Below are 57,671 nucleotides of genomic sequence, written 5' to 3'. Positions count from 1 at the left end.
TAGTTTTAAGTTCATTTAATGAATTTTGCGTTGGTGGAATCATGTTATTTAATACCCAAGCCGTTTTTTGACGGTGACAATTATCATCTGTTACAGGTAATATTTGTCCAGTAGGCCAACATATTTTTTCTGATGTGACCGAGTCCGGTTTAACCGAAATTGGTAACGGTCGATTAATTCGATTTTCTTTATTTAATAATATTGAGTTTACTTGTTGCAAAATTGGGGTAGCGGTAATTGCACCATATTGACCTATTACTGGTGTTCCGTCAGGACGACCAACCCATACTCCAATTAAGTAACGAGGATTGATGCCGACAGCCCATGCGTCTCGATATCCATAGCTGGTGCCTGTTTTATAATAAACGCGATTATTATTAATAAGCATTTGTTTTGTGATCCATGCACTACCCTCAGAAATAAACGGTTGATTAATGATAGGTTCATTTTGAGTAAATCTTAAAGGGCTAACTTCACCTTGACGAGCAAAGGCACTGTAAGCACTCACTAAATTATCCATTCTTAACGAAGCCCCACCTAAAATATAAGCGATATTAGGATTGTTGCCTTGTGAAATCAATGGCAACCCCACGCTAAAAAGTTTAGCTGCAAATCGTTTTGGACCATAGAGTTCAATAAGTTGTACTGCCGGAAGATTAAGGGATTTTCGCAGTGCATTTGAGGCGCTGACGGGCCCGTTAAAATCTTCGTCAAAATTAGTGGGTCGATAATCAGTACTTATACGCGGCACATCTTGCAGTAAAGATTCAGAATGAATCATTCCATCATCAATCGCAAAAGCATAGATAAAGGGTTTTAATGTTGAGCCTGGTGATCGTAGTGCTTTAATCATATCAATCTGTCCAAAGCGTTCTTTATCATTAAAATCCGCTGATCCTAAATATGCTTTCACCGTCATATCAGTATGATCGACAACTAATATCGCAAGCGATGTTTTAGGGGGTAACTGTTTTTTGCGGTTTAATACCATATCTTCAAGATGATATTGAAGTGAAGGATCAATAGTTGAATGAATAATTTCATCATTAGGATATTGCTGCTTTAAACGATAAGATAGCAATGGGGCAAGTTGTGGGGATTTGCGAGGATGTACCCACACTTCATCTTGCTTAACTTGCTCAATAATTGCAGGTGTCCAGACATGATATGTTGCTAGGCGATCCAAGACTTTGTCGCGTGCTTGTTTAGCTCGTTCTGGGTATTTATCCGGTCTTAATCGGCTTGGCGCTTGGGGTAAAACCGCTAATAAAGCAGCTTCGCTACGAGTTAACGCACTGGGTTTTTTACCAAAATATGACCAGCTCGCAGCACCAATACCTTCTATTGTTCCCCCATAAGGAGCATGGTTAATATATAGCGTGAGTATTTCTTTTTTACTGTAATGCAGTTCAAGTTGTAAAGTTCGAAATATTTGCTTTAATTTACCTGAAAGCGTTCGTTCATGAGGATAGAGTAATCTGGCAACTTGCATTGATATTGTACTACCACCAGATATAATTCTATCATTATTGATATTTTGCCAAGCAGCACGAAGCAAAGAAAAAGGGTTTATCCCAACATGTTCATAAAAATAGCGATCTTCGTAATTTAATAAAACATCCAGATAATAATCAGGGACTTCATCGAGTTTTACGGAATAACGCCAAATACCATTTTCATCAGCAAATCGCCACAAGGGTGTTCCGTCTTGCGCAACTATTGTTTGAGTAGGTTTATTTTTTGAAATTGATATGGGAAAAAGGTAATCAGCGATGAGAAACATAATTAACCCAAAAAATCCGAAAATGAATAGCCAAATAAGAAGTTTAAAAAGGCGTTTTATTATCTTCATTGTCATTATCTAATTTCAGGAGTTAACAGAGATTTTTACACAAAAAACACCGCCAATTTTATTTGGCGGATGTTTTAAAGATTATTAATTTAATGAGTTTATACTACTAATCATTTTTAATTTTAGGTTGAAATATTGTCATCATATCTAGTGTTTGACCAATCGCAAATCTTTCCGGACGATACATTGATTCAACAAATGGTGAAGGCACCATATAGCTACCTGGCGTTACTGCTCTAACTAAATAAGCCATACGTTCACCGTACAAATTTCTGCCGATATAATTTTGGATATCAACAGCCGCTACGTACCTATCATCACGATATTGCTGATAACGAATATGACTACTATCTTGATTATTGAGTAAATTGGCTAACCCAGGAATAGAATCTAAACTGACATTACTGCCTATAAGATTTTGATTTTCCAATTCTAATCCAGCAGGTAAGAAATCAACAATTAACGCATCTTGAATTCTTTCTCGCGATTTTACATCTAAGATGACAAGCATCATTGTACCCACTTTTACATCTGTAGGAATAATAGGGTTGCCTTTCATATCATAATAACTTCGACTGATCCTTAAGATGTTCCCATTTGATGTTGGTGCAGGTGCTGTTTTAGCATAACCTGATACGGTTAATTTAATATATAGCGGTTTATCATTTTGTGGGTTACTGATAGTTAATCCGTGATTTATATCGTTAAAATTAAAATTACGTTTAAATGACCCACTAGCCGAACTGACTTCATTATTCACTGCTACTTTAAACTTCTGTGTGCTTTTGCTTTGTTCTAACGACCATCCCGCAATAAACAGTGAATTTAATTCTTGCGTTGATAGATAACGTTTGTCACTTAATAAATCAGATAATTTAAATAGATATTCAGTTTGCAAATTCGTACCAATTTTATTTTCAACAAGAATAGCTAATACTAAAGCGTCATCACGAAGTTCACTACCGTAATCACCATAATAATTAATGTCGTTTTCGTAATTTGTATTTTTCACTTCTTCCATCAAAGCTCGATATAATTCTTCATAACCGGTAAGTTTTGCCGTTAATGCTAACTGCATTATAGGTAGTGGAGATAACGCTATGTTGTTGTCTATAATTTTTCGAGATAGATTTTTAATTTCATTACGCATTATCGAAGTAATTTTATCTTGTTTTGCCATTAACATTAACGCATAAGCTTTTATCGAAAGCTCTACATGATCATATCTATCTGAATTTTGATAATAATATCTCATGTTATCAAGAACTGAAGAGGAATAGATATACTCTCCAATTCGTGTCATCGCTGAATTGAGTGCTTTATCATTCACTTGATAACCTCGTTCTTTAGCTTGAAGTAGAAAATCAGTAGCATAGACAGTAAGCCAATATTCCTCATTACTTTCACTACTCCAAAGACCAAAACTACCATTGCTTCTTTGCATTGATAAAATACGAGAAATCCCTAATTGAACATTTTGACGACGTTCTTCATCCGAGTCGGTTTTGATGCCTAATGCAGCTAGCTGTTCACTATTAGCATATAAAGATGGAAATAAGCCACTTGTAGTTTGTTCCAGACATCCATAAGGATACGCAAACAATTCTTTGATATATTGGGCAACATTTAACGGTGGCTGATTAGAAACAATTAATTGAGCGCTAACAGTATTATCAATTAAATTATCTAAATTAGACGGGGATAGCACCCAACTTTCACCTGCATCAATTGCTTCAACATAACTTTTGTAAGTTGCAGAATAGGCAGGCCTGACTCCTAATTTCCATGAACGGTTGATTTTATAATCCGATCCATCATTCAATTTAATTCCTGTTATGGTGACTGTTATGGTTCCTTGACCATAGCCGTAATCAGCAATAATAGGGATTTGAATAATATTTTTCTGCTTTGTATCAAGCTTAAGATTGATAGATTTCGATTCCGTTTGATAAACCAGTCCTGAGGTTGCGACATCAATTTTCATGGTTTGAGTTGTATCAGTCAAATTATGGATATCTAATGCTAATTCAGCACGATCTCCACCTGATATGAATCGAGGAATAGACAATTCAGCAATCACAGGAGAAGCAACAATCATCGCTTGCTCAGCTTTACCAAAGCGGTTGTCATCCCATGCTTGCGCCATTAAACGTAATTCTCCATTAAAATTTGGTAATGCTAACTCAACAATTCCTTCACCATCTTCATTTAATTGGATCGTTTTGAGTTGTTGAGCAACGATGTTTACTTCCGTTAATGGTCTTTTACCGCCTGCGGCTACCGCATCACCACCAAAACTCATTTTAATGTTTCGTCCTTTTGCCTCAATTAACTTGCCGTATACGTCATACTGATCAACATCATATCGTTTACGTCCTAAAAATGAGGTATAAGGATCGGGCGTTGCAAAATTAGTTATATTCAACACGCCTGCATCTACCGCAGAAACTAAAACTGTTACGGTCTGATCTTTATTAATTGCTTGTTTATCCATTCTTATTTTAATTGGAATGGTTTTTTCTGGCTCGGTTTTATTCGGTGCGTCAATCTGGATATTTAATTGACGATTTGACGTGTCTAACGGTAAATAAAGCAGACCAACCGCCCGTTTAACCGTTTGTACTTCAGCATTCGTCGATGGTCGGATAATCATTGCATTTATATAAATATCGTGACGTTTCCAATCATTAATTGGGATTTCAACTTCAAGACCTTCATCGTCAACGGTAATTTCTTTTTTCCATAATGTTCCTTCGTTGGTTTCAAGTGATATGTAACCTGAACCGGCAGCCGGCGCTTGTACGTGTACTTTTGCTGTATCACCAACCGAATAAAATGCTTTGTCTATACTCAATTTTACCTGATCTGGACGCAAATTATTTGTACCTTGAGTATTATCTTCCCAGTCATAGCCAGCCCAAAAACGAATGTTACTTACTACATTGGTATTTGGATCCACAATTTCCATTCGATATGCCCCATAATCATCAGGTTGATAGCTGACTTTAGCTGTAGCGTTTTCATCAATGGAAATCCTATTTTCTGAAACAACAAACTCTTTTAAAGTTGAATGTTGCTCCCAACCACTTCCATCAGACCAAGACCAATAATAATTTCGACGCTCACGCACTACACGGGCTATTAAATTATTAGTAGCGAGTTTTTCACCTTGCTTATTCACGTAAGCAACTTCAAACTCAGCTAATGCGCCAATGTCAACAGTTGGACGCTCACTATAAGTATCCATCTGCCAATTGTAATAAGGTTCGTCGCTAAATAAAGTACGTAAAGCGGGAAGTTGATTTGCTGGCCAAATATCTTGAGTTGCATAACGAGTAACTGGTCTTCCACCCGAATCCAATAAACTTATATTTGTCACGATTCTAATAGGTTTTTTTACACGAGCCCACTGATCTGCACTAAGCTTGATTTCTGTTTTACCATTATTATCCAAAGTTTCATCAATTTCGGACAACTCAGTATAATCTGTCTCACCTTGAACATTTCCGATTTTAAAATCATTTAATCCCTGAACAGTTCTTAAATTTTTATAATAGTTCCTACCATTCAATTTATTCCCAGAAGCGGGTGCACCATAGAGATACCAACCTTTTATACTAAATTCCACGTCTTGATCAAATGATATAGGTTCATTAGAAGGCGCTTTGATTTCCATTGCCATTCTTTCGGGCAGGAACTCTTCTACTTTAAAATAAGAAAAACGATAGTTGTCATCACCGACATTAATACGAAGTGACCATTTACCTGTTGGCGCATCATTTGGTATCGTGAACTCAACTTGATATAAACCATGCGTGTCTGGTTCTTTTTTTACGTAACCACTTGCTATAACATTATCGTCAGAAGAGAGCACCTCAACCATGATTGGTTGATCAGGTAATTGTTGTCCGTCAGCATCACGTAATAATGCGTTAAAATAAACCTTTTCACCGGGACGATATAAATCGCGAGGCCCAAAAATAAATAATTGTTTTGAATAAAAAGTTGAACCAGATAGATTAAAGTCCGTTAAATTTAGGGCATTACGATTAATGGTGACAAATGAAGTCTGGCTTCCATCATCGGCTGTTAATAAAGAATAATTAGATCCTTCTGGTAATGTGATCTCAGCAAAACCTTCATTATTCGTTTGGAATGAAAGGGTATTACAATTATTATTGTTGTCATTTGAGGAATTAACACAAAGTAGCGATAAATTTATGTTTGGTAACGGTTTGCCATTATCTAATCCATGAGTCATCACCAATAATTTACCATTGTTGTAAGCATGAATAGCTATCCCAATATTACTGATTGAAAATAATGTGGCAGGCAATTCATCATTATAAGATCCAGCTTTATCCATTATTGCAAGATAAATGCCTTCTTTATTTATTTCTGAAAACTTAGATAAATCCAGTAATAATGTTTCTTGAGTATTTGGTTTAGGATTCAGATCAAACCTTGAAGAAAAAGATAAATCCATATATTCTTCAAAATTTTGTGAACGCCAAGTATAATAACGGTTTATAAATCCGTAATTCGTAATAAATTTAGCTAACTTTTCTGGTTTGATTCGATAAAAATTTATATCGACTTTATCAATATTCAGTGTCGTAACCGGTAAACCATTCATGGATTTGCTGGGTAATAATACTCCACTACTTGAAAAAGCGATAAAAGGCTCACGATTTTGGGTATTAATTTCAATTTGATATACTGAGGATAAACTCTTATCATTGATAGCAGATAGCATTTTATCAATGGTCAAAGTTAACTTACGATTCGGTTCAAGGAATCGATGCCTTAATTCCAAACCGTTATTTGAAAGCTCCCATGCGCCATCAACCGTTCCTTTTTCCTTATCGACAAGTCTTAGAAGATTGGAAAAATTGAGTTTAGGGTTAACCGGAACAGAAAACGTAACAACTAAAGTACTCGAACCATCAAGTATCATTTCTGAGGTATCAAGGACAGTAAAAGGGTTATTTTTATATTTTTCTTTTAACTCAGGAGTAACAGTAAATATACTTTGAGTTTGATTATTTTGATTCGAATTAATCTTTGAAGTATTGTCATTGACAGATTGAGCTGTTGTCTGACTATCTTTGTTTTCATTAGCTATCGATGAAGATTTATTATTATTATCACAACCGATTAAAACCAAAATTAAGCTCAACACGCTTAACCCTTTAATAAAGCTCATTATTTTTCACCTATTTTCTATTCCAAATATTACATTATCAACATTTTTCGATTATCTATATTATGCACTGCCTAAAAACGTTTGGCAAAAGTTGTTTTTAAAGACAAAGCCACTCCTTCGACTATGTCTGATAAAAAAATTATCTTTTATTAAAACATATTGTTAATAGAAATCATTGCCATTAGATGAAGAGACAAAACTCATTTATTCATGAAAATAAATGAGTTTTGTAAATAGTGGAAGGCGCTTCGTTACAAAAGCGAACAAAATTATGAATTGGCGCTAGCTAACGTCATTAATCTTTTCATTAAAAAATTTAAAATAACACCATAAAGGGGTAAGAAGAATAATCCACAAATTAAAATTTTAAAGCTATAGTCAATCGAGGCTATTTCGATCCAATGATTCGCCATAAATTCGTCGTTACTTTGATAAAAGGCAATAGCAAAAAAGACAATAGTATCAATACCATTACCTAATACCGCTGACGCCGAAGGCGCAACCCACCACGCTTTATTTTTTCGTAAATAATTAAACACGGTAATATCCATCAGTTGCCCAACCAAATAAGCAGCAAAACTGGCTAATGCAATACGAAAGACAAAACTGTTAAAATCACACAACGCTGAAAATCCCATCCAATGCCCTTCGAAAAATACAACCGAAATAGAATAAGAAAACAGTAAGGCCGGTATCATGACAACAAAGATAATTTTTCTGGCAAGGCTGGCACCAAATACCCGAATGGTTAAATCGGTGGTTAAAAAGATAAATGGAAAGGTAAATGCTCCCCATGTGGTATGAAAACCGAAGATATCAAACGGGATTTGTACCAAATAATTGCTTGATGCAATAACTAAGATATGAAAAAAAGAGAGCCAACAAAGTGCTTTACGCTGCTGAGCTGGAGTAAATTTTTTCTGTAATGAGTCTGAGTGAATATTCAAATACATATTCGTTTCCTTTTTTGAATGGGGTGAGAGAACCCATGATGTTTAACATAAAAATAATGTAATTAAGGTTAAAAATGTCGGATTACCTGAATTTAATTACATCGATATTTAATATTGTTAACTTGTTATACAAAAATACTTTTTATACAAAATAATCGTTGATGATTTGCCTGCGTCCATTTAACCGCCAGACACGACTATTTTGTGACATCGGTTAAATATTGATTTAACCCTTTTTCACGTAGCTCACAACTTGGGCACTGACCACATCCGCCGTCAACCCCGTAATAACAAGTGTGAGTGTGTTGTCGAATATAATCAAGATAACCGAGTTTATCAGCCATTTCCCATGTTTGCGCTTTAGTCAGATACATTAAAGGGGTGATGATGTTAAACGTGTAATCCAAGGCTAAATTCATCGATACATTCATGGATTTAATAAAGATATCTCGACAATCCGGATAACCACTAAAATCAGTTTCACATACGCCAATAATAATATCTTGAATAGCGTGTTGTTTGGCATAACACCCCGCTAACAATAAAAATAGCATATTACGCCCGTCAACAAAGGTATTCGGATAATTCCCTTCTTGAGCGGCTTTGATTTCTTGTGAGTCATCAATCAAGGCATTATTGGTCGTTTGTTTGATCACTGAAGTATCAATGAGGGTTTGCTTTACACCAAGGTCGTCAGCAATCCATTTGGCTTTTTCAAGCTCAATGGCATGTCGTTGACCGTATTGAAAGCTGATTGTTTCAACGTTTTCACGTCCATAATCAGCAATGGCTTGCAGCAGGCAAGTGGTCGAATCTTGCCCACCCGAAAATATCACAAGTGCTTTACGATGTTGCATTAAAAAATTCCTGTTAGGCTGATGAGATTAGCGATTATCGACTTTTTCAGGATAAAGATCGTGATTAGCTAAACGATTAAGCGCAATTTGTTCCCAGTGAGTACCGGTTTTACCGTAATTAGCATAAGGATCAATAGAAATACCACCTCGAGGCGTAAACTTACCCCAGACTTCGATGTATTTGGGATCCATTAATTTAATCAGATCTTTCATGATGATATTAATGCAATCTTCATGATAATCACCATGATTACGGAAGCTGAACATATAAAGCTTAAGTGATTTACTTTCGACCATTTTGATATTCGGTACATACGAAATGTAGATCGTTGCAAAATCAGGTTGACCGGTGATAGGACAAAGACTGGTAAATTCCGGACAATTGAATTTTACAAAATAGTCATTATCAGGATGTTTATTATCAAAGGTTTCCAGAATTTCTGGACAATAAGTTGTAGGATAGCGAACAGACTGATCGCCTAGTAGTGTAACGTTACTCATAATTTTCCTTAGTTTTTTTGCGTGGGAGGTTTACGAACCACGTGATAAGGCGCACACCTTACCTTTTTTTGTGATAAAAGTCTAGCCTATTGCTTAATCACTTAGCATAACGGCGTTAAACGCTAAGTTAACTTAATTTGCTTGAAAATAGGGTCATTTTGGTTAGACAATAGCAATGCGTGTTGAATAAGAAAGTTGTCATCATCAACGGGATAACTCACAACGTTATCACTATTTTGATGATGACAAATTTGGAGGATAATCTTAATAAAAGCTAAAAATTAAGATTTATTTCGATTTCACTGCTTTGTAGAAGTTGTCCAATTTATCTTTAGCTTCCGCAAGTTCTTTTTCAGCATCATTTAATTTTGCGGTTTTTTCGGCAATTTTTTGGTTATCACCTTTGAGTTTTGCCTCTGCTAAATCTTTTTGCCTTTCTGCCACTTTTTCAGTCTTATCAGTAATATTCTTTTTGTATTCGGCTTCTAAATTATCATCTTTACAATGCATTTTGACATTTAACAATGCTTTTTCTAATCCTTGAACACGTTCAACATTATCTGTTTTTTGAGCTTCAGTAATTTGTGCTTCAATTGCCTCTTTTTTGCCGGCACAGGTTTGCCCTTCATGATCATCAACGTTTGCGGCACAAACACCTAATGTAAGGGTTGTTAAAAAAGAAAGCAGTGTTAATTTACTTACAGACGACTTAATTGTTGATTTCATAATAATTCCTCTTAAGTTTATTTTCTTAATTGAACACAATCGACTTTATGGTTTTTGCCTTTCGTTAATATTAAACTTGCTCGCTCTCTTGTCGGTAAAATGTTTTCGATCAAATTTAATTCATTGATTTCTCGCCAAAGACGATTAGCGATATTTATCGCTTCTTGCTCTGGAAGCTGTGAATAGTGATTAAAATATGAGTTAGGATCACTAAAGGCGCCAGCTCGAAATTTTAAAAAACGATTCACATACCAATCATGTAGAAGCGACAAATCTGCATCAACATAGATCGAAAAATCAACATAATCTGAAACAAAGACTCGGTTGGTATTTTGTGTAAAATTTAAGGTTCCTTGTAATACGTTTAATCCTTCTAAAATGAGAATATCAGGACTATCTATAACGATTTCTTCATTATCAACAATATCATAAACCAGATGTGAATAGACGGGTGCTTTAACTTGAGATTGACCTGATTTTACATCAGCAACAAAATTGATCAACCTTTTAATATCATAAGATTGTGGAAAGCCTTTTTTGTTCATCATGCCACGCTCTTCAAGATATTTATTAGGATATAAAAAACCATCCGTGGTGACTAATGCAACTTTTCGATGTTCAGGCCAACGACTTAATAGTGCTTGTAAAACACGTGCAGTCGTACTTTTACCTACTGCTACACTCCCTGCTATACCGATAACGTAAGGGATTTTTTGGGTTTTACCTAAAAATTTAGCAAGAACAGCCTGACGGCTAAAACTATTATTAATATAATAGTTGAGCAATCGGGATAAGGGTAAGTAAATTTCGCTGACTTCATCTATGGACAAATCTTCATTAATCCCTTGCAATGAGGTCAGTTCTTCAGGGGTTAATGTCATGGGTTCAGCATTACGCAAACTAGCCCATTCTTGGCGGCTAAATTGCATATAGGGACTAAGATGATTTTTCATCATGTCGTGTTCTCAAATTCCATCTATTTAAATTGATTGGGTTAAGATTATACATAAATCTTAACTTTTACAATCATAAATTAGCATTAATGCATGATCGTAGCTATATTGAAGACTTACTGATAAAATAGCCTAAATAAATATTTGTCCTAATATTAAACAGAGATTATATGTTAAAAACCAAATCGAAACAAAAACCGAAAAAAACCCGTCAAGAGATTAATGAAGAATCTTGGGCACTCAAGCGAAAACGCAAACATAAAGGCTTACCAAGTGGTTCTCGTTTCAATAATGAAACCAAAAAAAATAAACCAACTGCTAAAACCGTTAAAGATCCGCGCATTGGTAGTAAAAAACCGATTTCGTTAATTGTTGATGAATCAGTGAAATCGACCAATAAAATCAAACAACCGAAAACGCAAAAATTAGTTTTATCACCCGAGCAAGAATTGGAACAACTGGAAAACGATCCTAAATTAGAGCAATTACTTGATTTAGTCGAAAGTGGAAGCCAATTAACAAAAGAGCAACAAACATATCTCGATACTAAATTAAATCGTATCGATGAATTGATGCAGCAACTCGGTTATAGTGTTGATGATTTTGAAGATGAAGAAGAGAAACAAGAAGATATTGTAAGTTTATTGAAACGTAATTGACGTCATATCTGAACAAATTTACATTAATTTATTGTGATATATAATGCAATGAATTTGTGATAGTTTGGCTGTTAAAATATCAACATCAATCTGTTCCGTCGACTGAATGTACAATCAAATATTCAATAATGAGAGCCAATCATTATGCCTATGTTAATCATGCTTAGTTTATATATTGGACTATTTATTTGTACTTTACTCTATCTTCGAAAAACGAATCGGATTAAATTTCGTGTTAAGGCAAAACAGAAAACGATTTTAAAAGGTCATGGAAAAAGTCATGTCAAAGACAAAATTAGACGAAAATAATAGCTTAGCAGAAGCACAATTGTGGGATCAAAGTTTAATTGAAAAATACAATTATTCAGGCCCACGCTATACTTCTTATCCTACTGCGTTAGAGTTTAATGAAAATTTTAGCCAACAAGACTTTATCTTGTCCGCCACCCGCTTTGCGGATAGACCTTTATCGCTTTATGTTCATATCCCATTTTGCCATAAACTTTGTTATTTTTGTGGGTGTAATAAACTGGTTACCCGACAAACCCAAAAAGTCACCCAATACTTAGATATACTGGAACGGGAAATAGCTTCACGTTCTCAGTTATTTAAAGATCGCACCGTCACTCAAATGCATTGGGGAGGCGGTACACCGACTTTTTTAACGCATGACGAGATTACTCGACTAATTACCTCGTTAAAAAAGCACTTCCATTTTGATACCCACGCTGAACTTTCAATCGAAATCGATCCAAGGGAAATTACCCCACAAACTATCGATCATCTAGCCAACTTGGGCTTTAATCGATTAAGTATGGGGATTCAGGATTTTAATCATGAAATACAGAATTTAATCAATCGTGAACAAGATGAACAACTCATTCGATCCTTGATCCTTCAAGCAAGAAAAAACCGTTTTCATTCTATCAGTTTAGATCTTATTTATGGATTACCTAAACAAACGGTTGACAGTTTTACCGAAACATTGGATAAAGTGATTGATATCTCACCCGATCGTTTAAGTGTCTTTAATTATGCCCATTTACCTAGCCGATTTGCAGCACAACGCAAAATTAAAGACCACGATTTACCTAATGCTCATGCAAAATTACAGATTTTACAGACCAGTATTCAAAAATTAACCCAAGCAGGGTATCGCTTTATTGGTATGGATCATTTTGCAAAACCGACTGACGAACTGGCAATTGCCCAGCAGCAAAATAAATTACATCGAAATTTCCAAGGTTATACCACCCAAGGAGAGGCAGATTTATTAGGGCTTGGCGTATCAGCAATTAGTATGCTGGGTGATAGTTATGCACAAAATCAGAAAGATCTTAAACTTTATCAACAACAAGTTGAATTAAGTGGTAATGGTTTATGGAAAGGGTTTTCCTTAAAGGAAGATGATAAAATTCGTCGTGATGTGATAAAACAGCTTATTTGTCATTTCTATTTAGATAAACAAGCGATTGAACAGCAGTATCAAATCCGATTCGATCACTACTTTAACGAAGATTTAACCTTGCTTGACCCATTAGTCAAAGATGGATTAGTCACAGTAACAGACGATGCCATTATCGTTAATCCTAAAGGTCATTTGCTTATCCGTAATATTTGCATGTGTTTTGATAGCTATATGAGACAACAAGCACGGCAACAGCAGTTTTCAAGGGTGATTTAGTCACTAGTCAAACCGCCCTCTTTCGATGATGTATTAAAGGCAAAGTTACGGTAAAAACCGTAACTTTTTTTCTTGTGTGGAATTATCAGTTAATGACAAGCTAAATAAACTCTAAATTTGGTTGTTTGTGCAATGACTTCAACACTTTTGAAGGTTTCGTCTAAAATAGCTTGATAAGGTAAAAATGAGTTTGCCACAATACAAAGGTAACCATTTAGTTTTAAGTGTTTTTTCGCTTCTTTAATCAGTGTGTTTACTGCCGTATAACTGGTTTCTTTACCGTCATGAAAAGGGGGGTTAGACACAATAAGATGATATTTATCATTAATATTTGAAAATACATCGCTGGCAACAACTGTTGCATCAATATGATTGGCAATTAACGTAGCTTTACTTGATTCAATGGCAGCAACGCTAACATCAGACAAAGTAAGATTGATTTCAGGATACAATTTACCCAATACGGTTGATAACACTCCTGCTCCGCATCCTACATCTAATACATTACCTTTAATAATATCAGCATGATCAACTAATGCATTTAATAGCAGTTCACTTCCGGCATCTAATCCTTTTTGACTAAATACGCCCGGTAAACTCTTAATCTCAATATCTTGATCTTCAATGGATAAATGATAATTTAACCACCATTCACTAAGATCAAATGCCAAACGACTTTCAGCTTGAAAATGATACAAACCACAACGCCTTGCGCTGTCAATTTTTTGGATGACACCAAAATCAGCGAGAAGCGACTCAACACTTTTCACCCCCGTTCGATTTTCACCAACAATAAAGATATCACTATCTTTTGGCATATTATTTAATAGATAAGAGAGCTGAAATTGGGCTTCGCTTTTTGTTTTTGGCCAATAATAGATTAACGTATCCATGCCGTTATAAAAATCTTTATCAGGCAGAAGAGAAAAATCGATTTCAGTGCCCTTGCGACTATTTTTTAGACGCAAATAGGTATGAAATTGTGAGCAGTGAATTTTAACTTGATTAGTCGCAATAACAATAGGATAACTATCTTGAATATCACCAGCAATAATAACTTTTTTATCGCTAAAAAATGTTTGATGACGTTCAAGTACTTGACTTGCAGGAGTAAAAGCGGATGTTGCCATAATGCCTCAATGAAAAACCTTTATAAATTGATGCGATGATTATACAATTAACCATCTTTAATCTCTAATAAAAACCGAATGTCGATAATGTCAAAACGTGATTGGTACTTACAACAATGCAATATTACGCAATATGTGTTGCGTAAAGCAAATGTTTTTAAAGGTGAAGTGGTAAACCATATTGACGATGAAATTCGTTTAATTGTTGTCGCTGAGCAAAAACCCACGCAAAAAATTTATTTTGATATTTTAAATGCCATTCGCCTTAATCAAGAGCAGGTACTTTTTTTAACGCCTTCACAATTAATCATCCCCTCCGATGATATTGATAAGGTTATATGGTTTATTGACATAAATCCTGATGAATCTTGGAAACGTGCATTAACGATTCAAACAACGGATTTAATTTCTTTAGCTAAAGCTCCACAACAAAAACGCCAACTTTGGCAACAATTATGCGAATATGAAAACTATTTCCACCCTGACCGACAATGATTTACCCGATGCTTTTGAGTTAGAACAACAATGCCACTTGATTCCTTGGTCAAAGCAGACGTTCTATTCAAATCAAGGCGATCATTATTACAATCTTAAATTGACTATCGATAACCGTATAGTTGGTTTTTGTATTTGTCAAATGGTTGCAGACGAAGCTAATTTGTTCAATATCGCTATTCATCCAAAATACCGACAACAAGGGCTTGCTAAGGCGTTACTGAATCATTTAATTGATCACCTGACTAGCATCGATCACCCGATTGCGATTTCCACATTGTGGTTAGAAGTAAGAAGATCAAATACACCCGCAATCGAACTTTATCATTCCCTTGGTTTTAACCAAATTACCGTTAGGAAAAACTATTATCCAACAACCAATGGCAAACACGAAGATGCAATTATTATGGCTTACACATTAACCTTATCATAACGATAAATTACAGAAGGAATAATCAATGATAGCTAATCGGGCTCTACTTTTTGTCAATGGTGAACCGCCACATCACTTTCCAAGTGATTTAACCGGCTATCATTATGTTGCTTGTACTGACGGCGCTTATCATAATTACTTAGCCTCAACCGCTATCATACCGGATTTTATTATTGGCGATTTAGACAGTTACCATCACACTATGGCTGTGCCAGACAAAATTCAAATAATACAAACTCCCGATCAAAATAAAACTGACTTTGAGAAAGCTATCATTTTTTTAGCAGATAAAGGGATTCAACACTTTGATATTTATGGGGCAACTGGACATGCTAGCGACCATTTTTTAGGTAATTTATCGGTAGCGTTGCAGTATCATTCACAATATCAAATCACTTTTTATGATAATTACGGCCACTTCTTTTTTGCCAAAAACTATCAAGAAATCGTTAATATCAACAATCATATAGTCTCTTTTATGCCATTTTGTGAAGTGACGGACTTGACCATTACAGGCGTGCAGTATCCTTTAGTCAATCAAACGCTCACTTTTGGGAAATTTATTAGCGTACGCAATAAAGCCATATCAGATTTAGTTAAAATTACTTTTCAACAAGGTAATTTAATCATTTTCATTGAAGATTTTAGTAGTAAACATTGACGGCGTGATTTACAATAATTTACAATATCATTATACTTTTTTAATAAAAAGATTACCAAAAGGACATCACCATGCTTTTAAAAAAACTTTCTGTGCTTGTGAGTACATTATTGATATCTTGCATGGCTTTTTCTGCTCAAAATCAACAAGATATCAATAAAACTGACAAAATAATGAAAGCTTTTTTAGCATGTGATAATCAATTTTTTAAGCAACTCGCTTTATACAAAGATGATTTTAATCAATATGTTGACTTAGCCACTGCCGATAATGTGACCTATATTCCTGTCGAATCTATCGAAAGTCATGATAAAAACAAAGTGATGTTTAAAAAACCGTTTCAATATCGTGGGTTAACCATTTCGGGTTATCAAAATGTCTACCTTACCACCACCGCATCAGGCCAATTTTATTACTGGGGATTTATTGTTGATAATGCCATTGACGATGTAAAAAACGCATTAGATACTCTCCATTGGTCTAAATTCAATGCACAAATTTATACTGCAAATACTAAAATTTTTGATACCCAATCTCATTCTCCTAATTGGCAGGATAATCCTTATTCTATAGACGGTGTGCTTCCTAAAATTGGCACTATTGAAAAATCACTTTATTTAGAACCGATTTCTGACAAACAAAGCTTGTTGTCGTGCTCAATTCAAGGTGATGTAGACAAACAGATTCTTTATGTTACAAGACCAGATATAAAACCAATTTTGAAAAAAATGGAACTTGAACGTAAACAGAAGTTAAAACTAGATAATAAACAGAAAGAAATAGAACAAAAAAGACAATTTCAACCTCAAGTTAAGCCTAACCAAAGCTTAAAAAATAATTAAAAAATGGAGATGAAATTTAATGAAAAAATTAGGAATACTGTTATTTCTTTTTTCTTTTTCTGTATTAAGCCTTCAGGGAGTAACAAAAAATAAAACGGAGGTGAATAAAGTTGACTTTAATAAAGAGTATCAAAAATTAAAAGACGCCAGTATTGGAGAGCAATTTATTTCAATCAATAAAAGTTATGAAAGAGATTCGGTCGGTTACACTTTTATAGATAAAAATTCGGTCAGATTGCATCCGTATAATAAAAACATTCGTCAATTTAATAAAGTAACTAATTATATACCTTCTCTTAACTATGAACAGATTAATGGGAATAAAGTACCTTATCATTCAATGGTTATCCAAGAATTTGCGAATTGCGATAAAATGGAAATTGCCGAAGGCAAGATACAAATTTATGCAAACTATTTTGGTGACGGTAAATTGATTTCTGAAAATCAGTTAGTAAACCGTTGGGTTGCAACCAATCCAGGAACTGATATGCGGGTGTTACTGGTTATTGCCTGCTCGTTACCCCTTGTGAATTAGTCACAAACTTTGTGCATTGCATTTAGGCGTACGGTAGCGAAAAATAGACGTTTATGCTAATATTCTGGCATTATTTTTAACGAATTGATGACAATGAAATGAATATTACGCAATTTCACATTCTAACAGAACAATTATTTAATAGTGTTGAACTTTTTTTAGATAACTACGCTCAAGAACATGATGTCGATATTGATTATGAAACTAATGGTAATGTGATTACAATCAGCTTTCCAAATGGCAGCAAAATCATTGTCAATACTCAAGAGCCGCTTTATCAAGTTTGGTTAGCAACCTCAAAACAGGGTTATCATTTTGATTATCATGATCAGCAGTGGATATGTAACCGAAGTGATCAAACCTTTGACACGATTTTTTCTGAAGCAGTAAAAGAACAAGCAAGCTAATTAAATAAGCAGTTAAAAAAGGGATCTTACAATACTTTATTAAGATCCCTTTTCAGGTTCAAACAATATTCATTTTTTTGCAGGTATAATCAAAGTAGGGTTAAATTGGCTAATTTAATCACTAACCATTTGATTCCTTCGTTAACAAATGCGATTTGAACGCGTCGATGATCCCCTTCACCATCAAGATTGATTATTGTGCCTTCACCAAAACGATGATGTTTAACTTTTCTGCCTAATGTATAACCATCACTTTCACGACTTTTATCCAGATAAGATTGTCTACGATTTTGCTGAAATTGCTTTTCTTGACTTAGATTATCTAATTTGCCTTCAGGAGGCGCAAAGAATCCCCGATAGCTAATTTCGTTTAACCTGTCGACTGGCAATTCAGCTAAAAAGCGAGAAGGTAAATTACGCTCTTCACGACCATAAAGGCGTCTTAACTCGCATAGCGATAAGGTTAAATGCTTGCGTGCTCGTGTTATACCAACATAAGCAAGGCGTCTTTCTTCTTCCATTCTGTCGATTTCTAGTGCTGAACGTTGCGCCGGAAACAGTCCTTCTTCAAGACCGACAATGAAAACATTATCAAATTCAAGTCCTTTTGCGGCATGTAATGTCATCAATTGGACTGAATCTTGTTCTTTTAGCACGTCTCGACTTTCTAACGAAGTATAAGCTAAAAATGATTCAAGCACGGTTAAGGTCTGACCGGTTTCACTATCTTCAATCACGGTATTTTCATTATTACGATAAAACTGTTCAGCCGCCGACACTAACTCTTCAAGATTTTCAAGTCGAGATTGTCCTTTAATGCCTGGCTCTTGCTCATACATTTGTTGAATTCCAGACGATTTTATCAGGATATCGAGTTGTTGATAAAACGGCATTTGCGCAACTTCATCATAAATTGATCCCATAAGTTCAAGAAAACGACTTACTCCAGATCGCTGCCGTTCGGTTAATCCATTCATTTGAATTAACATTAAACACGCATTCCATAATGAAATATTATTTTGTTTGGCTGTTAATCTGATTTTATCAAGGGTCACATTACCAATACCCCGCGTTGGCGTATTCACCGTTGCTTCAAATACCATATCGTTATCGTGATCATGCAAAAGCCGTAAATACGCAAGTGCTAATTTGACTTCTTGCCGCTCATAAAACCGGATCGAACCATAGATCTGGTAAGGTAACCCAGCTTGTAATAACGTGTCTTCAAACAGTCGGGACTGCACATTATTGCGATATAAAATGGCACAACTGGAATATTTTTCACCAGCATCATGATATTTTTTTATCTGCCCAATAACAAATCTGGCTTCATCAATATCATTGAAACCAACATAAAGAGAAATCTTTTCGCCTTCATTGCGATCTGTCCACAAATTCTTACCTAATCGATTCTGATTTTTAGCAATAAGTTGATTAGCGGCATCTAAAATCGTACTGGTTGAACGATAATTTTGCTCTAATCGAATAATTTCAGTTTCGGGAAAATCATGAATAAAGAGTTGTAAATTATCGGCATTTGCACCACGCCAACTATAGATTGATTGGTCATCATCGCCAACAATCATGACATTCGCCGTCGTGCCCGCTAATTTTTTTACTAAAGAATATTGTATATGATTCGTATCTTGGAATTCATCAATTAAAATATTTGAAAAACGATGTTGGCAGTAACTTAATACATCTTTGTCACTGCACAATAATTCATAAGCACGTAAAATAAGCTCCGAAAAATCAACATAGCCTACTCTGTCACAAATCGCTTGATAGTCATTGTAGATAGTCTGCCACATTATCTGTTTAGGATCTTCAGGTATCAAATCTTTAGCGCGTAAGCCTTTCTCTTTTTGATTAGAGATAAAACTTGCACACTCTTTTGCCGACCACTGTTTTTCGTCAATTTTTAATTCACGAAAAATCCGTTTGATCAGACGAATCTGATCTTCCGTATCGATCAATTGAAAATTGGATGGGAGTTTAGCTTGCTGAGAGAACATGCGTAATAAACGATGCGTTAACCCATGAAATGTTCCAACCCACATACCATTAAAATAACCTTCACCAATCAGATGCTGTATACGCTCTTGCATTTCAGCCGCAGCTTTATTGGTGAAAGTGACGGCAAATATGGAATGAGGCGAATAATGTTTTTCCATACAGAGCCATGCAATACGGTGAACTAATACCCGTGTTTTACCACTGCCAGCCCCTGCAAGAACAATAGTGTATTGATTATCAGTGGTCACCGCATCTTTCTGCTCGGTATTGAGGTCGTTTAATAATGATTGTCTGTTTTCCATTATGTTAAAACCTGTTGTCATCATAGCAATTATTGATAGGTTTTGAATTTAAACCTAGTATCAATCAATTCTTTTCAGTTAATCTGTCGTGTTTAGGTTGTCATCAAAAAGGATGTAAAGATAGGCGTTTTTTAAAGCAATTGATGATGATCGTGTAGCTTACTGTCTATTTATACATATTTAAAATAAATTATAGCAGATTATCCAGTTCTGATAAATGATTGATTTCAATATGTGGTAAACATTTGGCATCAGCAAGATGATAAATATCTTGACCATAAATATTAATCCAACAAGCTAATAAACCATTATTTACTGCGCCGTTAACATCTGTTAATAGATTATCACCGATATGTAAAACGTGCTTTGCTGGTACGGCTAACTTGTTAACTGCCAAATCGAATATCTCAGGAAAAGGTTTAGAACGACCATCCGCCCCACCTCGCAGCGAAAATTGAAAGTAATCTCCTAATCCTATTTTATGAATATCCACATTGCCATTTGTGATCACCGCTAAGGGTATTTTACTGGCAAGTGTTGCCAATAATTGATGCGTCGATTCAGTGATTTGCATTTTATGACGCCAAAAGTTAAAGCACGCCATAGATTGCTGAACGATATCATCAATGTTAAATGTGGATACACCCATTTTAAGGAGTAGAGATTTAATCGTTTCGATTCGCCAAATAACCACATCGTGATAGATTTCGGGATTTAGGGCTAATACCTGTTGTTTTTCATTATGAAGATCTGACAAGGTGATATTTTTTAGCTGTTCATGTTGTCTTAAAGACTTGATGATTTCATCTTCAGCTTTTTCAACAATCATGCTGTTGTCATATAACGTATCATCAAGATCAAATGTCATTGCTTGAATGCGGTTAATTGATCGGTAAAAACGCATTACTTTCTTCCTCTTTTTGCTCTTGGATGCGTCGAATCATAAACATCAGATAAGTGTGAAAAATCAAGGTGGGTATAAACTTGAGTTGTAGACAAATCAGCATGCCCGAGTAACTCTTGTACTGCACGCAGATCTCGACTGGATTCTAACATATGCGTTGCAAAAGAGTGACGCAATTTATGCGGATGAACATGTGAACTTAATCCCTGTTTGATCCCCCACTCAGCAAATCTTTTTTCAACATTTCGTGGGGAGATTCGACGACCTAATTTTGATATAAATAAGGCATCATCTTGAGGTTCTAATAAGTTACGCATGGATAACCAGTGTTGGATCCATTTAATCGATTCTCTACCTAATGGTAATTTCCGTTCCTTATTTCCTTTCCCCATTACCCGAATTTCCCCCTCTTTTAGGTTTAATTCACGGCAATTTAGATTCACTAATTCTGACAAACGTAATCCGGATCCATACATAACTTCAAGCATTGCCCGATCACGTACAGATAAAGGATCGTTATATTCAATGTCCAGTAATTGATTTATCTCGTCAATATCAATATTTTTAGGCAGATGTTGACCGATCTTAGGATTTAAAACGCCACGAGCAGGATTTGCGCTGATCAATTGATTTTTGACCATCCAATCACAAAAGCTCCGCAATGCCGATAACCTTAATGACAAGCTTCTTGCTTGTAACCCTGCTTGTTTACTTCTACCAATTAATAAGCGCACCGCGGATGAATCGAGATCTTGCCAGTTAGCAATTTCGACTGTTTTTGCTAATTCAATAATGGCATAGAGTTGTCGACGATAATTAATTTGCGTGTTTAAACTGAGTTGTCTTTCGGATTTTAAGTAGTTTAAAAATTGCTCAACGGGTTGGGTTAATAATGATAGTTGTTCTTGATTAGACTGAATCATCATTAGTCCTTATTTTGTTCGCATAATCCACTTTTCAATCAAGATCGGTAATAACTCACTTATTTTTTCCAACAAGAGTGTCCCTTGACCTGCTTGATAATGATGTGGATTTGCACTGGTAAAAATCAAGATGCCCAAATCACCAAATTTTCCTAATAGCGATAAAGCAACTGATCCAACATAGTTATGTTCCGGTAATAAAAAATCTAATTCCGTCGAATTTAATGTACCTAAATACTGATGGCTATACTGCAAATGACGAACACGAATAAAATCAAATTGTGAAGAATTCAGCGCCAAATAGTGATAATTTGATGGCGCACTAAGTAGCCATTTATCGTCAAAAAGGTAGAGATAAGCGCCGTTCAGTCCCAATGATTTTGCCCATGAATTAAGTGACTGAATTAATTCATTGAGGTCTGAGGTTTGAATCAATTTCAGTTGAAGATCCATCAATTGGCTAAACAACTGCTCATTCGCTGTGGCATGTTCCATTAATAACGTTATTTCAGACTCAAGTTGCTTTATTTTATTTCGTTGCCTTGCCATGTGCCATTCGGGTAATGAGATGACGCCACGCACGGGATGAGGAATTTGCAAACTTTCAATCTGGTTGGCATTGCGAATAAAAAAATCAGGGTTATTGATAATATACTGACTGACCACTTCATCATTTAATTTGAGTGGTTTAGTTTGAGTTTGACTGTTTTTAGTTTTTAAATTCCGCGTGTTTTTTACAACCATAGTTAAATTCTTTATTCATTTGTTAACATTTTAAAGATAGACTCATTTAATATTCAAATATGCGAACTCGGATTTTTATTGACCCACGCTACAAATTAATTGCCAAATAAGCACTATTTTAAAAAGAGATAAAACCGTCATAAACATGTGTTGCCGGCCCCGTCATAAAAAGTGGTTGATTTTCGCCTTTCCACTCAATCAGCAACTTGCCACCGGGTAAATTGACATTCACAGTCGAATTTAACAAGCCTTGATTAATTCCTACCGCGACCGCTGCACACGCACCAGTCCCACAGGCTTGGGTTTCACCCACTCCACGTTCGAATACGCGCAAATTGATGTTATTACGATCAATAATATGCATAAATCCAATATTAGCCCGTTCAGGAAAACGTTCATGTTGCTCTAATAATGGCCCTAGCGTGCTCACTTGAGCAGTTAAGATATTATCGACTTGTATTACACAGTGTGGATTGCCCATTGAGGCAACTCCACATAAAATGGTTTGTTCTTGTGCTCTGATAATATAGGTCTTTTCTTCTTTAATCGCTTTAAAAGGTACTTTATTTGGCTCAAAAACAGGTACCCCCATGTTCACTCGAACGGTTTCATCATCGTTAACGGTTAAGACAATGTTCCCTTTCATGGTACTGACTTTTAACACGCGCTTTTTGGTCAAACCTTTCAAACGAACAAAACGCGCAAAACAACGTGCACCATTACCACATTGCTGAACTTCTGTCCCGTCCGAATTAAAAATACGATAGTGAAAATCGCTATCAGGTGAATAAGGTGGTTCAACAATCAATAGCTGATCAAACCCAATACCGGTATATCTATTAGCCAGACGCTTAATTAAATCCGGAGACAGATGAACATTTTGCGTTACCGCATCAATAACCATAAAGTCATTTCCCAGTCCATGCATTTTTGAAAAGTTCATCATCATCTACCTTTTATCATCAAAGATTACTCTATCTTGAATAATTGTTTATTGATTCGTTTGAACTAAAGAACGTCATAAACAACTTATTAAGATTCATCATTCTTGTTTAACCAGTTATAACCTATACATCAATGGATAGCTAGAAGACGTGTTCTCCACGCCATAAGTCGTCAAACGTTTCGCGTTGACGAATCAACTTATGCTGTTGTTGATCAATCAGCATCACTTCTGCTGGGCGAGGATGGCTGTTGTAATTTGAAGCCATGCTAAACCCATAAGCACCTGCGCTACATATCACGACTAAATCATCTTGTTTGACAGATAGCTCACGTTGATAAGCAAGTACATCACTTGATTCACAAATCGGCCCAACAACGTTGTATATAAAGGTTTTATCTTCCGCTTGTTGCTCTTTTTCGGGTAATATACGCATCCAAGCTTTATAAAGCGCTGGACGAATTAAATCATTCATTCCCGCATCAACTATTGCAAAATGGTTATCATCTTGATGTTTAGTGTATTCCACTTTCGTAATGAGTAAACCTGCATTAGCCACTATTGAACGCCCCGGTTCAAATATTACTTCGAGATCTGGATAATGCGCTAATTTTTTCAATAATTCAGTCACCAGTAGCGATGCCGTTGGTGGTTGCTCATCATCATAACAAACACCCAACCCGCCACCTAGATCAATATGTTGTATCTGAATATTTTCTGATTTTAATTTATCGACTAATAAAAGTATACGTTCAGCGGCATCCAAAAATGGCGATAATTCGGTGAGTTGCGAGCCGATATGACAATCAATACCAACAATGTTAATATTGGATAATGCTTTTGCTTGACGGTACACCTCAATCGCTAATTGGTAACTAATACCAAATTTGTTTTCTCGTAAACCTGTTGAAATATACGGATGCGTTTTTGCATCAACATCGGGATTAATTCTTAAAGATATAGCAGCGACTTTACCAAGACGTTTTGCAACATCATTGATTCGATACAATTCTGCTTCTGATTCTACATTGAAGCATTTTATACCTACTTGTAAGGCTCGTTCAATTTCGACAATGGATTTCGCCACGCCCGAAAAGACAACTTTTTTGGGGTCTGCGCCCGCTTTGAGTACTCGTTCTAGCTCACCTTGTGAAACAATATCAAACCCTGAGCCTAACTTAACTAACAACTGTAATACCGCTAAGTTACTATTCGCTTTGACCGCATAACAAATTAAGTGTTTACGATGAATAAGTGCATGCTTGTAAGCTAAAAACTGCTGAGTGATATAGTCAGCAGAATAGACATATAAAGGAGTACCATATTGTTTGGCTAAATCATCAATAGCAATTTGATCAGCCAATAAATGACCATTTTGATAATGCAAAAAATTCATTGTTTCTTTCCTAACTTAAGCAACTTTATGTATTATTTGTTCTTGATTCAAACTATTCATAGTTGATTGGTCTGTTTGATTATTGGATACTTCTGTAGGATGATATAAAGGCCCTTTTAGCCCACAACCCACAATAGATAGAATGAGCAAAAACATCGAAAGTAATTTTATTAATGATTTCATATAATATTCACAATATTCTAGATTTTTATGATAACGACTATATTACACGATAGCCCTTATCGTGCAAAGCGCAAATAATGAGTTTGGTAAATAACAAAGCAAAATCTAATGTCAGGAAATTTGACAATAATTATGCTATAATTAAACTTTTTAATACGACAGGAAACAAGATGGAATCAACAAATCACTGCCCTACCTGTGGATCAGAATATACTTATCCCGACGGTAATTTAATTGTCTGCTCAATGTGTGCTCATGAGTGGGATCCTAATCAAGCAACGACTGAATCATCTCAACGTGAAGTGAAAGACAGCAACGGTAATTTATTAGCGGATGGCGATGATGTGTTATTGATTAAAGACCTTAAATTAAAAGGTTCATCGACTGTGCTAAAAAAAGGGGCAAAAGCGAAAGGGATTCGTTTAGTCGACGGTGATCATGAAATTGATTGTAAAATCGATGGCATGAAAATTATGCTTAAAGCCTGTTTTGTCAAAAAAGCTTAATGCATTGAATGCTTCATCTTTTTTCATAAGATGAAGCGTTGATTCACAATCAAATCATGTTTGATTTTATATTGAATTAAATATAGGAAATCCTGCCTGTTCGCCGATTGCCTTTAATCTTTTTTGAGCTGTGATAATATTTTCTTTCCATTTATCATCTTTTGCCCACATCTCAATGACTAACGGTGCGGAATAGTTCATCATTTTAAGTGTTTTAAATATGGCCAGAAAATCAACCTCACCTTCACCAATGACAAGATCTCTAAATTGTCCAGAATAATTATTTTTCACTTTTAAGGTATCTTTCAGATGAATTTGGACGATATGATCACGACTTAACAATAATTCAGTACATGTATCGTAGTTCCAACCCGTGATATTTCCAACATCAGGATAAGCCATGAAGTAAGGGGAATTCACTTCCCGTTTTAAAATTTCAAATTTACTGAGTGAATTTAGGTAATTAGTATCCATAATTTCAACTGCCAACATTATCCCAACTTTTTCCGCTTGTTTAGCTGACCATTGCATACCTTCAATAAAACGTTGGTGAGTCTTGTTATTGGCTGGTTCATAATAGACATCATACCCTGCTAACTGAATCACTCGTATTCCAAGCTTATAAGCCAAACGAAGCGCTTTATTCATGATGTCTTTAGCTCGGTTGCGAACTGTTTCATCTGCTGAGCCAAACGGATATTTACGATGTGCACTTAAACACATTGAATGTAGTGGTATTTGATTTTGCTCACATAATCGTTTTAGTGCATAGATTTCGTCATCAGACCAATCGAGCCTTGCTCGACGCTCATCTGATTCATCTATTGATATCTCAATAAAATTAAATCCTAATGATTTTGCTTCCTGCAATTTTTGTTGCCATGAAAGTTCATTAGGCAATGCTTTTTCATAAATACCAATATGATTGGTCTGTAATGTGGGATCGATTGCAAATGTTGACATAGTTAAAACCTGCTCATATCTTTATTATTTTAAAAATGCAGTCGCCGTAACGACTGCAATCTATCACTTACCAATATTTTGCTATTTGCTCTCTTAATGCTTGAGCCGTTTTTTTACCATTTTCATTGGCAAGAGCTCGACCAGCAATGAAGGCTTTGGTTTTAATGCCAGCAAACAAGTGGATATCTTCCGGTACAATTCCCCCTGTGATTGAAAGCTCTAGTCCTAAATCTGAAAGCTGACGCATTTTAACCAAATCCTCCTCCCCCCAACCTACGCCAGCTAATTCCGCATCTCGAGAACGGTGATAAATTGCCTGTTTAATACCCAATTTACGCCAAGCTTTCGCATCTTCTAATGTCCAATGCCCATACAATTCGATTTGGATTTCGCCTTTAAACTCATCGGCGACTTTCTTACATGCTTCAACCGTGGCTATGTGCGCAGCTGCCGATACAGTTAACCAATTAGCGCCAGCAGAAAAAGCCATTTTTGCTAATATTGCTCCGCCATCGGTGGTTTTTAAATCACAGACTAAAATATGATCGGGATAAAGTTGTCGTAATGTTTTTACACTTTCCATGCCTGCCCCAAACGCAAGAATAGTGCCGACTTCAATAATGTCGACAAATCCTGACACATTTTTAGCAACATCTAATGCCGGTTTTAATTCAGTTTGGTCTAAGGCGATTTGTAATTTAGGTGCTGTCATTTTTATTTCCTTGTTCATTTTATTTTTGACCGTAATAAGCGTTTGCGCCATGTTTGCGAAAATAGTGCTTATCAGATAAGGTTTGTTGTATTTTAATGGTTTGATTGAGTTGACGAGTTGCAATTGCCATCATAGCGACTTCTTCCAGTACCACAGCATTATGTACGGCATCGATAGCATTTTTTCCCCAACAAAATGGAGCATGTCCAGAAATCACAGCGCCAGGCATGGCTTTTGGATCGACGCCTCGACGTTTGAACTCCTCAATAATGACAAGTCCTGTATTTTTTTCATAATCGGTCGCAATTTCACTATCAGTTAACCGACGAGTACAAGGTACATCACCATAAAAGTAATCGGCATGCGTTGTGCCTAAGGCTGGGATGTCTAACTCTGCTTGAGCCCAAATGGTGGCATAGCGCGAATGGGTATGGACAATGCCACCAATATTTTCAAATGCTTTATAGAGTTCAAGATGAGTGGCTGTATCACTGGACGGATTGAGTTTACCTTCTACAATTTCCCCTGTTAATGAAAGCACAACAATGTCATCTACAGTCATCGCACCGTACTCAACACCTGAAGGCTTTATGGCAATAACGCCTTTTGTGCGATCAATTTCTGATACGTTGCCCCAAGTAAAAGTAACCAGATTATATTTAGGTAACAGTAAATTAGCGTGTAAAACCCTTTCTTTTAAAGCTTGATACATAAACTAGCCTCCATTTAAAGCCCGATCAATGACTGCATAGACATCTTCTTTACTGTGACAACGTCTTAATTTATCGAGATCAACACCTGTTGAGCTATTTTCATCATCTAAAATTTGTGTCACTTCCATTAACCCTTCCATATGTTGATCAGACGTACTTCCGGCTAAGGTGACAAGCACATCAACCGGTTCATCTTCTCCGTCAAAATAAACAGGTTTTTTTAAGGTTACTAAGGCAAAAGCGGTACGATTGACACCATCTTCAGGTCTGGCATGCGGCATAGCCAGATTAGGCGCAATGATAATGTAAGGTCCCATGGATTTTACACAACGGATAATGGCATCGTGATAAGATGGTTCAATGGCTTTTGATGCTACTAACATATCGGTTCCAAGCTTGACCGCATCTTCCCAATTTGCCGCTTCTGCGCTGAGTAATATTGAGTTATTTTCAATTAAAGATTCTTTGAAAGCCATATTGCGCTCCTTTTTCATATTCTATCTATTTATTCGTATTAACTTGGTTAATTAGTTCGATAAGCTCATCGCCAAACGTATGTGGATTAAGCATATTTTGTACACCGAGTGCATGTTGACCTTCATTCACTTCAATTTCATGTATCAGATGCTTCGATGCTACGATGATATCAACATTCGGTAATCGGGATTTGTAGTCGGTAACTGCACAAGAATCCATAATGTTAGGGATCCCTTTCTTATCCAGAAAATTCGCAATTTTCATTTTCATCATCATTGATGACCCTTGACCACTACCGCATACCGCCAGAATACGAATTGGTTGGCCTTCACTTATTGCAACTTCATCCATTTTTTCAACTACTGCTTCATTTACATCCTGATGTATATCGTTTTCGATAGGTTGATTTTTTTGTTGTGCTTCTTCAGCGCGTAGTGTTTTAGCGGCAAAGAACATATACACCAATGCTAACGCAATGATTAAATAGATAAACAAATGAGAAAATGATAACCCTTGTAAGATTGGTGGGAATAGAATTGACCAATCCGCCATCCCCATCCATGAGTCAATAGGCGTGCCGTTTTGCGCAAAAATATTGATCACCCAAGCAGAGCCCAGAACTTCAATTATTCCCATTGCAAAACAGATTTTCATAACTGCTTTCCAACCACCAAAATGGTTGGCAAATACGCCAATTGTCGCATTTGAGAAAAACATTGGAATAAATCCCGGAATAATCATTATTGGGGATTTAAAGATAAGCAATAATGCGATCGCTAAGAATTGCCCTAATGCGCCCCAAATAAAACCAAAAACCATGGCATTAGGCGAAAATGCATAAATGGCTGCACAATCAATAGCAAGCACAGCATTGGGAATTAATTTTTCAGAAATACCTTTAAATGCTTCGGATAATTCAGCAACAAACATTCGTACACCGCCCACAATAACTTGTATTGCAACGGCAAATTTAAGCCCTGTTTCGAAAATATAAATTGTCCAATGGGTTGAACCAGCCATTGTTTGAAGATTATCTAAACCAAATGAAAGAAGGATGATGCCAAAGAAGAATGTCATGACAATGGTTGTGGCAGCGATACTATCATGGAAAATATGTAACCATTTAGGTAATTTAAGATTATCAACCGAATCATTTTTATCACCCAGTTTTGGCGCTAATTTTACCGCTATCCATGAACCGAGTTGCTGTTGATGACCAATGGAAAAACCAGCCCCACCTGTTACCGCTTGGGTTGGTTTAAACATCATATTTGAGAATATCCCCCAATAGAGTGCAGTAATAATGGCGGAATAGATAATGGTTTCCCACATGCCATAACCAAATAAAAAGTAAAATAGTGCAATAAGACCGACTTGCTGAAACATAATATGACCTGTCAGCATGATCGTTCTGATACCGGTTAAACGGCGAAACAGTACAAGTGCAATGTTGATAGCAAGTGCCAATAATACTGCATAGCCAACCCAAGAATATTGATCGCCCATACCCTTTTCGACGGCCACCATCGAGGCATACGTATCAATAATCGATCCTTTAATACCATGATATTCTGATAGTTTTGCAATGACGGGTTTAAAGGTTGAAACTAACACTCCTGAACCGACTTGTAATAACATAAAACCAACAATGGTTTTAATGGTGCCTTTTAAAACGGTTGTTATGTCTTTACGTAAAAGGCAATAACCTAACATTGTCACTAAGCCAAGCAACAAAGGCGCTTTTGTCATAACTTGGCTATAAAAAATATAAAATATGTTGTAGATTACTTCCATATGTTCCTCTCATTGGTTTATCGACATCTTTAAATATCTAACGCTTTACTGTGGAGAACTAACTTCGTTTTTAAATTTTTCTATAATATTTATTGTTATATGAATAGATAAAATTTCTGATTACACTTCGTTATTCATGATTAAATAACACTTGTTATATTCTACAATCACAATTAACCATTCAATGATTATTTATGATTATTTTGATAAAGATCACTTTTCTAAATCTATCACACCCACATCTGTGATTATCATCACATTTTTAGGAAAAAACAGCGGTAAAAATTAGAAATATAATTATTATTATCAACATATTGAATCAACAATGAGTTAAATATTGGTTATAAGTATTTGACAATATTATGAATGAAAATTATTATCATTTTTGATCAAAATTAATCACTTTAATTCAACAAAGAGGTAATAATGAACGAAATATCACGACATAATGAAATAGTGGCAATGGTTAACGACAAAGGGATGTTAAGAGTGACTGAGTTAGTTTCATATTTTTCTATCTCACCGGCTACAGCTCGTCGTGATATCACTAAGCTCGATCAGGAAGGAAGAGTAAAAAAAGTACGTAACGGTATTATGCGCATCGAAGAGAAAAAGCCAATATGGGCACCAATCGGCAATAATAATACCGATCATTATCATGAAAAGGCTCGCATCGCTATTCGTGCAGCTAAGTTATGTGGTGCTGATGAAAATATTGTCATTAACTGCGGTTCAACGGCGTTTTTATTGGGTCGAGAACTCTGTGGTAAAAATGTTTCAATCATTACTAACTATTTTCCGTTAGCGTGTTACTTGATTGAACATGATCATGAAAATGTCATCATTATGGGAGGATTATATAACAAAACACAAAATATTATTCTTAACCCCATTGCTAACATTACTGATTCTTATGCTGGCAAATGGATGTTTACCAGTGGCAAGACGTTAACACCCAATGGACTTTATAAGAATGAAATATTAGGTGCAGTGGCTGAACAACAGATACTTGAAAAAATTGAAAAATTAGTTGTTGTTGTCGATAGTTCAAAAATTGAAACCAAAGCCAATTCTGGCATGCTTTTTTGTCCTGTGAATAAAATCGATATTTTAATTACCGGTAAACAAGCAAACAAGGAAGTCATTGAAAGCATTAAGGAGCAAGGTGTAGATGTTATTTTAGTTTAATTATTAAAATGTAAAAGGAACAAAGTATGAGTAAAGTGAACGAAATTACCCGAGAATCGTGGATATTAAATACCTTTCCTGAATGGGGTACTTGGCTAAATGAAGAGATTGAAGCAACAGAGGTTAAACCCAATACGTTTACCATGTGGTGGCTTGCTTGTACTGGCATTTGGTTAAAATCTGCCGGTAATACCAATATCTCCGTCGATTTTTGGTGTGGGACCGGTAAAAAAACACACGCTAATCCTTTGATGAACAAACAACATCAAATGATGCGTATGGGGGGAGTACGCGAATTACAACCTAATTTAAGAACCAGTCCATTTGTATTAGATCCTTTTGCTATTAAAGAGATTGATGCGGTAATGGCAACCCACGATCATGCCGATCATATTGATGTCAATGTGGCTGCTGCGGTCATTCAAAACTGTTCACCAAAAGTGAAATTTATTGGCCCTAAAGCTTGTGTCGAATTATGGAAAAGTTGGGGTGTACCTGAAGATCGTTGCATTGTTGCCAAAGTAGGCGAAACCATTAAAGTGGGCGATATTACCATTCGAGTGCTAGATTCTTTTGACAGAACTTCGTTAGTGACACTACCTAAAGGGGTTTCCTCAACTGATAAAGCGATTTTAGATGGCATGGATGACAGAGCCGTTAACTATCTGTTTGAAACTTCGGGCGGTTCACTCTATCATTCAGGAGATTCTCATTACTCTAACTATTATGCCAAACATGGTAATGACTATAAAATCGATGTTGCGTTACTTTCTTATGGTGAAAATCCGCGTGGGGTCACCGATAAAATGACCTCTTCAGATATTTTGCGTGCTGCGGAATCGCTAAAAACCCAAGTTGTGATTCCTTTTCATCATGATATTTGGGCAAATTTCCAAAGTGATCCTCGTGAAATTGAAGTGCTTTGGCAAATGAAAAAAGATCGTTTGGAATATCAATTTACGCCTTTCTTCTGGCAAGTTGGCGGTAAATATACTTATCCAACAGATAAAAACAAAATGCACTATCAGCATTATCGTGGATTTAGAGACATCTTTACCGATGAGCCTGAATTACCTTATCGATCTTTCTTGTAATTAAGATCAATAATTTTTGTGGGCAGTGAATAAGATTCAATGTCCACTTTTTATATTCTCTGCCATGAATAAATGTGGAATCAATTCACTGAAATTATCTATCTGTTTGTATGAATAAACTAATAAGAAAATGAAAATACTAGGCATTAATATATTTTTGTCTATCCGGAAGCCAACAGTCAATCAGCTCTTTCACACTTTCGGGGTGTTGTTGTTGTAAAAAATAAGAGGCTTTTTGAACTTGACTTATCAAATGTTGATCACGGATTAAATCCACAACTTTGAAGTTAGCTATCCCCATTTGACGCGTGCCCAAAATCTCCCCACTACCACGTATTTCTAAATCTTTTTGCGCAATCACAAAACCATCATTACAGTCACGCATGACTTTCATTCTTGCTTGTGCAACTTTGCTTAATGGGGCTTGATACATTAATACACAATGAGATACCGCCGTTCCTCTACCTACACGACCACGTAATTGATGCAATTGCGCCAGACCTAATCTTTCCGCATTTTCAATAATCATCAAGCTTGCATTTGGCACATCGACACCCACTTCAATAACCGTTGTGGCGACGAGCAATTGGATGACACCTTGTTTAAAATTCTGCATTACCGATTGTTTTTCGTCCGACTTCATTTTGCCATGAACCAGCCCAATCGTTAAATGTGGCATTTTTTCTTTGAGCTCTTCAACCAGTATTTCAGCGGCTTGAGCATCTAATGTTTCCGACTCTTCGACTAATGTACAAACCCAATAGACTTGACGATTTTCCAGGCAAGCTTGATTAACGCGTTCAATAATTTCATCACGCCGAGAATTTGGAATCACAACAGTTGTGACAGGTGTGCGCCCCGGGGGTAACTCATCAATGATAGAGACATCCAAGTCAGCATATACCGTCATGGCTAATGTTCGTGGAATCGGAGTAGCTGTCATAATTAGCTGATGAGGATAGTCGTTATCTTGGATTCCCTTTTCCCACAAACTCAGTCTTTGATTCACACCAAAACGATGCTGTTCATCGATAATCACCAGACCTAACGAAGCAAATTCAACTTTATCAACAAATACGGCATGTGTGCCAATTAACAATCTAATATCCCCACTTTTTACTTGTTCATAACGCAATCTTTTATTTTTTGCAGTCAAACGCCCTGATAACCAATCAACGGTAATACCCAAAGGATCAAACCATTGTTTAAAGTTATTATAGTGTTGCTCAGCTAATATCTCGGTCGGTGCCATTAAGACAACTTGCGCACCATTTTCAATCGCATTTAATGCCGCTAAAGCCGCGACTAACGTTTTTCCAGATCCCACATCCCCTTGAATTAATCGCATCATTGGGACAGGTTTTGCCATATCGTGATAGATATCGTGTACAACACGTTGTTGTGCGTTAGTGGGTTTAAAGGGTAACGAGGCTAAAAAAGGCTCAATAAATTGTTGCGTCGGGCGATAAATACGGGCTTGCTGTTTTTGGTTATCGACTTTTAGCATTAACATACTCAGATGATAAGCAAGTAACTCTTCAAAAATAAAACGTTTGATAGCAGGATGTTCCCCTGCAGATAATTGAGTGATATTGGTACCAATAGGAGGGTTATGAATAATATTTAACGATTCCAATACCGGTAAAAAATGAGTTGCTAATGACTCAGGCAGAATTTCTTTGGGTGGATTACGTTTTAACAGTAATAACGCAGAAGCAATTAATTTACGAATGACATTTTGAGTTAATCCATAGGTGGTTGGATAGACTGGGGTATATTTTTCTTGATCATCCAATAATTTTTTAGATTTGTCTGCTGGATTAGCAATAATTTTATATTGAGGATGAATAATTTCAGCGCCTAATTTTCCTTTTTTTATCTCACCATAAGCACTAACCCAATTGCCAAGTGCTAAACTTGCTTTTATGCCTGCATTGAAATGCATGAATCTTAATATTGCTATGCCCGAATCATCTTGAATATGACAAATTAACATTTGTCGACGTCTAAGCACCACTTCACACTTGATGATTCGACCTTCTATGGTAATGTGCTCACCAATAGCAACCTCACTTATAGGACAAGATGAGGTGCGATCTTCGTAACGTAACGGAAAGTGTAATAAAAGATCTTGAACAGTATAGATACCTAATGCATTGAATTTTTTTTCAAGGTTAGAGCCAATTCCGCTCAATTTTATTATCGGAACCTGACTTAAAAATCGATTTGCCATCATCGCTTATTAATATTACGTGAGACACTTACAACATCTTGCTGCAATGAAATTTTACGCATTAACTCATTGAGCTGCTGACGATTTTTAACTTCAACTTGCAAAATGACTGTATAAATTTGTCGATCTTTCTGTTCGGTATTAAGCCATTGCAAATGCGCTTTTTCATCATTAATAATTGAAAGAATATGCCCAAGTGCTCCTTGGTTGTTGGAAATATCTACCCATATTTCAGCAACAAATTGTTGAGTGATATCAGTCGCCCATTTTAAAGAGATGTATTTTTCAGGATTATTTTGGTATCCCGTGACATTTCGACATGATTCATGATGGACAATTAATCCTTTTTCAGGACTCACTTGACCGACAATCGGATCATCGGGAATTGGGTGACAACATTTCGAAAATGTGACTAAAACCCCTTCACTACCAGTAATGACTAAGGTTTTATTTGTATCGTTGTTATTTTGAAACAATTCTTTGTGTTCTAACCCTTTGACAATAAAATGGCTCATTATATTACCAAGACCAATCTCGGCTAAGACATCATCAAAAGATTGTAACTGCGTTATCTCAACAATTTTCGCAATTTGTTTAGCTTTAAGTGAATTGATGCCACCTGTTTTTAATAAGGACAGATTCAATAGTCTTCTACCTAATTCAATTGCATCATCACGTTTTAACATTTTTAACGCTTGTCTGATACGTGATCTGGCTTTAGCACTCACAACAAAATTAAGCCAGTTTGCATTCGGACGACCTTCAGGCGAAGTGATAATTTCAACGGTTTGACCATTACTTAATGGCTGTGAAAGTGGATAAGGTTTTCGGTCAACAATTGCGCCGATACATTGATAGCCAATATCAGAATGGACAGCGTAAGCAAGATCTACGGCGGTTGAACCTTCCGGTAACTGTACTATTCTTCCTTTAGGGGTAAAAACATAAATTTCTTTCGGAAACAGGTCAGATTTCACATTTTCAATAAATTCAAAAGAGTTACCCACACTTTGTTGCAACTCTAATAGACTTTGCATCCAACGCTGTGCTTTGATTTGCGCCGTTGTATTATTCAGCTCATCATTGGCATTATAAACCCAATGTGCGGCAACACCCATTTCAGCCATTTGATCCATATCTTCAGTACGTATTTGCACTTCAACTGGCGTACCATGTGGTCCAATTAATGAAGAATGCAATGACTGATAACCGTTAGCTTTAGGAATTGCAATATAGTCTTTGAAGCGATTAAGGCGAGGTTTATACAGATTGTGAACAAGACCAAGTGCACGATAACAGGCATCAACATCTTTCACAACGATCCGAAAAATATAAATATCCATGATAGAATGAAAATGCTGTTCACGCATTTGCATTTTTTGATAAATCACGTAGATATTTTTTTCTAATCCTTCAACTTCCGCCTCGATATTTGCTTCAGCTAAACGACCACGTATTTCCGATAAAATCTGTTGAATTAATTCTTTACGTGTACCTCGAGCTGCTTTTATCACATTTTCAATTACTTTGGCTCGATTAGGATGCATCGCCGTGAATCCTAAAATTTCGAGTTCAGTTTTAATATGGTGAATACCTAAACGGTGAGCTAATGGAGCATAAATTTCAAGCGTTTCTTTTGCAATACGACGGCGTTTGTCTGGTCTTAATGCCGCAAGTGTTCGCATATTATGCGTACGATCAGCCAGTTTAATTAAAATCACTCGCACATCTTCGGTCATGGCGAGCACCATTTTCCGAAAATTTTCAGCTTGAGCCTCTTGTCGATTACGAAATTTTAATTTATCAAGTTTGGATACACCTTCAACTAACACTGCAACATGTTTACCAAAATGATTTGTGATATCTTGGAAAGTAACCGGTGTATCTTCAATCGTATCATGTAATAGTGCAGCAATGATGGTTTCATAATCAAGCCGCATATCGGCTAAAATCGATGCCACAGCAACAGGATGCGTGACATAAGGTTCACCACTAGATCGAAATTGCCCTTCATGTGCTTTCTGAGCAAAAAGATAAGCATCTTTAATAAGTTCAACTTGTTTGGGTGGAAGATAAGATGCTACAACCTCTTTTAAGCTATCAAAATATTGCATAGGCAATTCCTATAGCGCTTATTCGTATGATGGCGTATTTTCAAGAAGGATCGATTCATGCAGTGTAGAACGCACTTCTGCTTCTTCTTCCTGACGAGCTTGAAAATCAGCTGTATCAAGAATTTGTTTATTAACAAGACCATCTTCAATTTCACGTAAAGCAACAACGGTTTCTTTATCGTTTTCTTCTGGAATTAATGGTGATTTGTTTTCAACTTGCAATTGACGTGCGCGTCTTGCTGCAACTAAAACTAGATCAAAGCGATTACCAATTTTTTCTACAGCATCTTGAACAGTTACTCGAGCCATTTTTACCTCTAATGTATTTACTAGTTTATGTAATTTGGAAGATCCGTTATTTTACTTAATTTTGTGGGGAATTGTCTATATTAATATCATACTATTGTTAAGATAGTTAAAATTAACCATTCCCATTCTAAAAAACATCACATTATCGTTTAACTTAATCCAAAATATCGAGCCAAACATTAGAAGCAATTATTGGTTTATTTAACAAATAACGACGTAAAGCATCTAACGCTATTGCTGAAAAAGTTTGTAACTCTTCAGGCCGTGAAAGTTTTCGACCAATATATTTTAAATTAACTTGGATAGTTTGCTTTGCTGTGGTAATGATTAACGTAAATTGACTGTTCTTTTCTTTAAAATTAACCATACCTAATACAATATCAGCTCTATATTGGGTCATAATATGCCAAAGATAATCTTTGGGATCTTCAAATAATAATGGAATCACTTCTGATTTTGCGATGGGTGCATCGGTTTCAAATAATTGATAACTAATTATCCCTGCTGATTGTTGTTCGACCACTGCGATAGTTAAATCTTTTTCATGTAATAGCCCTGAAACAACTTTGGCTAAACCGAGTTCACTGTCTTTGCTAATCATGCCTTCGTAAAGCAAATTGTCATCAACAATAGATTTAGTTTTTCGCCATAAACTATCCAACGTGTCTTTTTTGTGTTGAGGACCACTCAATTTTAATTCAATAATAGGCATCGCAGCACGATAACCAATCACGATATCTTTTGGAATATCTAATTTAGATGTTAGCTCGGTGGCTAAATCACTTTCAGTGCGCCCGATAATAGTTAATCGATAACAGAGCGTTTTTTCTAATTTTGGAAAGGATAATTTAATTTCTGGTAATACAAGAGTTTTGATCATCTCTTTAAATTCAGCAGGCACACCAGGCGTAAAAAACACAATACAGCCGTTGATGTGCATTTTAAATCCGCAGGCTGTTCCTATTGGATTATCAATTAATACAGCACTTTGCGGCAATAAAGCTTGTTTAAGGTTGCTTGACGGCATCACGTTACCGCAACTAGCAAAATAACGTTCAATTTGTGTCAACCACTGCTGATTGAGTACCAGTGCTTCATGATTGGCTAAAGCTGCCGCTTGTGCTGTTAAATCGTCACTGGTTGGCCCAAGCCCCCCATTAACAATAATGATATCATTGATCAGACTACGTTCTTGTAATGTTTGGGTAAGCTGGTTAAGATTATCACCAACTGTGTGGCGAGTCGTGATTAAAATACCTTCTTGAAAAAATAATTCAGAAAGCCAAGCTGCATTCGTATCGGTTATTTGACCATATAAAATTTCATCGCCGGTACTTATCATTTCGATCTTAACGTAATTATTGTTCCTATTCATCATGGTTCTGCACCTTTTGACATCATTAATTGAACAAAAAAGGGGTCGTTAATTAATCCGTATCCTCGTCTTCATTTTTATTGTCCATATGTTCCCTACTTTGAACTAACTTAACAGCAAAATAGAGATCGTAAGTAAATTCAATGTAATCATGATCAGGGGTAATATTCATTTGTTTAAACCAATTTTTAAGGGTTTTGCGTCTACCTGATAAGATTAAAACCACATTACGTACTTTTAATGCATTAACTAATTCGTTAATACCCGATAATACACTGACATCTTTATAAGTAAAACAAGGAATCGCATCGACGATAACATAATTAACAGGTTGCTCTGATTCGTCAATATAACTAATGATTCTTCGTTTAAAATAAGCAATATTAAAATACGTTAAAGGTGAATTGAATCGATAAATTATCGTATTACTAACAGGTTTAACATCTTTGCCTAATGAATGAATTCGTCCGTCATCATCAACCCCTAATAACTGATCTTTAGGTCGAAAAACGCGACGTAGAAACAAAAAGATGCCTAATAATACCGCTAAAGCCATACCCGGTATAATACCGATAAGTAATACCGCAATAAATGTTGATAAGCTTAAATAAAATGCGTCACGGTCATATTTAAAAAAACGCAAAATTGTTTGTACATTAATTAGCGAGATCGAGGAATATATCAAAATCACGCCAAGGACACTAGTTGGAATATATTGTAACGGTGACAACAAAAAGAGTACCACAAATCCTATTAATGCCGCAGCGATTATCGATACAAGCTGAGTTTTTCCACCATTCGCATCGTTCACTGCCGTTCGTGACGAAGTACCACTTACAACAAATCCTTGTGAAAGACCTGCTGCAATATTTGCCATGCCTAATGCCTTAAATTCAACATCGGCATTCGTTTCATAATTATTTTTTGTCGCAAAACTTCGTACGGTAATCATCATACTCACAAAACAAATAACAGCAATATTCAATGAGGGAACAACTAAATCACGCATTAATCCTTTGTCAAAATCAATCCAAGCTTCCAATGGTATAAAATCACCAGTTACATTACCAATAATGTGGATATCAAAATGTTCAAAATTAAACAGCCATGAAAATAAAGTCATTATCACAACGGCAAAAAGTGGTGCCGGGTAACGTGGTTTATATTTCTTAAAAGCAATGAGAATCAATAATGTTATGAAAGATATAAATGTCGTGCCTAAATGTGATTGATAAAGCTTAACCGGTAAATAAACCACACGTTCAATAAGGTAAGAATAGTCATAATGAAAACCAAATGTTTTCGCTAATTGATCGACAATGATTGTAATAGAAATACCATTTAACAAACCAATCAAAATAGGTTGACTGAGTAAATCTGCTAAGGCGCCAAGATGAAATTTGCCGGCAATGATGCACCAAATACCAATCATAATTGTCAGCAGCACCACCAGTTGCCAACGTAACATGGGATCATCTGCAGCTAAAGGAAAAACAACCGCAGCAACCACCGCACACGTTGCGGTATCGGGTCCTACAATCAACTGTTTAGACGATCCAAAAAGGGCATAGACAATAAGCGGTAAAATAGTTGAGTATAGCCCCGCAATAGCACCAACACCTGTTAGCTCAGCATAAGCAATCGATACCGGTAAGGATACCGCGGCTACGGATAATCCGGCTTTTATATCTGCGTTTAAATATTCACGTTTATAATGTAAGAAACTGATTAGTCCTGGCATCCATAATGTGATTTTTTGGAAAAACGTACTACTGACTAACTTTCCCATTTTTCATCCTATTTCCCTGCTATACTCATTTTATCTATTAATATTGAACCACATTGAATATTACTGCGTGTTTCAAGATCATTCCCTATTGCCACAATATTTTTATACATATCTTTTAGGTTATTAGCAACGGTTATTTCATTTATTGGATATTGAATTTCACCATTTTCAACCCAAAAACCTGTCGCACCACGTGAATAGTCTCCCGTTACATTATTCACACCTTGCCCCATAAGCGAAGTAATCACAACCCCTTTATCCAATTTTTTCAACATGGTTTTAAAATCAGCATCATGCTCACTTGGCGATACAAGCCAGTTATGAATTCCTCCCGCATGACCTGTTGATGTTAAACCAAGCTTTCTGGCTGAATAATGACTAAGCAAGTAGGTTTGCAATACACCGTTTTCAATGATATTTCGTTTAATTGTTTTGGTTCCTTCACTATCAAAAGGCGATGAACCAACACCTTTTAAAATATGTGGATCTTCAAAAATAGTTAGCCATGAAGGAAAAATCTGTTTACCCACGCTATCAAGTAAAAATGATGATTTGCGATAGATTGCACCGCCACTAATTGCACCCACTAAGTGCCTTATTAATCCAACTGCAACTTCTGCACTAAACAGTACGGGTACTTGCATGGTAGAAATTTGTTTAGCCCCTAAATGCGCAATTGTTCTTTCTGCTGCTTGCTGCCCAACCCAACTAGGAGATTTGAGTGCCTTAATATCACGCGATGAAGTGTAAGCATAGTTTCGTTCCATTTTTCCCGCCTGTTCAGCAATCGCTGTACAAGACAACGAATGAGAACTTGCACAGTAGCCTTGTAACATACCAAGACTATTACCATATACATACACACCATATTTACTACTAAAATAACCGCCGTCACTACTCATAATGTCAGCATTGGCAAGGGCTGCTAGCTCAGCTTGTTTTGCCTGCTCAATAGCCTTATCCACGTCTAAATCACTGGGATAAAAAAGATCTAAATCAGGAGGATTCAATGCCATCTGATCTAAGTTTCCTAAACCAGAACAAGGATCAGCAGAAGTATATTGCATAATATTAATTGCCATATCGATAGCTTGATTTATTGCATGTGGCGATAAATCATTAGTTGATGCATTTCCTTTGCGTTGTTCTTTATAAACGGTTATAGATAATGCACCATCACTATTAAATTCAACATTTTCAGTTTCCCCTTGTCGAGTACTTACACCAATACCAGTTGCTTGGTTAATTGAAACTTCAACTGAATCAACACGAGGTTTAGCCAGTTCAATAGCTTGAGCAACAATATTTGATAACTTATCTTGTTGTCTTTGGGCATCTTTTTTAATCTGTTCAATACTCATTTTATTATTTTCTACAATTCTGCTAGTGATACGTTATAATAAGCCAGAATTCAATTTTAGTTAACTATTAACAAAAGAAATCCTATGAATAACCCTAAAGATTTAATCATTGACCAAGAATTTGATACTGATATGGATGATGAAATTATTTATGTCAGTAAAAGTGAAATCAAACGAGATGCCGAAATTTTGAAAAAAATGGGCGTCGAATTGGTTAATTTAAGCAAAAATGAACTGACTAAAATCCCCCTTGATGAAGATTTACTTTATGCTATCGAACTTGCTCAAAAAATCAAAAAAGAGGGATATCGAAGACAAATACAATATATTGGCAAATTGCTTCGTAGCCGCAATATCGATCCTATCACGCAAGCTTTAGACAAGCTCAAAAACCGTCATAACCAACAAGTTGCCTTATTTCATAAACTTGAAAAGTTACGTGACGAATTGATTGAAACAGGTGATGCAGAAAACATTATCGAACTCTTTCCTATAGCAGACAGACAACAACTGCGTACGCTTGCCCGTCAGGCTAAAAAAGAACGAGAATCCAATAAACCACCAAAAACACCCAAACAGATTTTTCAATACTTAAAAGAATTGAGCAACGCCGAATAATCTTTATAATGTTCGCTCATTTCATATCAGAAACAATATTGTAAATTATTAACCAAGATAGAGGATACAAAAATGGGACTTTTAAATGTACCAGCAGGTAAAGAATTACCGGATGATATTTATGTAGTAATTGAAATTCCAGCAAATTCGGATCCAATTAAATATGAAGTAGACAAAGATACAGGTGCAGTTTTTGTTGACCGTTTTATGGCAACAGCAATGTTTTATCCATGTAACTATGGTTATATTAATAACACATTATCGCTTGATGGCGATCCTGTTGACGTTTTAGTTCCAACGCCGTATCCATTACAACCCGGTTCAGTGATTCGTTGCCGTCCTGTTGGTGTATTAAAAATGACTGATGAAGCCGGTCAAGATGCTAAATTGGTTGCCGTACCACATACTAAATTATCTAAAGAGTATGATCACATCAAAGATGTGGATGATTTACCTGAATTACTAAAATCTCAAATTAAACACTTTTTCGAACAATACAAAGCATTAGAAAAAGGAAAATGGGTAAAAGTTGACGGTTGGGAAAATGCCGATGCTGCTCGCAAAGAAATTATTGAATCTTTTGAGAGAGCTAAAAAATAATTAATATTTGCTATTAATTTTCATAATAATGGTTAATTAAAAGCTATAAGTCTTTACTTATAGCTTTTATTTTTAAATAAAGAATAGCAGAAAGTAATTAAATCAATAACAATGCCTTTTTAACAGATGAGATGAAAAATAAGTGAATATCCAATTTAGTGCTATTTAGCTTAGATAATTTGCGCTGGCAATCTTATCTCAATAAGGCAAGTTGCAAGCCTTATATGACATAAATGACATAATTAACCACATTGTGATTCACATCTTTAACAGTAAGTTGTAAACCTACAGATAAAACGTATGTAAACGTTTGATATAAAGAAACGATAAAACAATGTATTTAAAAGAAACCTAAAAGTAATCGTTAATACTAATTTTTAAATTTACATCTTACATGCCTTAATCTGCTTAAATAATCTTTACTTTCGAAATAAATTTAAATCAAAAACCCTTCAATAATTTGCTATTTATCAAATTTAACCATTATATCTAAAAATTTTATAAAAAACTTCATCCTAAGATGAAAAAATTGTCATTAATATCTTGCTTTCGATTATAAATTATGCGGTAATAGTAACAGACTTATGAAGCAATATTTTTTTATGAAAACGTTTAACAATTAGGAGGTGTTTTTAACGCATCATCTAGTTTGTAAGTTGATTAATTTATATTGCATAAAAGTCTATACGTGCCTTAAAGGCAAAATATTAATTATTGTTAGGATATCTAGTAAATGAATAAGAAAACAGGCCAAGTAAAATGGTTTAACGAGAGTAAAGGTTTTGGATTTATCACACCAACCGATGGGAGCAAAGACGTATTTGTTCACTTTTCAGCAATCTCGGGGGAAGGTTTTAAAACTCTAGCTGAAGGTCAACAAGTCGAATTTGCTATTCAAGATAGCCCTCGCGGACCAGCGGCATCAGAAGTTGTCGTAATCTAATTAATATCGTAGTATATATATTAGTGAAAACGCTCATTTTTAAAAAATGAGCGTTTTTATTTTGTAAAGCTATAAGATTTTAGCGAAAAAAAAGTGACCATTTGGTCACTTTTTAGAAAACTAAAAATTAGTCATTATTTTTTAGATACAACCGCAATTAAATCTAAAACTTTATTTGAATAGCCAACTTCGTTATCGTACCAAGAAACTAATTTAACGAAAGTATCGCTGATTTGGATACCCGCTTTTGCATCAAATACAGAAGTACAAACTTCACCTAAGAAATCAGTTGAAACAACATCATCTTCAGTGTAACCAAGAACGCCTTTCATTGGGCCTTCTGAAGCCGCTTTGATCACTTTACAGATATCTTCATATTTAGCAGGTTTTGCTAAACGAGCAGTTAAATCAACAACAGAAACATCTGGAGTTGGAACACGGAAAGCCATACCAGTTAATTTACCGTTTAATTCAGGAATAACTTTACCTACTGCTTTAGCTGCACCAGTTGATGAAGGGATGATGTTTTGTGCTGCACCACGACCACCACGCCAATCTTTGTGAGATGGACCATCTACCGTTTTTTGAGTAGCTGTAGTTGCATGAACAGTTGTCATTAAGCCTTCAACGATACCAAAGTTATCATTGATTACTTTAGCTAAAGGCGCTAAACAGTTAGTGGTACATGACGCATTAGATACGATATCTTGACCAGCATAATCTTTATCATTAACACCCATAACAAACATAGGCGTGCTATCTTTAGAAGGACCAGTTAAAACAACTTTTTTAGCACCCGCTTGGATGTGTTTACGAGCAGTTGCATCATCTAAGAATAAACCTGTTGCTTCAGCAACAACATCAACACCCACTTCGTTCCATTTTAAGTTTGCAGGATCTCTTTCAGCTGTAACGCGGATTGTTTTACCGTTAACGATTAATTTGCCATCTTTAACTTCAACAGTACCGTCAAAACGACCGTGAGTTGAATCATATTTAAGCATGTACGCCATATACTCAACGTCTAATAAATCATTGATAGCAACGATTTCAATATCAGAGCGTTTTTGTGCAGCACGGAAAACAATACGACCAATACGGCCAAATCCATTAATACCTACTTTGATTGTCATAAAAATTACCTTCTTTATTTGTGTTAAATGATAAAATAACTAACAGTAAACTACCAAATTTTTAAGGTTTATTCAAGCTGATTCAGAATAATTGGCAAGAATAAATTAAAATGAAAATTATCTTAATAATCATAGGATATAGGTTAGTTATATTTTATATAAGACTGTGATTGGATTGAGCAATGACAATGATAATTTTTAACTAAATTGTCAGAGTTAAATTGATCATAATTAAGGTGCTAAATTTTAGATAATCGCACGATTACATTTAATAAATTAAAAGGTATCAATTAATCCATTGCAGACGTTAAGTTACACTAAAAGACGATTAAAATAAAAAATCCCACATTATCAATTTTGTGGGATTCTATTTTTGAGCGATAATTAACAATTATTATAAAGAACTCATCTTATCAATAAATTGTTTTAAATGGTTTCTGATATCCTCACCTTGCGTATAATGTGCTTCAGATTTTAACGTTGATTTGGACTTCCACTCGCCTGCTTGTGAGTTATGAAATTTACTTGGAACATCGCCCGAATAGATATAATCCGTTTTAGAAGAGATGGCTTCGCTTATCAAACGTTTAGAATTACTGATTTCTCCGGTTATTTCGATATCAGTAGTAAAAATGTATTTTTTTGAATTAGTGATAGTCTTTAAGTTGAATTTTTGCTCTTTATAAATTGGAACTTTAATTTTATTACCCTTATCATCGGTTTTTTCGCTCATTCTTTCTACATATTTTTCTGTTTTTACTTCATTTTTTTCATACGGTTTCATATGAATATAGTCAGATTTGGCACTAATATCTATAATGATATTAGCTTGTGAACTATGATCAACAAAGTATATATAATCAGCGTTAAAAACTTGTTTTACCCAGCTAAGATAGTCGGAATCTTTAACATACACATTAACGCGTCCCTTTAATTTACAACGACTCGCTCTAGCGCTGGCATCACGGTATGAACCGAACTGTTCATAGGCTGAATTGGCTGCCTCATAAAATTTAGCCGCTTCACGATAAGTTTCGCGTTTATAAGCTATTTTTTCAAGTGACGAGGCTTTTTCATAATACTCTTTTGCTAGCGCAGTAACATGTTTTCTTTTATTATCCTCATAGAGTTTAAAACTATCTTTATATTCGCCTATTGGCTTATAAACTTCCCAAGCTTTAAGATATTCTAGGGATGCTTCATGATAACTACCCTGTTGCGAAAATGTTTTACCTAAATCATAGTGTTGTTTTGCTTCAATATCCAAATGTTGCTTTTTAGCATTTTTATATAAAGTAAAAATATCTTTATATTTATACCGTTCTGAACCTTTTAAATATAAGTCAGCTTTTATTTTGTAACTTTCACTATCCGTACCTTTTATCGAATTACCATAATCGTAATACTCTTTTGCAATAAGTTGATCTAATTTATTCACTGGATATTTATCGTTAAAAAATGCAACAGTTTGACTATAAAAACGATCAACTAACATTAAATTGATTTTTCGAAGCGATTCATAACTATCAATACGTGCTTGATAATCTGTACTAGCACTACTATTAATGATTGTCTCGTAATGTTTCATCACATTACTAACCAATCCCCGTAATTTTTCGGCACTTTCTTCATTAAATTTTGCTTCGCCTTTTTCACCAATAGTAGCCGTTAATAAACTAATACTTTCTACATATTTCCCTTCGTTATAAGCTTGATCAGCCGTACGAACATGGCAAGCCGTTAAACAAAACACCAACAAAATCGCTAAAACTATCCGCATATTATTTCCTTTCTCTATTTATTAATTATCAGACAGTTAGAATAAAAACAGTTTGATTAAGTGATCTTATGAAAAAAATTAACCTTATTTTTTTCATTTAATGCTAAATTTTTAAACAATAAAGATGATTAATTCTAGAAAGAATAGGACTTTTAAAGCAAACTCTTTATCATCATTAGTATCATATTATAAATTGAAAAAGTCGATTTTATTGTCAATATTCGCTTTTCTTGCAATCGTTAACTAACGTGATTGAGACCAATTATTCAATTTTTTTGGTTAATGTGTTGCACTTTTAATGACAATGACTAAATATTACCGTGAGATATAAAACCATCATTTAATCAGTTAATTAAATAAAGAATTTGCTATTTTAGAATATAATTAAACTAGTCTTTTTAAACCTAATTTATAAATAATCTAATATTACTCACATCAAATCCCCTCATTTTCAATACAGCCTATAAAGTGATACAATCATTTAATATTAAACAATGCCTAATATAATAAGTTTCACCGATTTTTAGGGTTTTTAAGACAGTTACCTTGTTACTTAAAAGCAAAATCAAAGATTTTGCGATAAGTGAGTAAGAGTAGATATATAGTAATCGCCTGAGTTTTAGATAAAAAAGAATTGATAATATGACCGAATACGACAACTTCACCGACCACACACCAATGATGCGACAATACCTAAAATTGAAAGCAGAAAATCCGGATATTTTACTGTTTTATCGTATGGGTGATTTTTATGAGATGTTTTATGATGATGCCAAACGGGCTTCGCAACTTCTTGATATCTCGTTAACAAAAAGAGGCTCTTCAAATGGTGAACCTATTCCAATGGCAGGCGTGCCTTATCATGCAGTTGAAAGTTATTTAGCAAAACTCATTGCGTTGGGGGAGTCGGTCGCAATTTGTGAGCAGATTGGCGATCCTGCTACCAGTAAAGGGCCTGTTGAGCGTAAGGTTGTTCGTATAGTCACCCCTGGCACAGTAAGTGATGAATTACTTTTAGAAGATCGAAAAGATAATTTGCTGGCTTCCATTTGGCAGCACAAAAATCATTTTGGTTATGCAACCCTTGATATCAGTTCTGGTCGTTTTTTTGTATTCGAATGCGATAACGTTGAAGCAATGCAAGCTGAACTACAGCGGACAAATCCGGTTGAACTTCTTTATCCTGAAGATTTCGAATCCATGTCATTAATTGACAATCGTAATGGCTTAAGACGGCGCCCATTATGGGACTTTGATCTTGAAACAGCAAAACAACAGCTTAAGTTACAATTTGGAACGAATGATTTAGTCGGATTTGGAGTTGAAGATTGTTGTTATGCATTGTCTGCCGCAGGTTGTTTATTACAATATGTTAAAGATACTCAACGCACAGCCCTGCCCCATATTCGCTCTATCATTAAAGAGTCAGCCTATGATTTTGTTGTTTTAGATGCGGCTACTCGCCGAAACTTAGAAATCACCGAAAATTTATGTGGTGGCACTGAAAATACAGTTGCCGATATATTAGACAAAACGCAAACCGCTATGGGAAGCCGAATGTTAAAACGTTGGTTGCATTCGCCTATCCGTAATGTGGTTATTTTGCAAAATAGACAAGAAGCCATTAGCGAATTACAACAAGATCTTGGTGATATTCAACCGATCTTAAAGCAAATTGGTGATCTGGAACGAATTTTAGCCAGATTAGCGTTAAGAACCGCACGCCCACGTGATTTTGCTCGTTTACGTGATGCTTATAATGTATTGCCAGAATTACAACAATTGTTAAGTCATCACTCATCACCTTATTTAATTGCTTTACGATCTAAAATCAATCAGTTTGATCATATAGCCGATCTTTTAAATCAAGCTATTGTTGAAGCCCCACCCGTTATTATTCGTGATGGAGGGGTGATTGCAACTGGCTATAATGCCGAATTAGATGAACTTCGTAATCTTGCTGACGGTGCAACGAATTATCTGGAACAACTTGAGATTCGCGAGCGTGAAACGCTAGGTATCGATACCTTAAAAGTCGGATTTAATGCGGTACATGGTTACTATATTCAAATCAGTCGAGGGCAAAGCCATTTAGCGCCGATTCACTATACCAGACGGCAAACATTGAAGAATGTTGAACGTTATATTATTCCAGAATTAAAAGAATATGAAGATAAAGTGTTAACCTCTAAAGGTCGTGCATTAGCTTTAGAAAAACAACTTTACGATCAACTTTTTGAGTTACTATTGCCTGATTTAGCGAATATGCAAATGAGTGCCGATGCAATAGCTGAACTTGATGTACTAACTAACCTTGCTGAACGTGCTTTAACACTTAATTATCAGTGCCCGACATTATCTAATAGTGCAGGAATTGAAATTAAAGATGGTCGACATGTGGTTATAGAACAAGTTTTAAAAACACCATTTATTGCGAACTCGCTTTTGCTATCACCAAACCGCAGAATGCTTATTATTACGGGCCCAAATATGGGCGGGAAAAGCACCTATATGCGTCAGGCCGCATTGATTGTTTTACTGACTTATATTGGTAGTTTTGTTCCTGCATCTAAAGCCGTGATTGGACCTGTTGATCGCATCTTTACGCGAATAGGTGCATCAGATGATTTAGCATCCGGGCGTTCTACTTTTATGGTTGAAATGACCGAAACAGCCAATATTATGCATAATGCAACTGAACAAAGTTTGGTACTGATGGATGAAATTGGTCGAGGCACTTCGACCTATGATGGGCTTTCATTGGCTTGGGCATGTGCAGAAAATCTAGCTAATCACATTAAGGCGATGACCCTATTTGCTACTCATTACTTTGAATTAACTCAACTACCTGAACATATGCAAGGTGTCTATAACATCCATTTTGATGCTATTGAACATGATAATACCGTTGCATTTATTCATGAAGTTTCTGAAGGTGCAGCAAGCAAAAGTTTCGGTATCGCCGTTGCGGGTTTAGCGGGTGTGCCTAAAACGGTTTTAAAACGGGCCAAACAGAAATTAAAAGAGCTTGAAATGATTTCAAAACAGACAGCGAACAGCCATGTTGATAGCTCGCAACTTTCGTTTGAAACAGAGCCAGAACCGTCTGAAGTTGAAGAGGCTTTAAAACGTATTGATCCTGATGCATTAACACCGAAACAGGCATTAGAAATGTTATATCAATTAAAAAAATTACTTTGATATACAAATGATTTTCAAGACAATATATTAATCGATTTATTGAACAATATGATTATTTAGTCATATCAACATAACACCGCCAGTTTATCGATACTGGCGGTTTTTATTTAAAGTCAAATTACTGCCAATATTTCTTTTTCGATGTCTTACCAATACCTGGATTGAGGCTGTTAGTCGGATCTAATTGCTGATAGAATTTTTTCAAATCAGCGTTAGCTTGATATAAATGACCAACATTATGTTCAGCAGGATATTGTGCCCCACGCTGATCTAAAATAGCTAACATCTCTTCTTTCACTTTGTGGCAATCTGTTCCTTTTTTGGCAATATAATCTTGGTGAAAAACAGAACAAAAGAAATGCCCATAATATAATTTATGAATAAAATGCTGACTTATATTTTCTGGTAATGTTTCAAACCAATCTTTATCATTACGTCGTAAAGCAATATCCAGTGCCACCAAATCTTCAACCGTATCCGAATGGACACTACGATAAACAGTTGCAGCACCAGCTGTCGCAAAACGATGCAACATCGCCGCTTCTGCTTCTTTCTCATTACAATGAAAATAGTCGCTTTGTTTGTTTTGAAAAAATGTTTGCAAAAATGCCTGAGCTTCCGCTATGCCATCATCGGCCATTTTTAAAATAAGATGATGTTCAAAACGATCACGATAATCACGAATAGATTTAGGTAAGTGGTTAGGAAGTAATTTACTCACAAACACCGCAAATCGATCTGAAAAATTATTGGGGAAGAATGGAATTTTTGTACTGACACGATCAACGAAATTTTTAAATGCATATAAGCGAGGAATCACATTTGTCCCTAATTTTTGTATGGCTAAATAGATATGTTTACCATATATAGCAGCGATATCAAATGCATCACGATGAATATATTCGCCCGATACCGGCAAATTTTTAAAGTGAGCTAAAATATGACGTCGGATTTCATCAAGATCATCAGTATTATTAGTACCGATATAAAATACTGCACTATTTTTTTCAAGTGGAAATGTATCTAATCGTACAGCAAATACCATTAACCGACCTGCACTACCCGAAGCTTCGTAATGTCTAGTTGGATCGGCATTAAAACGCGCTGGCGTATCGGCATCAATCTCACGAACATGATCGCAATAATGATGATCGTGTCCTAAACCTGCATCATGATTAATGTCTTTTTCAGTATAAGTATGATTTTGAAGATTTTGTAAGATCGTCTCTGGATCGTCACCTAATTCAATCCCTAAATGGTTAACCAGATGCAATTGTCCTTGATCATCTAATTGAGCAAATACGGCCATTTGTGTATAGGCAGGCCCATGCTGGATTAAAGCACCACCAGAATTATTACACACCCCACCCATAACGGATGCGCCAATACAAGATGAACCTATTACCGAATGCGGCCCACGATTATATTTTTTCAACTCTTTTTCAAGTTTAAATAGTGTACTGCCTGGCAAACAAACCACTTGCTCACCATTTTCAATCACTTGAATACCTTCAAGTCGACGAGTACTGACAATTACCACAAACCTATCATAATCATTACCGTCAGGTGTAGAACCACCGGTTAATCCTGTATTTGCCGATTGAGTAATCACAATGACATCGGCTTCAACACACGCTTTTAAAACTAGCCACTGTTCAACTAACGTACCGGGTAAAACCACTGCAATAGCATCACCTTCCCCAAAACGAATACCTTTACGATAAAGTAAAGTACGGGAAGGATCAGTTAATGTGTGCTTTTTGCCCACAATAGTTTCTAACTTTTCAATCAGTTCTGCCGTCGTATTCTTACTCATATTATCTTCCTTATACCTAAATGGAAATCGCTTCAGTATTGATTATATTATAACCATTACTGTTCATTGCAAAGCATTTTAATTATCGTTAATTTTTTATAAGAAAAATAATAATTTTTAGTTATAACAAAGAATTATATAATTAATGAATACCCATTTTTAATATTAAACATTGATTACATATCATTTTTTTATTTATGTTAAAAATAGCATGTTGATTAAACATCTGATTAGATAAAACAAGAAAAGGTCAACTAACAACACAAAAATTATTGAATACTATTTGCAGGACACATTGGGGGATTAATCACTCGCCTTTGTAGTACTTAAATACCTGTCTGTTTGAGATATTTTACTAAACATTAATAATTTGCTAGAAGCTGTTGACGTTCCGCTTTATTAAAGTAAGTCCATGCGACAAAACGGCTAATTTTTTGTCCTTGTGCCATAGGCACAATTTTTGTCTCAATAGCTTTAACGGCTTTTAAGTGTTTTCTAATTACCGGTAATGATTCTTTTTTTGAAACCAATGTCGTAAACCATAAACACTGTGTTTTATAATTGGCACTCTCTTTTATCATATTACTGATAAATGTACTTTCGCCACCTTGACACCATAATTCCATATGTTGCCCACCAAAATTCAGTACTGTTTTTTGTTTTGAATCACCCAATTTTCCTAGATTTTTAAGTTTCTTCTGGGTACTGACCAAGGCAGCTTGCGCTGACGCATGAAAAGGAGGATTACAAAGGGTAAGCATATAAAACTCTTTAGGCTGAATAATCCCATCAAAAATCGCCAAACAATTTTTTTGCAATCGACATTGAACAGATCCCTTGAGTAACAAATTAGCCTTTGTGATTAATGATGCAACTTTGATGGCTGTTGGATTGATATCACTGCCCACAAATGACCAACCATACTCAGCTCGACCAATGATAGGATAGATCATATTGGCTCCCATACCGATATCCAACACCTGAACTTTTTTACCCATGAGTATGATATGTTGATTATCTTCTGCCAGTAAGTCAGCCAAATAATGCATATAATCGGCTCGTCCGGGTATTGGTGGACACAAATAATCGTTAGGAATATCCCAATAAGAAAGTTGGTAATAGGTCAATAGTAGTGCTTTATTTAACATTCTGACAGCGTTAGGATCAGCAAAATCAATCGATAAATTTCCGTATTGATTCCGTTTAACAAAAGCTGAAAATTCTGGCACAGCTTTAATTAATTGTGCAAAGTCATATCCATGGCGATGTTTATTGCGAATATGTAAAGGCGATGTGTTGATAGTTGGTGATCGGTTTGGCATGTTTATTCCAGAAATATGTACTATTATTTATTATAATGGCGTTTTGCATTGAGAAAAATACAAACATGATGAATTAGGCATCATTCACATAGGTTACTAGCAAATTGCAACTATTAACATAGCAAATATTCAAACTTTTCAGCACAATAACGGATACAACAATCAGCAATCATTATTACCTTTAAAATATTTGTTATAATAGGTGATAAATAAATAATAAAATAGATCTAATGAAACAATTAATTAAAATATCACTCGCACCACTGATTATATTAACCTTCATCCCTTTCGACTTGTATGCTGATGATTTTAGTGGTCAACATCTATCACTCTGTTGGGGTATCCCATTTGTTGGTATTTTGTTGTCGATAGCATTGTTACCATTATTGATCCCCCGAATTTGGCATCATCATTATGGCAAGATCACCATTTTTTGGACGTTGCTCTTTATGGGATCAGCATGTTATTTTTTTGGGTGGCAATCAACTCTTGAGCTAACTACTCATGCAATATTCGCTGAATATCTCCCTTTTATTCTGTTATTGCTGGCGCTGTTTACCGTATCAGGTGGTATTTTAATTAAAAGTGAAATAGTCAGTACCCCAAAATTAAATGTATGCTTATTAGCAGTGGGCACTTTATTAGCTTCAATCATGGGAACAACTGGAGCTGCCATGCTAATGATACGCCCCCTTATCAGGGCCAATCGCAATCGAAAACAAGCCGTTCACATTATTATCTTCTTCATTTTTTTAGTGGCTAATATAGGAGGAGGATTGACACCACTTGGTGATCCGCCACTATTTATCGGTTTTTTAAAAGGTGTCGATTTTTTCTGGACAATGAGCCATATGTTATTACCAGTATTGTTAACCTCAACACTATTACTCACGATTTTTTATTTCATTGATCGCCACTATTTCCAATTACAATACGGAAAGCAACATTTAGCCACAATGCCCAAAAATAACAGTTCCATAAAGTTTTATGGATTAAATAATGTGTTACTGTTAATCCTGATTATTGCAATGGTTCTATTATCTGGAATATGGCATTCTTCTATAGAGATAACGCTATTCGGGACGCATCTAAGTTTACCTAACCTTGTCCGAGATGGCGTTTTTATCATTATCACCCTAATTTCTATTTGCATAACTCCGAAAAACATTCGCGCAGCTAATGAGTTTAATTGGGAACCTATTATTGAAGTAGCTAAACTATTCATTGGTATATTTATTACAATTGTACCTGTTCTGGCCATTTTAAAAGCAGGCAGTGACGGAGCGTTATCGCCACTAGTTTCGTTAGTCAATAATCAACAAGCGCACCCCATTAATAGTATGTATTTTTGGCTTTCCGGGCTCCTATCAGGATTTTTAGACAATGCACCAACTTACCTTGTCTTTTTTAATTTAGCATCGGGTGATGCAACAATATTAATGACTTCGCTTGAAAAGACCTTGTTAGCCGTATCTATGGGGTCTGTTTTTATGGGGGCTTTAAGCTATATTGGTAATGCACCTAACTTTATGGTTAAAAGTATTGCGACCCAAAATCAAATCGAGATGCCTAGTTTTTTTGGGTATATGAAATGGTCAATTGGCATATTAATCCCTGTTTTTATTGTTAATAATTTATTATTTTTTATTTGACAACGTAAAAATAGAATGGGGTCAGTCAGTGACATGAGATGAATATTGCCTGTTAATAAATCCTAAAAGAACTTTAAATATTTCTTTTTTACTAGTTGAAAACACTTCACTTAATTTTATTTCATCGGGATTAGCATTATTTTTTAATGTTAACCCGATGCCTATCGAAATAATATTAATCCCTAATCACGGGTCGAAATGCACACTTACACATTTTAACAAAAATTTAATTTTTGATTTTAACCACTAATTTTACTGATCAAATTATGATCATAAAAAGATGATTTTTATATATACTTATTAATCGAATAAGAATAGAATTAATCGCCTTTAACGAGTTCCTGACAATAAAATCAATTTAGATACATAATTCACATCAAATTATTATTTAAATGTAAATATTGTTAGGATAATTTTTACGCAACCCGTTAAAGACAAGTAATAAGATCTAATTATAAAAAAAACTTTGTTGGCTTGATTTCTAACAAAGTTGACTAAGAAATACCTTAAAAGGATGAAAATATGAATAAAGTTTACAAAATAGTCTGGCACACCTCTAAACGACAATGGGTTGTTGTTTCAGAGCTGGCAAAAAAAGGGAAAACGAAAAGTTCAAAATTGTTAGCAGTAACAGCATTGGCTTCGCTTTCCGCTAATGCATTAGCTGGTCCTTGCTCAATCAATGTTCAAAACCAAATAAATGTCAATGGTAGTAACTGTGAACTTACTGATGACAGCTATACGGGCATTGAAACTAAAGGGCAAGATAATAAAGTCATTACTGTTGATAACGGCGGTAAACTGACTTTTAATCCAACTAACGGTAAAGTGACCATTACCAGCAAAAACCAAAATCATGCTTTGGTCGTTGGGACGACAGAACCTTATCCTAAGCAAGACCCAGTAAATAATCGTCCAAATTTAGGCGGAACGGTGACCGTTGACGGCGATTTAACGATTAATCTTAACGCTCAAACTTTACCACCAGATGCTACAAAAAAACAATACCGACCAAGTAGTATTTTATTAGGGGACAATAGTGAATTAGTGGTTAATGGTAATTTAAACATCAATCACACCGATTTCTGGCCCGATAAAAATGATCAGTCACAAACCGAATTTGAAACGGGTGCCCCGATCGATGTGTCTTTGACGAAGGCAAACTCAGCACGCATCACGGTAAAAGGAGAAACCAATATAAAATCGAATGGTGACGGTATTCGTAATGGTTCGGAATTAAATGATACCCAATTAGGGGGAATTTTAAATTTTGAGAAAAACGTCAATATTGAAGCAAATTATGTTGGTTTAAAAAACAGCGCAGGTGATACTACATTTCATAATGATCTAAATATTAATATGAAAGAAGGAAAAGGAATTGTTCAAACTTCTGGTTCGATTCATGTGAAAGGTAATCTGGGTGTAGAATCAAATAAATTAAGCGGTGCTAGCCATAACGCCATCGATATTTATGGTGGTGAAATGAATATTGATGGTATAACCACAATTGAATCATATGGTGCAGGGAATCAACATTATGCATCAGGCACTTCATTATATGTCTCAGGACAAGGGAAAGCGTCTTTTGGTTCCGAACTTAACGCAACCACCAATAGCGTCAATTCCAATAATACGGATACCGGTAACGGTGATGTCATAAAACTGCAAGATCTGGGAGAAATTAATTTAGCGAGCAAAACATCCCTTACTGCAAAAGGCGCCGGTAATGGTATAACTATGGGTGGTAATAGTAAATTAAACCTTAACCGAGAAACGACTATTTTTACCGAAATGGGCGATGGTCTCAATATTAATGGTGGCACAATCAATAGTGATAAAGCCGACCAATTAAATATCAGTTCAAATGCGAATAATGGTAATTTAATTAAAGTTACAAATGGTACTGTCAACTTAGCCAAAAATACCACGCTTAATGCTAAACATGCTACTCACGGTATTCATGTTGAAAATGGTACAGTTAATTTGAATCAACAAACCACTATCAATACCCAATTGGGCAACGGTATTCATCTTAGCGGAGGAAACATCATTGCCGCAGATGATTCACAGTTAGACATAACCACGACAGAATCAAGCGCTATTTATCAAACAGGTGGAAATTTAATATTAAAAAATACAAATATTAAATCTCCGCAAGGTTATAAAGCCATTATTCTCGATGGTGGTTCACTATCTAATTTAGGTAAATTGACTATTGAATCCGTGACGGATACGGCAGCGATACATAGTACTGTCGAATCTGGCAAAAAAGCGGTATTTAATAATGCTGGAACATTAGATACCAGTAAAATTGATAATATTCAATCTATTGTTAGTCATGATAAAACAGGTACGTTAGAAATTAACAATGCGAAAACGGGTGTATTGAATGCTAACAATGGTAATCTTTTTACCAACACATCTACAGGAACTATCGTCGTTAATAATGCTGGTAATTTGTATGGCAAGATAGAAACCGGAAATGGTAGCATTAATTTAAATAACTCTGGCCTTTGGGAAATCACTGAACATTCTACTCTAACCAATATCAAAAATGCCGGAACCATTCACTTTAAACACCCAACATCGCTTAACCGTAGCGCAAGCGAATTCTATTCAATTGATATTGCCGGTGATTATGTGGGTGATCAAGGTACTGTGAAAATGCATACT

The 57,671-nt window shown here is 35.5% G+C and carries 47 protein-coding genes and 1 riboswitch (2 of these 48 only partly in view); of the genes, 17 read left to right on the top strand and 30 right to left on the bottom strand.

Going from position 1 to position 57,671, the window contains the following annotated elements; all coding sequences use genetic code 11:
• The 7 genes from pbpC to coaA form a co-directional block, all read right to left on the bottom strand.
• Window positions 1-1,783, bottom strand: the 5' portion of a protein-coding gene (pbpC, locus tag ACGH46_RS03230) for a penicillin-binding protein 1C (RefSeq protein ID WP_411604136.1). The gene continues 449 nt to the left of window position 1, outside the view; 1,783 of the gene's 2,232 nt are visible here — the first part of the coding sequence; it begins with the start codon at window positions 1,781-1,783; the stop codon falls past the left edge of the window.
• A 175-nt stretch (window positions 1,784-1,958) separates the two neighbouring features.
• Window positions 1,959-7,058 carry an MG2 domain-containing protein gene (locus tag ACGH46_RS03225; protein ID WP_411604133.1) on the bottom strand — a complete coding sequence of 1,700 codons (5,100 nt, stop codon included), beginning with the start codon at window positions 7,056-7,058 and terminating at the stop codon, window positions 1,959-1,961.
• A 269-nt stretch (window positions 7,059-7,327) separates the two neighbouring features.
• Window positions 7,328-8,011 carry a 7-cyano-7-deazaguanine/7-aminomethyl-7-deazaguanine transporter gene (locus ACGH46_RS03220; protein WP_267351431.1) on the bottom strand — a complete coding sequence of 228 codons (684 nt, stop codon included), beginning with the start codon at window positions 8,009-8,011 and terminating at the stop codon, window positions 7,328-7,330.
• A 197-nt stretch (window positions 8,012-8,208) separates the two neighbouring features.
• Window positions 8,209-8,868, bottom strand: a complete 660-nt coding sequence (gene queC, locus ACGH46_RS03215; RefSeq protein WP_411598814.1) for a 7-cyano-7-deazaguanine synthase QueC — start codon at window positions 8,866-8,868, stop codon at window positions 8,209-8,211.
• A 27-nt stretch (window positions 8,869-8,895) separates the two neighbouring features.
• Window positions 8,896-9,369: a preQ(1) synthase gene (gene queF, locus ACGH46_RS03210; protein WP_411604131.1), complete on the bottom strand. Its 474-nt coding sequence runs from the start codon at window positions 9,367-9,369 to the stop codon at window positions 8,896-8,898.
• Between the two features lie 2 nt (window positions 9,370-9,371).
• Window positions 9,372-9,416, bottom strand: a riboswitch (PreQ1 riboswitch).
• 241 nt (window positions 9,417-9,657) lie between these two features.
• A complete protein-coding gene (locus ACGH46_RS03205; RefSeq protein WP_267361285.1) occupies window positions 9,658-10,095 on the bottom strand; it encodes a DUF1090 domain-containing protein in 438 nt (145 codons plus the stop codon).
• Between the two features lie 17 nt (window positions 10,096-10,112).
• Window positions 10,113-11,051 (bottom strand): type I pantothenate kinase, encoded by a 939-nt coding sequence (gene coaA / locus ACGH46_RS03200; protein ID WP_411604128.1) that lies wholly within the window; start codon window positions 11,049-11,051, stop codon window positions 10,113-10,115.
• A gap of 167 nt (window positions 11,052-11,218) precedes the next feature.
• Here coaA and yihI point away from each other — a divergent pair, with 167 nt between their 5' ends.
• Window positions 11,219-11,707, top strand: a complete 489-nt coding sequence (yihI, locus tag ACGH46_RS03195) for a Der GTPase-activating protein YihI (RefSeq protein ID WP_411604126.1) — start codon at window positions 11,219-11,221, stop codon at window positions 11,705-11,707.
• A gap of 280 nt (window positions 11,708-11,987) precedes the next feature.
• On the top strand, window positions 11,988-13,391 hold the full coding sequence (hemN, locus tag ACGH46_RS03190) for an oxygen-independent coproporphyrinogen III oxidase (protein WP_411604123.1): 1,404 nt from the start codon (window positions 11,988-11,990) through the stop codon (window positions 13,389-13,391).
• Between the two features lie 89 nt (window positions 13,392-13,480).
• On the opposite strand, the gene rsmC is transcribed toward hemN, so the two are convergent.
• Window positions 13,481-14,521 (bottom strand): 16S rRNA (guanine(1207)-N(2))-methyltransferase RsmC, encoded by a 1,041-nt coding sequence (rsmC, locus tag ACGH46_RS03185; RefSeq protein ID WP_411604121.1) that lies wholly within the window; start codon window positions 14,519-14,521, stop codon window positions 13,481-13,483.
• A gap of 78 nt (window positions 14,522-14,599) precedes the next feature.
• Between rsmC and ACGH46_RS03180 the strand changes: the two genes are divergently transcribed.
• The 6 genes from ACGH46_RS03180 (at window position 14,600) to cyaY (ending at window position 17,894) form a co-directional block, all read left to right on the top strand.
• On the top strand, window positions 14,600-15,016 hold the full coding sequence (locus tag ACGH46_RS03180; RefSeq protein ID WP_411604119.1) for a DNA polymerase III subunit psi: 417 nt from the start codon (window positions 14,600-14,602) through the stop codon (window positions 15,014-15,016).
• On the top strand, window positions 14,985-15,449 hold the full coding sequence (gene rimI, locus ACGH46_RS03175) for a ribosomal protein S18-alanine N-acetyltransferase (RefSeq protein WP_267351416.1): 465 nt from the start codon (window positions 14,985-14,987) through the stop codon (window positions 15,447-15,449). Before ACGH46_RS03180 ends, rimI begins: the two co-directional genes overlap by 32 nt.
• A 25-nt stretch (window positions 15,450-15,474) precedes the next feature.
• Window positions 15,475-16,110 carry a thiamine diphosphokinase gene (locus ACGH46_RS03170; RefSeq protein WP_411604117.1) on the top strand — a complete coding sequence of 212 codons (636 nt, stop codon included), beginning with the start codon at window positions 15,475-15,477 and terminating at the stop codon, window positions 16,108-16,110.
• Window positions 16,111-16,181: 71 nt separating this feature from the next.
• Window positions 16,182-16,952, top strand: coding sequence for a hypothetical protein (locus ACGH46_RS03165; protein WP_411604114.1), 771 nt, complete (start codon window positions 16,182-16,184; stop codon window positions 16,950-16,952).
• Window positions 16,953-16,971: 19 nt separating this feature from the next.
• A complete protein-coding gene (locus ACGH46_RS03160; protein ID WP_267351411.1) occupies window positions 16,972-17,487 on the top strand; it encodes a surface-adhesin E family protein in 516 nt (171 codons plus the stop codon).
• A 98-nt stretch (window positions 17,488-17,585) separates the two neighbouring features.
• Window positions 17,586-17,894, top strand: coding sequence for an iron donor protein CyaY (gene cyaY, locus ACGH46_RS03155; protein WP_267378247.1), 309 nt, complete (start codon window positions 17,586-17,588; stop codon window positions 17,892-17,894).
• An 89-nt stretch (window positions 17,895-17,983) separates the two neighbouring features.
• Here cyaY and uvrD read toward each other — a convergent pair whose 3' ends face one another.
• The 7 genes from uvrD to lptM form a co-directional block, all read right to left on the bottom strand.
• Window positions 17,984-20,212 carry a DNA helicase II gene (uvrD, locus tag ACGH46_RS03150; protein ID WP_411604112.1) on the bottom strand — a complete coding sequence of 743 codons (2,229 nt, stop codon included), beginning with the start codon at window positions 20,210-20,212 and terminating at the stop codon, window positions 17,984-17,986.
• A gap of 190 nt (window positions 20,213-20,402) precedes the next feature.
• Window positions 20,403-21,116 carry a 5-amino-6-(5-phospho-D-ribitylamino)uracil phosphatase YigB gene (gene yigB, locus ACGH46_RS03145; protein WP_267361267.1) on the bottom strand — a complete coding sequence of 238 codons (714 nt, stop codon included), beginning with the start codon at window positions 21,114-21,116 and terminating at the stop codon, window positions 20,403-20,405.
• Window positions 21,116-22,039, bottom strand: a complete 924-nt coding sequence (gene xerC / locus ACGH46_RS03140) for a tyrosine recombinase XerC (RefSeq protein ID WP_065559259.1) — start codon at window positions 22,037-22,039, stop codon at window positions 21,116-21,118. The genes yigB and xerC overlap by 1 nt, the downstream gene beginning before the upstream one ends.
• Window positions 22,040-22,048: 9 nt before the next feature.
• Window positions 22,049-22,783 (bottom strand): DUF484 domain-containing protein, encoded by a 735-nt coding sequence (locus tag ACGH46_RS03135; protein ID WP_267361265.1) that lies wholly within the window; start codon window positions 22,781-22,783, stop codon window positions 22,049-22,051.
• Window positions 22,784-22,901: 118 nt separating this feature from the next.
• A complete protein-coding gene (gene dapF, locus ACGH46_RS03130; RefSeq protein WP_267351401.1) occupies window positions 22,902-23,726 on the bottom strand; it encodes a diaminopimelate epimerase in 825 nt (274 codons plus the stop codon).
• Between the two features lie 142 nt (window positions 23,727-23,868).
• Window positions 23,869-25,122 (bottom strand): diaminopimelate decarboxylase, encoded by a 1,254-nt coding sequence (gene lysA, locus ACGH46_RS03125; RefSeq protein WP_411604111.1) that lies wholly within the window; start codon window positions 25,120-25,122, stop codon window positions 23,869-23,871.
• A 15-nt stretch (window positions 25,123-25,137) separates the two neighbouring features.
• On the bottom strand, window positions 25,138-25,305 hold the full coding sequence (gene lptM / locus ACGH46_RS03120) for an LPS translocon maturation chaperone LptM (RefSeq protein ID WP_411604109.1): 168 nt from the start codon (window positions 25,303-25,305) through the stop codon (window positions 25,138-25,140).
• Window positions 25,306-25,475: 170 nt separating this feature from the next.
• Between lptM and ACGH46_RS03115 the strand changes: the two genes are divergently transcribed.
• Entirely contained in the window at window positions 25,476-25,811 is a 336-nt protein-coding gene (locus ACGH46_RS03115; protein WP_220216805.1) for a zinc ribbon domain-containing protein YjdM, read from the top strand.
• Window positions 25,812-25,877: 66 nt separating this feature from the next.
• Here ACGH46_RS03115 and ACGH46_RS03110 read toward each other — a convergent pair whose 3' ends face one another.
• From ACGH46_RS03110 to ACGH46_RS03090, 5 genes are all read right to left on the bottom strand, one after another.
• On the bottom strand, window positions 25,878-26,774 hold the full coding sequence (locus tag ACGH46_RS03110) for an L-ribulose-5-phosphate 3-epimerase (protein ID WP_411604106.1): 897 nt from the start codon (window positions 26,772-26,774) through the stop codon (window positions 25,878-25,880).
• Between the two features lie 67 nt (window positions 26,775-26,841).
• The gene (locus tag ACGH46_RS03105; protein WP_267361259.1) at window positions 26,842-27,486 is read right to left on the bottom strand and encodes a 3-keto-L-gulonate-6-phosphate decarboxylase UlaD; all 645 of its coding nucleotides are present in this window, start codon (window positions 27,484-27,486) and stop codon (window positions 26,842-26,844) included.
• Window positions 27,487-27,505: 19 nt separating this feature from the next.
• Window positions 27,506-28,198, bottom strand: coding sequence for an L-ribulose-5-phosphate 4-epimerase (locus tag ACGH46_RS03100; RefSeq protein ID WP_220216802.1), 693 nt, complete (start codon window positions 28,196-28,198; stop codon window positions 27,506-27,508).
• 3 nt (window positions 28,199-28,201) lie between these two features.
• A complete protein-coding gene (locus ACGH46_RS03095; protein WP_411604104.1) occupies window positions 28,202-28,675 on the bottom strand; it encodes a PTS sugar transporter subunit IIA in 474 nt (157 codons plus the stop codon).
• A gap of 25 nt (window positions 28,676-28,700) precedes the next feature.
• Entirely contained in the window at window positions 28,701-30,470 is a 1,770-nt protein-coding gene (locus ACGH46_RS03090; RefSeq protein ID WP_267378225.1) for a PTS ascorbate-specific subunit IIBC, read from the bottom strand.
• A gap of 426 nt (window positions 30,471-30,896) precedes the next feature.
• On the opposite strand from ACGH46_RS03090, the gene ulaR reads away from it, so the two are divergent.
• Together ulaR and ulaG are read left to right on the top strand one after the other, a co-directional pair.
• Window positions 30,897-31,658, top strand: coding sequence for an HTH-type transcriptional regulator UlaR (gene ulaR, locus ACGH46_RS03085; RefSeq protein ID WP_267378223.1), 762 nt, complete (start codon window positions 30,897-30,899; stop codon window positions 31,656-31,658).
• Window positions 31,659-31,684: 26 nt separating this feature from the next.
• Window positions 31,685-32,752, top strand: a complete 1,068-nt coding sequence (gene ulaG, locus ACGH46_RS03080; protein ID WP_267351386.1) for an L-ascorbate 6-phosphate lactonase — start codon at window positions 31,685-31,687, stop codon at window positions 32,750-32,752.
• A gap of 139 nt (window positions 32,753-32,891) precedes the next feature.
• Here the strand turns inward: ulaG and recG are convergent, their stop codons facing one another.
• The 6 genes from recG to pmbA form a co-directional block, all read right to left on the bottom strand.
• Complete coding sequence (recG, locus tag ACGH46_RS03075; RefSeq protein WP_411604101.1) at window positions 32,892-34,985, bottom strand: ATP-dependent DNA helicase RecG; 2,094 nt, start codon at window positions 34,983-34,985, stop codon at window positions 32,892-32,894.
• Window positions 34,985-37,099: a bifunctional GTP diphosphokinase/guanosine-3',5'-bis pyrophosphate 3'-pyrophosphohydrolase gene (gene spoT, locus ACGH46_RS03070; protein ID WP_267351382.1), complete on the bottom strand. Its 2,115-nt coding sequence runs from the start codon at window positions 37,097-37,099 to the stop codon at window positions 34,985-34,987. The genes recG and spoT overlap by 1 nt, the downstream gene beginning before the upstream one ends.
• Before the next feature lie 18 nt (window positions 37,100-37,117).
• Window positions 37,118-37,408, bottom strand: a complete 291-nt coding sequence (rpoZ, locus tag ACGH46_RS03065) for a DNA-directed RNA polymerase subunit omega (protein ID WP_220216796.1) — start codon at window positions 37,406-37,408, stop codon at window positions 37,118-37,120.
• Between the two features lie 154 nt (window positions 37,409-37,562).
• Complete coding sequence (locus ACGH46_RS03060) at window positions 37,563-38,786, bottom strand: CinA family nicotinamide mononucleotide deamidase-related protein (RefSeq protein WP_411604098.1); 1,224 nt, start codon at window positions 38,784-38,786, stop codon at window positions 37,563-37,565.
• 49 nt (window positions 38,787-38,835) lie between these two features.
• Window positions 38,836-40,572 (bottom strand): SulP family inorganic anion transporter, encoded by a 1,737-nt coding sequence (locus ACGH46_RS03055; protein WP_267361245.1) that lies wholly within the window; start codon window positions 40,570-40,572, stop codon window positions 38,836-38,838.
• Between the two features lie 8 nt (window positions 40,573-40,580).
• Window positions 40,581-41,933 (bottom strand): metalloprotease PmbA, encoded by a 1,353-nt coding sequence (gene pmbA, locus ACGH46_RS03050; protein ID WP_267361243.1) that lies wholly within the window; start codon window positions 41,931-41,933, stop codon window positions 40,581-40,583.
• A gap of 84 nt (window positions 41,934-42,017) precedes the next feature.
• Here pmbA and yjgA point away from each other — a divergent pair, with 84 nt between their 5' ends.
• The 3 genes from yjgA to ACGH46_RS03035 all read left to right on the top strand — a co-directional run bounded on the left by yjgA (window position 42,018) and on the right by ACGH46_RS03035 (window position 44,094).
• Window positions 42,018-42,551 carry a ribosome biogenesis factor YjgA gene (yjgA, locus tag ACGH46_RS03045; RefSeq protein ID WP_411604094.1) on the top strand — a complete coding sequence of 178 codons (534 nt, stop codon included), beginning with the start codon at window positions 42,018-42,020 and terminating at the stop codon, window positions 42,549-42,551.
• Between the two features lie 72 nt (window positions 42,552-42,623).
• Entirely contained in the window at window positions 42,624-43,151 is a 528-nt protein-coding gene (ppa, locus tag ACGH46_RS03040; RefSeq protein ID WP_065559243.1) for an inorganic diphosphatase, read from the top strand.
• A 733-nt stretch (window positions 43,152-43,884) separates the two neighbouring features.
• Window positions 43,885-44,094 (top strand): cold shock domain-containing protein, encoded by a 210-nt coding sequence (locus ACGH46_RS03035; RefSeq protein ID WP_065559242.1) that lies wholly within the window; start codon window positions 43,885-43,887, stop codon window positions 44,092-44,094.
• 134 nt (window positions 44,095-44,228) lie between these two features.
• On the opposite strand, the gene gapA is transcribed toward ACGH46_RS03035, so the two are convergent.
• Both gapA and ACGH46_RS03025 read right to left on the bottom strand, forming a co-directional pair.
• The gene (gene gapA, locus ACGH46_RS03030; protein ID WP_065559241.1) at window positions 44,229-45,227 is read right to left on the bottom strand and encodes a glyceraldehyde-3-phosphate dehydrogenase; all 999 of its coding nucleotides are present in this window, start codon (window positions 45,225-45,227) and stop codon (window positions 44,229-44,231) included.
• A gap of 394 nt (window positions 45,228-45,621) precedes the next feature.
• Window positions 45,622-47,007: a hypothetical protein gene (locus ACGH46_RS03025; protein ID WP_411604092.1), complete on the bottom strand. Its 1,386-nt coding sequence runs from the start codon at window positions 47,005-47,007 to the stop codon at window positions 45,622-45,624.
• A 642-nt stretch (window positions 47,008-47,649) separates the two neighbouring features.
• Here ACGH46_RS03025 and mutS point away from each other — a divergent pair.
• Window positions 47,650-50,208 carry a DNA mismatch repair protein MutS gene (gene mutS, locus ACGH46_RS03020; RefSeq protein ID WP_411604089.1) on the top strand — a complete coding sequence of 853 codons (2,559 nt, stop codon included), beginning with the start codon at window positions 47,650-47,652 and terminating at the stop codon, window positions 50,206-50,208.
• A 118-nt stretch (window positions 50,209-50,326) separates the two neighbouring features.
• Here mutS and dld read toward each other — a convergent pair whose 3' ends face one another.
• A complete protein-coding gene (dld, locus tag ACGH46_RS03015; protein WP_411604086.1) occupies window positions 50,327-52,024 on the bottom strand; it encodes a D-lactate dehydrogenase in 1,698 nt (565 codons plus the stop codon).
• Window positions 52,025-52,386: 362 nt separating this feature from the next.
• Window positions 52,387-53,346: a 23S rRNA (adenine(1618)-N(6))-methyltransferase RlmF gene (rlmF, locus tag ACGH46_RS03010; protein WP_411597235.1), complete on the bottom strand. Its 960-nt coding sequence runs from the start codon at window positions 53,344-53,346 to the stop codon at window positions 52,387-52,389.
• A 230-nt stretch (window positions 53,347-53,576) separates the two neighbouring features.
• On the opposite strand from rlmF, the gene ACGH46_RS03005 reads away from it, so the two are divergent.
• Both ACGH46_RS03005 and ACGH46_RS03000 read left to right on the top strand, forming a co-directional pair.
• Entirely contained in the window at window positions 53,577-54,998 is a 1,422-nt protein-coding gene (locus tag ACGH46_RS03005) for a sodium:proton antiporter (RefSeq protein WP_411604084.1), read from the top strand.
• 522 nt (window positions 54,999-55,520) lie between these two features.
• A protein-coding gene (locus tag ACGH46_RS03000; RefSeq protein WP_411604082.1) for an autotransporter outer membrane beta-barrel domain-containing protein crosses the window boundary here: on the top strand, window positions 55,521-57,671 show its 5' portion. Its footprint extends 1,308 nt past the window's final position; 2,151 of the gene's 3,459 nt are visible here — the first part of the coding sequence; it begins with the start codon at window positions 55,521-55,523; the stop codon falls past the right edge of the window.

Source organism: Gilliamella sp. CG22 (assembly GCF_046635725.1).
GTDB classification, from domain to species: domain Bacteria; phylum Pseudomonadota; class Gammaproteobacteria; order Enterobacterales; family Orbaceae; genus Gilliamella; species Gilliamella apicola_I.
Note: the sequence above shows the minus strand (reverse complement) of the source record. Positions and strands in the feature narration are given on the sequence as shown.

Bases quoted from the DNA above. Each gene is read 5' to 3' on its own strand.
- ACGH46_RS03225 (WP_411604133.1), bottom strand. From the start codon at position 7,058: ATGAGCTTTATTAAAGGGTTAAGCGTGTTGAGCTTAATTTTGGTTTTA.
- ACGH46_RS03220 (WP_267351431.1), bottom strand. From the start codon at position 8,011: ATGTATTTGAATATTCACTCAGACTCATTACAGAAAAAATTTACTCCA.
- queC (WP_411598814.1), bottom strand. From the start codon at position 8,868: ATGCAACATCGTAAAGCACTTGTGATATTTTCGGGTGGGCAAGATTCG.
- queF (WP_411604131.1), bottom strand. From the start codon at position 9,369: ATGAGTAACGTTACACTACTAGGCGATCAGTCTGTTCGCTATCCTACA.
- ACGH46_RS03205 (WP_267361285.1), bottom strand. From the start codon at position 10,095: ATGAAATCAACAATTAAGTCGTCTGTAAGTAAATTAACACTGCTTTCT.
- coaA (WP_411604128.1), bottom strand. From the start codon at position 11,051: ATGATGAAAAATCATCTTAGTCCCTATATGCAATTTAGCCGCCAAGAA.
- yihI (WP_411604126.1), top strand. From the start codon at position 11,219: ATGTTAAAAACCAAATCGAAACAAAAACCGAAAAAAACCCGTCAAGAG.
- hemN (WP_411604123.1), top strand. From the start codon at position 11,988: ATGTCAAAGACAAAATTAGACGAAAATAATAGCTTAGCAGAAGCACAA.
- rsmC (WP_411604121.1), bottom strand. From the start codon at position 14,521: ATGGCAACATCCGCTTTTACTCCTGCAAGTCAAGTACTTGAACGTCAT.
- ACGH46_RS03180 (WP_411604119.1), top strand. From the start codon at position 14,600: ATGTCGATAATGTCAAAACGTGATTGGTACTTACAACAATGCAATATT.
- rimI (WP_267351416.1), top strand. From the start codon at position 14,985: ATGAAAACTATTTCCACCCTGACCGACAATGATTTACCCGATGCTTTT.
- ACGH46_RS03170 (WP_411604117.1), top strand. From the start codon at position 15,475: ATGATAGCTAATCGGGCTCTACTTTTTGTCAATGGTGAACCGCCACAT.
- ACGH46_RS03165 (WP_411604114.1), top strand. From the start codon at position 16,182: ATGCTTTTAAAAAAACTTTCTGTGCTTGTGAGTACATTATTGATATCT.
- ACGH46_RS03160 (WP_267351411.1), top strand. From the start codon at position 16,972: ATGAAAAAATTAGGAATACTGTTATTTCTTTTTTCTTTTTCTGTATTA.
- cyaY (WP_267378247.1), top strand. From the start codon at position 17,586: ATGAATATTACGCAATTTCACATTCTAACAGAACAATTATTTAATAGT.
- uvrD (WP_411604112.1), bottom strand. From the start codon at position 20,212: ATGGAAAACAGACAATCATTATTAAACGACCTCAATACCGAGCAGAAA.
- yigB (WP_267361267.1), bottom strand. From the start codon at position 21,116: ATGCGTTTTTACCGATCAATTAACCGCATTCAAGCAATGACATTTGAT.
- xerC (WP_065559259.1), bottom strand. From the start codon at position 22,039: ATGATTCAGTCTAATCAAGAACAACTATCATTATTAACCCAACCCGTT.
- ACGH46_RS03135 (WP_267361265.1), bottom strand. From the start codon at position 22,783: ATGGTTGTAAAAAACACGCGGAATTTAAAAACTAAAAACAGTCAAACT.
- dapF (WP_267351401.1), bottom strand. From the start codon at position 23,726: ATGAACTTTTCAAAAATGCATGGACTGGGAAATGACTTTATGGTTATT.
- lysA (WP_411604111.1), bottom strand. From the start codon at position 25,122: ATGAATTTTTTGCATTATCAAAATGGTCATTTATTGGCTGATCAAATT.
- lptM (WP_411604109.1), bottom strand. From the start codon at position 25,305: ATGAAATCATTAATAAAATTACTTTCGATGTTTTTGCTCATTCTATCT.
- ACGH46_RS03115 (WP_220216805.1), top strand. From the start codon at position 25,476: ATGGAATCAACAAATCACTGCCCTACCTGTGGATCAGAATATACTTAT.
- ACGH46_RS03110 (WP_411604106.1), bottom strand. From the start codon at position 26,774: ATGTCAACATTTGCAATCGATCCCACATTACAGACCAATCATATTGGT.
- ACGH46_RS03105 (WP_267361259.1), bottom strand. From the start codon at position 27,486: ATGACAGCACCTAAATTACAAATCGCCTTAGACCAAACTGAATTAAAA.
- ACGH46_RS03100 (WP_220216802.1), bottom strand. From the start codon at position 28,198: ATGTATCAAGCTTTAAAAGAAAGGGTTTTACACGCTAATTTACTGTTA.
- ACGH46_RS03095 (WP_411604104.1), bottom strand. From the start codon at position 28,675: ATGGCTTTCAAAGAATCTTTAATTGAAAATAACTCAATATTACTCAGC.
- ACGH46_RS03090 (WP_267378225.1), bottom strand. From the start codon at position 30,470: ATGGAAGTAATCTACAACATATTTTATATTTTTTATAGCCAAGTTATG.
- ulaR (WP_267378223.1), top strand. From the start codon at position 30,897: ATGAACGAAATATCACGACATAATGAAATAGTGGCAATGGTTAACGAC.
- ulaG (WP_267351386.1), top strand. From the start codon at position 31,685: ATGAGTAAAGTGAACGAAATTACCCGAGAATCGTGGATATTAAATACC.
- recG (WP_411604101.1), bottom strand. From the start codon at position 34,985: ATGGCAAATCGATTTTTAAGTCAGGTTCCGATAATAAAATTGAGCGGA.
- spoT (WP_267351382.1), bottom strand. From the start codon at position 37,099: ATGCAATATTTTGATAGCTTAAAAGAGGTTGTAGCATCTTATCTTCCA.
- rpoZ (WP_220216796.1), bottom strand. From the start codon at position 37,408: ATGGCTCGAGTAACTGTTCAAGATGCTGTAGAAAAAATTGGTAATCGC.
- ACGH46_RS03060 (WP_411604098.1), bottom strand. From the start codon at position 38,786: ATGATGAATAGGAACAATAATTACGTTAAGATCGAAATGATAAGTACC.
- ACGH46_RS03055 (WP_267361245.1), bottom strand. From the start codon at position 40,572: ATGGGAAAGTTAGTCAGTAGTACGTTTTTCCAAAAAATCACATTATGG.
- pmbA (WP_267361243.1), bottom strand. From the start codon at position 41,933: ATGAGTATTGAACAGATTAAAAAAGATGCCCAAAGACAACAAGATAAG.
- yjgA (WP_411604094.1), top strand. From the start codon at position 42,018: ATGAATAACCCTAAAGATTTAATCATTGACCAAGAATTTGATACTGAT.
- ppa (WP_065559243.1), top strand. From the start codon at position 42,624: ATGGGACTTTTAAATGTACCAGCAGGTAAAGAATTACCGGATGATATT.
- ACGH46_RS03035 (WP_065559242.1), top strand. From the start codon at position 43,885: ATGAATAAGAAAACAGGCCAAGTAAAATGGTTTAACGAGAGTAAAGGT.
- gapA (WP_065559241.1), bottom strand. From the start codon at position 45,227: ATGACAATCAAAGTAGGTATTAATGGATTTGGCCGTATTGGTCGTATT.
- ACGH46_RS03025 (WP_411604092.1), bottom strand. From the start codon at position 47,007: ATGCGGATAGTTTTAGCGATTTTGTTGGTGTTTTGTTTAACGGCTTGC.
- mutS (WP_411604089.1), top strand. From the start codon at position 47,650: ATGACCGAATACGACAACTTCACCGACCACACACCAATGATGCGACAA.
- dld (WP_411604086.1), bottom strand. From the start codon at position 52,024: ATGAGTAAGAATACGACGGCAGAACTGATTGAAAAGTTAGAAACTATT.
- rlmF (WP_411597235.1), bottom strand. From the start codon at position 53,346: ATGCCAAACCGATCACCAACTATCAACACATCGCCTTTACATATTCGC.
- ACGH46_RS03005 (WP_411604084.1), top strand. From the start codon at position 53,577: ATGAAACAATTAATTAAAATATCACTCGCACCACTGATTATATTAACC.